Below are 57,671 nucleotides of genomic sequence, written 5' to 3'. Positions count from 1 at the left end.
TGATGTCCGCCGCGGTGAAACCGCCCATCTGAACCGCGCCCGCGTAGATCTGCACAACGCCACGGACGCTGATGCGATTGCCGCGCACGATGCCGGGATAGGTGGATGCCGCACCGGACTGCGAGAGATAGAACCCGCGGCCGCTCTCATCCTGCATATAGGCAGAAATCCGGCGCGAACCGCTGGAGGTGGTGACATCTTCCACAAAATTCACAACGCCGTTCATGGTAATGGTGGCATTGTCAAAATCGGCATAGTGGTTGTAAATGTCAGCCATGGTCGGGCTGACCACAAAGCTGTAGGTAGTTTGCGGCGCCGAGGGCGGGCTGGTGGAAAACCGTCCGGAATCGTCGGTGGCCCAGATGTAGTAATGGCAGGTCGAGCGGGGCGTCCCCTGCGGGATGATCGCGCCCCACACGTTGTCGCCCATCGCGCCGTCGCCGTGCATGCCATCGTCGAACATGGACAGGGGCAGATAGTCTCCGGTGGTGCCGAACAGGTAGTAAACCCGCGCGTCGGCGACCACAGTCTCATCCGTGATGCGTGCCGTTACCGTGTCCGATTCCAGACTGGAGGGAGCCGCCGGCATGTTGCGCACCTGCGAAATGACCGGAGGACGATTGGACGTGTAGATCAGGTCGAAGTCGTTGCGGGGATTGATCCGGAAACCATTGGGCGTGCTGGAGACCAGGCCGCGCACGTAGAGGATGGAATCTCCTGTGATCGGCATGGCGTGAGTCCAACCGTAGGACGTAATCACAGCCGTACCGCTGCCGTCCGTGACCGTAAAGTCCGAACCGTTGACCGATGCGACCGTCACATTCTGCAATTCAACCAGCACGCCTTCCGTGGACTCACGGCTGAGAGTGGTGGAATCGCTTAGGATGGCGCAGGTGATGACCGCCGTAGGGACGGCGACACCGGCATGAACCGAGTCCCAGGTCACGATATTCTGCAAACGGGTCTGGCCGCTGGATTCAAAGACTTGAGCGGACAGGTGGACGGAATCCCCGATGGCAAGGTGGCGGTCCTGGTTGTCCCGGACGAGGATACCGTGCCAGCGGCCTCCTGCGCGGTCCGAGAGGAAGTAGTACAGGGAATTCGATGAGTAATTGATCCCTGTGACGAAACCTCCCGTGGAGACGGTCAGCCCGCTATCGGGGGACGTTCCGGAGGGATTCGTAGTAAACTGGATGTCGTAAATAGAGACATCCTGAGCCAACGCACAAACAACTGAAATTGTTAGCGTTAGAAAAAACAGCCAAACCTTGAGCATAGGGGGAGAGGGGCGCGGTGGGGTTCACGGCCAGTTGAGTGGATGAAGAGACTAAAAATAACCATTCTTGACGGAACTTTCAAGTGTCTATCTCCACATAAGAGAATATCCCTTCCCGCTCACTACTTTAGCGCACCATAAACACGGTCGGCATTTGAAATTCTCTTGGCAAATCCGTACTTTAGTAGTCATGCAACGCTGGATCTTCCGCCCGCTGGGCGTTACCGCTTTTCTGCTGCTGGTTACCACTCTTAGCCATGCCGGAGTCTGTTTCGGCGGTTTTCTTTCTGAGGATTCCGCCCGCTTTGCCACATACTGGAGTCTGGTGGAAAGCGGCGAAGCCAAGGCGGCGCACGATACTCTGATGGACGTGGGAGGCGAAGGCCGTGGCTGCGCGGAACAGATGGCGAACTTTCTGCTGGCGTGGCGGGCTTCTTCGGGCGGAGACTACGGCAGCGTGCCGGTGTTTCTGGATCTGGGAGTGCCGGCGAATCTGGCTGATTATGCGCTTTGGCTGCGAGCCGACGCGCTGAACCACGCCGGGCAGGACGCGTTGGCGATGGAACAGTGGAAAAAACTGGCGGACGATACGACGTCGGCGCTGTGTCCGGATGCACTCTACCAGCTTGCCGATCATGAGTTCGAAAAGGGCATGCTGGACGATTGCCTCGGCCATACGGTGCAGTACAGCCGGTTTCGCGCCGATACGGACGACCGGCAGCATATCGAATTCGTGCGCGGTCAGACTCTGGCCATGCTGGGGAGGCACGACGAGGCGGTGGACGCGCTCTGGAGGGCCTATGTCCTTGCCCCGTTGAGCGGGGAGGGCAGCCGGGTTCGCACCTTGCTCGACGGTTACGCGAAGCGGTTCGGGCACAACCCCCGGATGGAAACATCCGATGAACGGGAACGCGAATTCGGCGCCATGGATCAGCGCAAACAGTACGCGCTGGGGCTGGAACGCATCGAACGGGAATTGAAGAGCATCCAGCCGCGGCAGATCGAAGAGGTGCTGAGGTTTTACAAGGGCCGGTTCGAGAATGCGCTCTCCCACCACCGTGATGCTATCGAGACGCTTCAGGCGTTTCTGACCAGTTTTCCGCAGAGCGAATTTCGCTATAAGGCAAACTACTATCTTGGACGCTCGGCTTACCTGATTGACCGGGACGCCGAAGCGATTCCGGCATTGACCGAGGCCGGAAGCCAGACCGGAGACTTGGACATTGCCGGCAAGGCGCTGGATTTGCTGGGAACGCTGCAACTGGACCGTAATCGCCCGCAGGAAGCGGTAAATACGTATCAGCACTGGCAGACGGTCAGCAAAGGCACCGGGGTAGAGGCAGACTGCCTGTGGAAACTGGGCCGGGCCCTGTGGGACGGGGGGCATTTCGCCGAGGCGGAGAAGGCATACCAGAGTCTGTACGATTACAACGAGAATGCCGATTATGCTCCGGCGGCTCTCTACTGGCTGGCGCGCTCCGCGACCAAGGCAGGGCACAAAGCGGAAGCCCGGCAGAACTGGGCACTGCTGCAGAGCCGCTTCCCGTATTCCTACAACGCGATTATTGCACCTGTAAAGCCGGACTCCGTAGTGATCGAGCAGCATCCTCTGGCCTGTCCGAGTCTCGACGATGTGTGGGAAGCGGGCGGTGAGCATTGCAAGAAGTTCGCGCTGCTGGCCGCCATGCGCATTCCGGAGTTTTCGCTGCGGGAATTGCCGTGGGCTATCAAAGAGATGCCGGAAGCGAACGGACTGCCCTGGTGGAAGGCGCAGTTTCTGCTATGGCAGGGGCAGCGCATGGCGGCGTGGCGGGTGGTGCTTACGGAACTGGGAACGTATCTTCGCACCGCAGGCTCGCGCCCGGCGGCGTTCAATGCGGTCTCCTACCCGCTGGACTTCGATCCGCAAATCGTCCGGCTGGCCTCGCAGTACCATCTCGACCCCTATTTTGTATTTGGCCTGATCTGCCAGGAAAGCCATTTTGAAGAAGGCATTGTCAGCCCGGCAGGGGCGACGGGACTGATGCAGCTTATGCCCAAAACGGCGTACATGGAATGCCGCAGCCTCGGCATCGGCTATGCGGCGCGGAAACTGCGCGATCCGGACTACAATCTGCAGATCGGCGTCGCGCACCTTTCGCGGCTGTTTGCCGATTTCCGCGGCGATTCCGTGCTGATCCTTGCCGCGTACAATGCGGGTCCGTCCGCGGCGCAATCCTGGGCGTCCGAATTCCATTCGCAGGACCGCGACGATTTTATCGAGCATATTCCCTATCGCGAAACCCGGATGTATGTGAAGCGGAATATCGAGCATGCGGCCGCGTACCGCCGCTTGTATCCGGACATCGTGACTACTTTGCAGTTGAACACGCCGGCGGAATCGCCGGCTCCACAACGAAAGCCTCGTGCTGCCTATGGCGTACACAAAAGACGAACTCACTAAGCTGACGCATCTCGTGCGTTGCGCGGGTTGAGCGTCGAAACTGGATCCAGCGGAGCTGGATCGGATTCTCGACGGTCTTCCCGTTCATCCCGATGCGAACCTCGTCGTCGGGTTTTCGCATAAGGATGATGCCTCGGTGTACCGGCTGCCCTCAGGTGAGCTGCTGCTGCAGACGGTGGACTTTTTCACGCCGGTGGTGGATGACGCCTACGATTACGGCGCGATTGCCGCGGCCAATTCCCTGAGCGATGTGTACGCGATGAACGGGCGTCCGTTGTTCGCACTGAACGTCTGCTGCTTTCCGCGCAAATATCCGGCGGAGCTGTGGAATGCGGTGCTGCGCGGCGGCGCGGAAAAGGCCATGGAAGCAGGCATTGCCATTGTCGGCGGACATACCATCGACGATCAGGAGCCGAAATACGGCCTGGTGGTCACAGGTATCGTGCAGCCCGGGAAATACTGGACCAATGAAGGCGCGAAGGTCGGCGACGCGTTGATTCTCACCAAGCCGCTGGGCACGGGGATTATCACCACCTCGCTGAAGAACGAAACGGTGGCTGTGGCCGAGGCGACGGATGCAATTGCGGGAATGAAGACCCTGAACAAGGTCGCGGCAGAGACCCTTGCCCATTTTGAAGTGCACGCGTGCACGGACATTACGGGCAATGGCCTGATTGGGCATGCGTCGGAAATCGCCGTGGCGTCGAAGGTCGGTATGGAATTCCGCCTGAGCGACTTTCCGTTCTACCGTGCCGCGCTGAGCCTTGCCGAGAGCGGAAAATTTCCCGGCGGGACGTTCGCCAACAAGCGGTATTACGAAGCGTTGGTTGAGGAGAGTGTGGGCGCGGATGAACGCACGGTGTGGCTACTCTACGACGCCCAGACTTCCGGTGGATTACTGGCTGCACTGCCGCACAAGCAGGCGGGCAGTGCGGTGGAAGAATTACACAAGGCCGGCGTCACGGCGGCGGCGGTTGTGGGGTCAGTGACGGCCGGGCACAAGATTCGACTGTCCGATTAACGGGTATCTTCACCAATCACGGGAGCGGATGCCATGAGTGATCTGGAATCGTTGGAACACCGCATGAGCGATCTCGAGCGCAGGCTTGATGATGCGTTGACGAATCGTATCGTGCACGAGGCTGCCGGAGACACGGAACCTGTACGGCGGCCGCGAAACAGTCTGGCTCGCGTTTTTGTGGGTATCTTGCTGCTGATCCTGGGGCTGATCTGGCTGGGGAAGAATTCCGGCGTGGAATGGCTGGAGCGTGTGGACATCTGGCCGATTGCGGTTATGGCGCTGGGACTGCTGATTATTTTCGGAGAGAGAAACCGTTGAAACCGATTCGCCTTGCCATTGTGGGTGCCACGGGACTTGTGGGACGGACCACGCTGGACGTCCTGACCGAGTGGCAGATCCCGCTGACGTCGTTGCGGCTTTTTGCCTCCGACGGATCCGCGGGAAAGATGGTGGCGTTCAACGGCGGCGCGCTGCCGCTGGAAAAACTGGACGGCGTTCCCAACGGTGTGGATGCGGCGATTTTTGCGACGTCCAAGCAGATTTCGCGGGAGTGGGCTCCGCAGTTTACCCGGGCGGGAGTCACGGTGATCGATCACTCGGCGGAGTTCCGGATGAACGAGGAGGTGCCGCTGGTGATTCCCGAAATTAACGGGGACACACTGTCGGCGCACCGGAATCTGGTGTCGAATCCGAACTGCTCGGCCAGTGTGGTGGTGCTGCCGATGGCGGCACTCGACAGGCTGCTGGGATTGAAAACGGCCATCGTGGACACCTACCAATCGGTCTCCGGTTCGGGACAGGATGCACTGGCCGAACTCGATGCGGAACTGGAAGACGGCGCGCATGCACCGCGGGTCTACCCGAGGCGGATCGCGCACAATGTGTTTCCGCAAATCGGCCCGTTCGATGAAGATGGAATGTGCGACGAAGAGCGCAAGGTCGTCGAGGAGCTGAAGAAGATTCTCGGCAGGCCACAGATGACCGTGTTCACTACGACGGTCCGCGTGCCGGTGCGCGTCGGACATTCGGCGGCGGTAACGGTGCAATGCGAGCGAACGGCATCACGCGGGCAGATTGAAGCGGTGCTGAGCGCCATGCCGGGAATGACCTATCAGGCGAATGATTACCGTACGCCCCTGGAGATTGCGGGGCAGCAGAATGTGTTTGTCAGCCGCCTGCGGATTCACCGCGATGATCCGCACTGGCTGCAGTTCTGGGCGGTGGGTGATAATCTGCGCAAAGGGGCCGCGTCCAATGCCGTGCAGATTCTGATGGAGCTATTCAAGGACTGATGGTGTGAGCCCGGCGCTGCGTCGCCGGGTTCGATTTTGAGTCGATGTACGATTCAGAAAATCTGGAGGCGGAACGATGTGGGTTCGCCGGACAGTAACAACCTGCACACTGCTTGCACTTTGCGCGCTCGCCGCGGCGCAGTCCCTCGACTGGTCAGGTGACATGCCGCTGTTCGCTACCTCCGGCAATGAACGTGATCCCGCTGTAATCATTACGCCCGCAGGACGGACCCTGCGGGCGCTTTGCGTCTCGGATGAAGCGATTCTTTGCATGAAAACGTCTACCGACGATGGCGCCAGTTGGAGCGTGTGCGACACCCTGCCTGCGCCGATCCCGAGCCCGAGGATCAGGGCTGCCGCAGACCGGCAGTTTCAGTACGTGTTCTTGAGCGGCGCATCAGCTGCGAAGAGTCTCTATCGCTTCACACCACGAGCGAACAACTGGCACACGGCGGTGCAGTGCACGGTGGCGGCGGAGTGCAGCGGGCACGTCGTCGCGTCGGCGATGATGAATGATGAAGCCGCTCAACTGGGTGACCCCTATGTGAACTTGGCCTGGATCGAGCGGGCTCCGCAAACCAATCACTACTCCCTATGGTTTGCCCAGACACAGGATCGCGGCGCCACATTTCAACCGACGCGGTCTCTGTGCTCCTTCGACAGCCCGGATGCCATTCCCGACGGGATTGATGTGACTGCGTCATGGTCCGGTGGAGAAGAGCGGCTCATTGTGGCGGCGACCGTGGACCGGCCCGGATCCATTCCCGAAGAGATCCGGATCTTTACGAGCGGTGATGAAGGCGTTACATGGGGGGACAGCACCGCTGTGGACGACGCCGGTTATGCGCAGCGCGAACCGTCGCTGGCCGCCTACGGCAACATGGTTGTGCTGGTGTACTCGCGGCGGGTCAACGCCAGCAGCCAGCGGGACCTTTTTTTGAGCTACTCTCCCGATGGCGGAGTGAGCTTCTCTCCGGCCATGGCGATCACCGACAGCATGGCCGATGAGCATTCTCCCAAGGTCATCATGAGCGACGACGGGTCGGCCTTCAACATCTTCTATCTGTGTGATAACGGAGTGGATGAAGCGGCGACAGTGCTGGTGCGAGGAGGGGACGTGGCCACGCCGTGGACCCTCAGCGGGCCAACGCCGCTCTGCGAAACCGGCGCGGCAGTGCGCGACGGAGGCCTGTGCGCGGCGGCGGGACATCTTGGGGCGACGGCGCTGTGGGCGGCGCGTTTTCCGCTGGGAGACACGGATGTGATGTATGACGCATCGTGGCGCGGCATGTCTGTGCAACCAGCGGATGTTGCAAAACCATCCCGTATCTTCCTTGGGCAGAATTTTCCAAATCCGTTCAATGGCACGACGATTCTGCCACTGACGTTGGATCATGCCGCGAGTGTGGCGATGATGGTCACCGATATTACGGGCAGAACGGTTTTCGTAAGGCACATGGGCTTTCTACCCGCAGGCCAGAGTACGATACCGCTCGACTTATCGGGTCTGGCATCCGGGCCGTACTGGGTGTCGCTGCGCGGTTCGCCGCACCTCACGCGGCGGTTGCTGCTTGTGCGATAGACAAAAACAAAGCGGGCTCCGAGGATCGGGGCCCGCTGCATTTCAACGCTGACGCGGAACTCAAGCCGGCGCAACCTCGCGCTTTCCGACGCGAGCGATAAGCATTTCGGCGATAAGCAGCGCAAGGGCAATGTAGAGGCAGAGCTTCCACAGTTCGCGTCCAAAGCGGCCTTCCAGTATCGCCGTCTGCACATTGGCGCGTTCACCGAGGAAGGTGATCTGTCCGCCCAGAATGTTGCGGTAACTGGATTCGGGAGCGGGCTGCAACTCGGATTCGCGCGGCGGAGTGTTCACCGCCACCGAAGCCAAGCGCCGGTTGCCCTGCCAGAGTTCATACGCGCCGGGTTTGTCCAGCGGGGGAATCTTCACCTGAAAACCGGCGGGAGCGGATTCGACCGCGGGCGAAACGGTTTGATCCCCGCGGAGTTCAAACCGCTGATCTCCCGGAGCGCCGTTGAACTGAATCTGCGCCGGGACGCCTGCCGTCAACTGATAGTCCACACCGGATGTGCCGATGCCCGAAAGATAGGCGACGCCACTGACCATGAGCGGCGGGAAAATGCCGCTGCGGTAGAGGGTGGACCACGATGGATCGGGGGAACTGGTCATTAGTAACGCGCGGCCGCGTCCGGCCCGGGCCTCGAGCAAAAACGGAACACCGGCGGAGGTGGCGATGACTTCCGTGGCCGTGGTTGTGGGTGCGACGCGGATGATCTTCGACAGATCCGGAGAAATGCTTGCAGGCTTCTCCTGAAACAGGCCTTCAAACAGCGGATGCTGCAGGTCGACGTGAGTCCAGCGCGCGGCACTCGGTCCCTGCCACACGTCACCGGGTGAAGGCAGGCCGAGGGTTGCCAGCCATGCGGAAGATTCGCGCATATCGGTCTGCGGTCCGGGAATAATCAGCACTCCCTTGCCGCCTTCCACATAGCTGCGGAGCCGCGCCGGAAAATTGCCGCTGAAACCGGCGGCATCCACCAGCACAATCGCGTCTAACGTGGTCCAGTCGTCGGACTCCAGCGCGGCAGGAGTGCCGACTTTCACGTTCACAAAGGAGGCCGGATCGGCGGAAGGATTCAGCGCAAGAGCCGTAAGCGTGCGCGCGGGGCCGTCGCTGCCGACGACTGCCACATGCAGGTTCGCGGGGACTCGCAGCACGAAGTTGCGCTGGTCATCGGCGGGAAAATCATCGGCCTCTTCAATCCGCACCGAGCCGACCTGATCACCGGGGGAATCGGGCACGAAACGGATATCCTGCTGGCGCGCCTCACCGGGAGCAAGCGTCACGCGGGTTTGCGCCACGCGGCGGCCGCCGGCATAGACGCTCACAATGCGATCTGTCGCCGGAGCAGTTCCCGAGTTGCGCACGGTAAACTGCACGTCCACGGGCCGTCCCGGGGTGATAATCCGCGAGACGATGGAGGCTTCCGTCACACCGATATTGCGCGGCGCCGATCCGCCGGCGGGCAGCAGGAAGAGCCGCACATCCTTGGGCAGCAACTGCGCCTCGGGCAGCTTTTCGGGCCAGGCGCTGAGGCTCAGATCGGAAAGAACATAGACTTCTTTGTGCAGGTTCTGCGAGGCTCCGATGCTTTGCCGCGCCTGCTGAAAAGCCTTAACCAGATTGCCGCCGCGCTCCGTGGGGTGGGCATCTACAATCGCTTCGCGCAGCAGACGGATCTGCGCGGTGGGCGCTTCGGGGAACCGTTCGGGATTGTCATCGGCCCAGATAATCTGGGCGTCATCGCCATCCCGCAGTGCGGCCAGAATCTCCTGCGCGCGGGTCTGCATCTGCCGGAAACGGGTACCGTCCGGAGTCTCCGTCTGCATGGACGCGGAACGATCCAGAATGAGAATGGCAGTGGTGCGGGCCTGTCCGCCGGGCAGAATTCCCGCCGTGGATTTCAGCACGGGCCGCATTATGGCCAACACGAGGAACAGCACCGCGAGGGTGCGCAGAATAAGCAACAGGATCTGCCGGAAGCGGAGCTGCCGCATTTTCTGGCGCTGTAGTTCCCGCAGGAATCGCAACGTGGGAAAGTCCACCTTCTTGTAGCGCTGGCGCATCAGAAGGTGAATCAGGATCGGCGCGAGGCCGAGGGCGAGCGCCGCCCAGATGGCATTAAGAAAAGTCATCGACTATTTTCCGGCGCGGATGACGGCGTTTCAGTCAGAAGGTCTTCCACCATTTCCACCAGCAGATGACCGCACAGCAAATGACCTTCCTGTACCCGCTGCGAGTGCGGCGAGGGGATGTGCAGGGTGTGGTGGGCCAGCTTGTCCAGCGGTGTCTGTTTTTCACCGACAAACGCCGCCACAGTTCCCCGCCTGTGTCGCGCCGCGCTGGCGGCTTCGAGAAGATTGGGCGATGCTCCGGAGGTCGAGAGGAGAATCAGCACGTCGCCGGCCTTCAGGTGAGCTTCGATCTGGCGGGAGTAAATCTTGTCGAATCCGAGGTCATTGGAGCAGGCGGTAATCAGGCTGGTGTCGGTAGTCAGGGCGATAGAGGAGAGGGCCGCGCGATTTCGCTGTGAAGAGAGGCGGACGACAAATTCCGTGGCCAGATGCTGGCTTTCCGCCGCAGAACCTCCGTTGCCGCAGAAGTAGACCGTGCCCCCGCTACGCAACGCCTGTGCGCACGCCTGGGCAATTGCCGAAAGAGCGGGGAGGGTTTCGTCCATGCGGCCATGCATTTCTGCCGCCTGTTGAACGGCGGTTTCAAGGGACTTCTTGATGGCGGAAATCTGAGGTTCGTTCATGGCAGTTCCTGATCCGAAATACTCTGATGACGTCCCGCGCAGTGGGACGCCTCTCCTGATTCTCATTCTGAAGGCACGATGAAGAAGTTAGTGCAAGCAAGTAGAAATAATTGCATCGCTGTTGACCCTACCCGTGACTTGAAAGTCTGAAGGATTGTGGCTATGTTAGTCCCCATGCGGCAAGCGCAATGGAACATTTTTAGTCAAAGAATGGTGTGAATTTAGAAACGGGGCATGCAACATGCACACTCATTTGCAGGAAGGCCAACCCGCGCCGGATTTCGATCTGATGGATGGTGATGGCAGGCGCCACCGTCTGCCGGACTACAACGGCCAACGCGTACTGCTTTATTTCTACGGGCGTGACGACACGCCGGGCTGAACCTTGGAAGCTGTCAATTTCGCTCGCAGCATCAGTCAGTATGCCGCGCAGGGAATTGCCGTGCTCGGTGTGAGTACGGATACGCCGGAATCACATAAACGCTTTGCTCAGAAATACTCGCTGCCTTTTTCGCTGTTGGCCGATACCGGCGGCACGGTAACCCGGGCCTATGGTGTGGCGAACAAACCGGATGAAGCGAGTGTGCGTGCGCGTCGTGTGTCGTTCATGATCGACGACAACGGGCGGATTGAGAAGATCTGGGACCCGGTCTCCGCTCCCGTTCACAACGAGGAAGTGCTCGCGTATCTTTCCAGACTCGTGTAGCGCAGCGGGAGACCACAGGAGTTCAGCGAAGGGCAGCCCCATCAGGCTGCCCTTTTTCCATTTTCACGATTTGACGTATTTACCGACCAGGTCCTGCGCGTTAGCCAGCACGTCAGCGATACCCTCGAGATTCTTGCCGCCTGCCGTGGCCAGATGCGGCTTGCCGCCGCCGCCGCCTTGCAGGAACTTAGCGAGTTCCTTGACGATGGGCACAGCATCCACGCCGGACTTGACCAGATCGGGAGTGACCACCACCACCAGCGCGGGCTTGCCGTCAAATACGGACAGCAGCACGCCGACGCCCGAGCCCAGTGCCTCGCGCAATGCGTCGCCGATCTCTTTGAGCTGATCCATATTCTGAGCATCCACCTGCGTGGCCACCAGTTTTGCGCTGCCGATGGATACGGCCTTCGATGCCAGATCGTGCATGGAGGAGGCCGCCGTCTGGGCGCGCAGATGCTCGAGTTCCTTCTCGAGCTTTTTCTTATCTTCGAGGATCTTGCGCAGCTTGTCCAGCGGGTCGCTGCCTTCGCTTTGCAACACTCCGGTGAAGTCATTGACCTTGTCGCGGCGTTCAAGCAGATAGCGCAGCGCGCGCTCGCCTGTGAGGGCGATAATGCGCCGGATGCCCGCGGCGACGGAGGTTTCGGTTTCGATCACAAACACACCGATGTCGCCGGTGCGGCTCACGTGCGTGCCGCCGCAGAGTTCGCGGGAAATGTACTGACCATTCTCGCCGATCTCTACCAGCCGCACTTCTTCGCCATACTTCTCGCCGAACAGCGCCATCGCACCGGCGGCCTTAGCTTCGGCAAGGGTCGTAGTGCGCGGCTTAACCGGATAGTTCATGCGGATGAACTCGTTGACGCGCTCTTCGATCTGCTTCAGTTCGCTTTCCGTTGGCTTCTCATAGTGGGAATAGTCGAAGCGCAAATAGTCAGGATCTACCAGCGAGCCGGTCTGATGCACGTGCGTTCCCAGCGCCTCACGGAGCGCGGCCTGCAGCAAGTGCGTGGCCGTGTGGTTGTACTGAGTGGGGATGCGATGTTCACGCCTCACCGACAGCCGAGCTTTCGTGCGTTTCACCCAAGTTTCGTCGTCGGATCGGACCTTCCTGACGAGCGACTGCTTAATGTCTGGCGATGCGGGCTGAACTGTATGGACAATCGCTTGTCCCATTCGCTGAACTTCGGTGACTTCCAATCTATCTGGAAGACCTGCATCTGTAACGAGGTCAATGAATCCGCGATCGGCGACTTGTCCACCAGATTCCGCGTAGAAGGGGGTTCTGTCCGTCACAAGATAGAAGGAGTTATCATCCACATCCTGCGGCTCGATGCCTAGAAGATCTGCTTCAACGCTATTCCAATGATCATATCCGACGAACTGGGACGGTCCATATATCTCTGAAACGAATTTCTTGAAGCCACCATCAGCCTTAAACGTTCCTGCCGCTCTGGCCCGCTCCTTCTGCGCCGCCATCTCCTTTTCGAATCCCGCCTCATCCACCGTTAATTCCTGCTCGCGGGCCATAAGCTGCATCAGATCGAGCGGGAAACCAAAAGTGTCATAAAGGCGGAAGGCTTCCGCACCCGGGATAATGGTGGACTTGTGCTGGCGCAACTCGGAAACCACTTCGTCGAAGCGTTCGAGGCCGCGATCCAGCGTCTTGCCGAAATGCTCTTCCTCGGACTGAATGACGCGGGTGACGTGCAGGTGGCGCTCTTTGAGTTCAGGGAAAACGTCGCCCATCACATCGATCAGCACCGGTACCAGCTTGTAGATAAACGGTTCATGAATCTCGAGTTTGCGCCCGAAACGCGCCGCGCGGCGCAGAATGCGACGCAGCACATAGCCGCGCCCTTCGTTGCCGGGCATGGCGCCGTCGGCAATGGCAAAGGACAGGCAGCGCAAGTGGTCAGCGATCACCCGGTGCGGCACGCCGCTCGGATCATCGGCATACGGTCTGCCGGACATCTGCGCAATGGTCTGAATGATCGGCTGGAAAAGATCCGTGTCATAGTTCGAACGCAGGCCGTTCATGACCGTAGTCAGCCGCTCCAGTCCCGCGCCGGTGTCCACATGACAGGCGGGAAGGGGAAGCAGCGTGCCGTCCTTCTGGAGTTCATACTGGATGAAGACCAGATTCCACAGTTCGATGTAGCGCGGCGAGCCGGTGTTGACGAACGCGTTCGGATCGGAATCGAAGGACGGGCCACGGTCGATGTGCAGTTCGCTGCACGGGCCGCAGGGGCCGGTGTCGCCCATCGTCCAGAAATTGTCCTTCTTGCCGTAGCGCAGCACGTGCGACGGAATAATATCGGTCTCGCTCTTCCACAGCGCTTCGGCCTCATCATCGGTCTCGTAGACGGTGGCGTAAAGCTTGTCCTTGGGCATGCCATACACGCGTGTGATCAGATCCCAGGCCCAGACAATCGCATCCTTCTTGAAGTAGTCGCCGAAACTCCAGTTGCCCAGCATCTCGAAAAACGTATGATGGTAAGGCGACGGACCGACCTCTTCGAGATCGTTGTGCTTGCCGGAGACGCGGATGCACTTCTGCGTGTCCGCGGCGCGGGTGTAGTCCGGCTTGACGCGGCCGAGAAAAATAGGCTTGAACTGGTTCATGCCCGCGTTGGTAAAAAGCAACGTAGGGTCGTCCTGCGGAACCACGGAGGCGGAAGGAACGATGGTGTGGCCGCGTTCGCGGAAGAACTCGAGGAACTGTTGGCGGATTTCTTTGGAGGTCATATCACTTCGTTGGCAAGATGCAAAGGGAAATTACGGCCCGGCTGTCAGGACTCATCGGACAGGTCGCCGGGACCGGCCTTGAGCACTTTATCGATGGTATCGTAGGAAAAACCTCGCCGCGCGAGCATGCTCATGATGCGGCGGCGGCGGGTCTGATCATCCAATCCTGCATAGAGCGACGCCTTACGCCGCAGCAGTTCGCGCGCCAGCGCCTCATCCTGGTCTTTGGGAGCCATTTCGGCAATCACTTCCTGTGCCAGATGCTTGGAAATGCCGCGCTGCAGCAGGTCGCGCAATAAAGCCGCGCCCGTCCGGGGACGGAGCAGCAACCGCGTGCGCACAAATTCTTCGGCGAAGTTGCGGTCATCCAGCAGCCGCTCGTCGCGCAACCGCTTGACCGCACTGTCAATCTCTTCGGGAGTAAACTGCCGGCCTGCCAGTTTTTCGCGCAGCCGCTTCTCGGAATAGGAGCGAACGGAGAGCAGCCTTACGGCATACTGCAGGGAGTTGACCTTGGGCCGGGAGCGGCGTTCTGTTCGCTGCGGATATTCGATGTTCACGGCTGCGCTCCACTCACTAAGTCGAAGGCAACGCCGATCTGAATCAACGCCGCGCGGGCCGGGCCGATGGCAAGATGCCCCGTTGGCTGTTCCAACCCGAAGTGATAGGATGCTTCCGCGAGCACCGTTACGCCGGACGAGGGATTGGGCAGTTTGACCCCGCCATGTATGGACGCTGAAGGAAAATCTCCGTCGAAGGTCTGGGCGTCGCCGGCGTAGCGCGGACGCTTGACGCCGTGTGACAGGGTATAGCCCACGCCCGCGCCACCATAGAAGGTGGGATCGGTGCGCGTATGCACCGACACGCGGCCGCCGATTTCCATTTGAAAATAGTTCACGCGGGAATTCAGGTCGGGCGCGCCGGTTAGATTGTTCCAGAAGAGGAACGCCGGACTGATCCACATCCGCTTGTTGGGCGTGTCGAGGTCGGCCCGCACCCCGACCGCAAAGCCACCGCCGCCTGTGAAGGGCGGATTGACCTTGTCGATGTCCCCTCCGGTCTTGGGTGCGCTGGAATTGGCGTAACCCGTCGACAGCACAAGCTGATGGGCCTGTACTGCTGTGGCCAACAGGAACAGCACGGCGGCGGCCAACAACAGCCGCCGCCCATGATGATGTCTAATCTTCACCGGTAGGGCCGGCTTAAGCGTTCTTTTTGCTTCTCGACGTGCGACCATCGGTCGCCGGTTCGGCTGCGGGAGCCGCCTCGGCAAGTTCGGGAGCTTCAAAGCCCAGCATGGTGCGGACGGCCCGCTCGATGCTGGCCAGAGTGGTGGGATTCTCATTCAGCAGTTCCACCACGCGGTCTTTGCCCTGGCCCAGCCGCTCCTCATTGTAACTGTACCACGTGCCGCTCTTGTTCACCACGCCGAGGTTGGACGCGAGGTCCAGCACGTCGCCGGTGTGATCAATGCCACGGCCGTACATGATGTCAAATTCCGCTTCACGGAAGGGGGCCGCTAACTTGTTTTTAACGACCTTTACACGCGTGCGGTTTCCGACGATATTTTCGCCGTCCTTGAGAGACGCGACGCGGCGAATGTCCATCCGCACCGTGGCGTAGAACTTCAGCGCGTTACCGCCGGTGGTGGTTTCGGGGTTACCGAACATAACGCCGATCTTCATTCGGAGCTGGTTGATGAAGATGAGGCTGGTGCGGGAGCGGGAGACCACCGCCGTCAGTTTGCGCAGCGCCTGACTCATCAGTCGCGCCTGCAAACCCGGCAGGGCATCGCCCATCTCGCCTTCGATTTCCGCCTTGGGCACCAGGGCTGCCACGGAGTCGACCACCACCACATCCAGCGCCGAGGAGCGAATCAGCATCTCGGCGATTTCCAGCGCCTGTTCGCCGGTGTCGGGCTGACTGACCAGCAGCTCGTCGATGTTCACACCCAGCGCCTTGGCATAGGTGGCATCGAGGGCATGTTCCGCGTCGATAATCGCAGCGCTGCCGCCCGACTTCTGGGCCTGGGCAATAATGCTCAGCGCCAGGGTCGTCTTGCCGGAAGATTCCGGTCCGTAGATTTCAATGACACGGCCGCGCGGCACGCCGCCGGCTCCGAGAGCTGAATCCAGCGCGAGCGACCCGGTGGGAATGACCTCTACCCGTTGAATCGGCCCATTGTCGCCAAGCCGCATAATCGATCCCTTGCCGTACTGCTTGTCGATCTGCTGCAGGGCAATGTCGAGATTCTTCTTTTTGTCGTCGGTTTCTTTGGTCATGACCGATCTCTTAGTTAATATGTTGAAAGTTAGAGATGTCGCCCGCAGGGCCGCATGTCCTTAGACAGGACGTCCGGTCTCGGCGTAGGTTCTCATACGGTCGAACCACAGCCGGAGCTGGGATGTGAAGGCGCCCATAACCACCTTCTCCAGCATCTGATTCAAGAAGCCCTTCATTTCCCAATCCATGGTGAACATGAAGTTGCAGGTCTTGTCGTCCAGCGATTCCACGCGATACACCATTTTGAGGTGCGTCACTTTTTCGTGGATCTTCAGCGATCCCCCCACGGGCGACTCGGCGAAACTCTCGCCGGGGGTGCAATGGGTGATACGTGTTTCGAGGGTTTCAATTTTGCCGCTGATATCGAGACGGAAATGGCGGATCGTATCCACGTCGAGCTTGTTCGGCTCCAGCGCCAGATCACGCACGTTAGGGGCCCAAAAGGCAAATTCCTTGGGATCGGCCAGCAGGTTCCACACCTTATCCTTGTTGGCGTTGATCTCCAAAATCCAGGATTGTCGGGACATACTTATCTCGGGTTGATTTGCGTTTGCCCGCCGGTCAGCGGGAAATGCCGGATGGCTTCGTACTGCGCGCCGTCTTTGGAGAGATGGCTTTGCATCAGAAGCACTTCAGTGACGTTGATGGGGTCGCTTTCGAGGCGGAAGTTCAACAAGGCTTCCGTCATGCGTTCCTTGCCAATCGGCTCTTTGATACGCGCAAGCGTCAGATGTGGCCGGAACGGATTCTCTTCCTTTTCGAAGTCAAGGTCCTGCATGCGCTCTTCGATGCGTTTCTGCATCTCGATCAGCGTGCCCGGTGCTTCGATCCCCGCCCAGTACACCCGTGGCCGCCGGGCATTGGGAAATACTCCGGTTCCATGAATGCGCATGGCGAAGGGCGCAGTGTCGCCGATGGCCTCGGTAATGGCAGACTGGAGTGCGGAAAGCTCGTTGTCGGGCACTTCACCGAGAAACCTCAGCGTCAGGTGCATCCCGCGCGGTTCCACCCATTTTACGCCGCGTCCCAGCCAGCCAATGCTGGACTCGGGCAGCGCAAGGATCTGCTTCCACGCATCCGGCAGACCGATGGCAATGAAGAGCCGCATCAGTCTGTGTACCCCATCAGGTTGCGGTAAAGCAGATAAAGAACCGAGTGTGCGGTGCGGAGTTTGATGGTCTCGCGCAGGCCGGAAAGTTGCAGCAGCCGGGCGTGCGCGCCGGACTCCGATGAAACGGCAATCCACACCGTACCGACCGGCTTACTGGCTGTCCCGCCGTCAGGTCCGGCGATTCCGGTGGTGGATATACCCCACGAAGTTTCGGCGTTTGTTCGAGCACCTTGCGCCATAGCGCAGGCGACTTCTTCCGACACGGCCCCGTGCCGGATAATTAACTCCTCATCTACACAAATGTTCCCTGTTTTCGCGGCGTTGGAATAGGTGATCCAACCGCGATCAAACCAGCGAGAGGATCCGGGAATATCTGTGATCATATCCGACACCAACCCTCCGGTGCAGCTTTCGGCAACTGCCAGTTTCTGACCGCGATTGATCAGAATATTGCCGATAACCGCGCCGAGCTTGGCCGAACCCGTGGCGTAAATATGCTCCCACACGTGCTCACGGATAATCGCCTCGGCAAAGGCAATTTGTGCTTCCGCTTCCAGCCTGTCCGTGGAGTGAGCCGTCAGCCGCAAATCCAATAGTCCATGATGCGGCAGGTAGGCTACAGACACGTGTGCGCAGATTTCTTCCTGTCTGCCGACCTGCTGCATTAAGTGCGATTCGCCGATGCCCGCCAGACGCAGCGTTTTGGTAAACACCTGTACGTCGGGAAATATTTCACGGACAATCGGCACAACGGATTCATCCGTCATCTGCTGGGCTTCAATCGCCACACCCGGCAGACAAAACACATGACGCCCATCGCGCTCGATATGAATCCCGGCGGCGGTGCCGTGGGGATTCGGCAGTTTGCTGGCGCCAATGGGGAAGAGACTCTGGTTGCGCGACGTCTCGGGCATGACCATTCCACGGGAGCGGAACAGGGCCTCAACATGCTCGAGCAGCACCGGATCTTCCTGAAGCGGCAGATCAAAAAACTGCGCGACCGCATCTCTGGTCAAATCATCGGGAGTCGGTCCCAAGCCGCCGGTCAGCACAATCACGTGCGCCCGCGACAGAGCCGTTTGCAGTGCGCTCTTGATCACATCCATCTTGTCGGCGATCACGCTGGACCAACTCGGTGGAAAACCGATAGCGGAGAGCGCGCGACCGATGTAAGCGGCGTTGCCGTTGACAATATCCCCGCGCAACACCTCATCACCAACGGTAATCAGTTCGCAGCGGAAGCGTGGGGAGGATGTGGGGGAGGTGCTCAAGGCAGCAGGACCGTTACCAGTTTGGAGGCCAGCAGCAGAAGCAGGGCGCTGCCGATTCCCGCAAGGACATCATCGATCATGATGCCCCAGCCGCCCTTAAGTTTCTGGGTAGCTTCGATACCGAATGGCTTGACAATGTCCAGAACGCGGAAGGCAATGAAGGCGGCGGTGAATCCGAGGATGTTGTGCGGCACGGCAAGCAGAGCAATCCATTGACCGACAAATTCGTCGATGACAACCTGATCGGGGTCTTCCTTGTGCGGATTGGGTCGGCGCAGTTTCTGGAAGCGTGAATCGGTGATCACGTCGAACGCGTGGATCGCCCGCGTGGACAATAGAATTCCGCCGTAGGTCGCCGGGAAGAGCAGCAGGGCCCACGGCCAGCGGAGCGCCGCCGGAATAAACCAGAAGATCACGCACGTTGCCGCCGATGCCACGGTTGCCGGTGCGATGGGCGAGAAACCCGTGCCGAACACGGTCACTGCCAGCATTTCCGGCCACGACAGTTTGCTCACGCCGCGCCCCGGCGGCGGATTTCCAGCAGCAACTCCTTGTTCCCCCGCAGATATTCGATCCAGGAGAAGACGGTGTAGGCGGTGATGAAGACCATCAGACCGTAAATGATCCGGTTCAGCCACGGAATTTCGATAATGCGGCGATCCACAATCAGCAGCGCGAGAATCACGAGGGCATTGGCCCCTTGCAGAATGCCTTTCCATTTGCCCGAAGTCCGCCGCCCCATGGCCGTCCCCGTTAACGCCGAGAAGACGCGCACATAGGCAATCATTACATCGCGGTAAATGAGGATCACAATCATCCAGGCCGAGGCCAGGCCCATCACCAGAAAACCGATGTAATACGTTAGCCGGGCAATGGAGTCGCTCATCGGGTCGAGCAGTTTGCCGACGTCTGAGACCTGCTTGCGGGAGCGGGCGAGAATTCCGTCGGCGACGTCCGATGCCTCGATCAAAATGGCCACGAACAACGCGGCCTCCATCGAAAAGTCCCACTTGCTCAGGAAGGCCACCAGGAAGAGCGGACCCAGAAAAAGCCGAGAGAGCGTGAGTTGATTCGCGAGATTGAAACCGGGTATCACGAGTGGTCGCCTTCGGAGATAAATTGCGGTTCGTGGATTACGTACGGCTCGCGGCATAAGCCGCGAGCGAAGAGGTTAGGAAAGACGGGTGCGGGACTCCATGGCGCTGGCGATGGTGACCTCGTCGACGTGCTCAAGTTCTGCGCCGACCGGCACGCCGCGGGCAATTCGCGAGACGGCCAAACCGTTTGACTTCAGTGCCCGCACCAGATACAGCGCGGTAGCGTCGCCATCGGTGGTCGGATTGGTAGCGAGGATGACTTCCCGCACGGCTTCGTCCTTGGTGCGCTGTGTGAGTTCGGCAATACGCAGGTCGTCGGGTCCAATGCCATCCAGCGGAGACAGTGTTCCCCCCAGTACATGATAGAGGCCGCGGAACGCGCCGGATTTTTCGAGCCGCAGCACGTCACTGGGAGTCTCCACCACGCAGATTACGGACTGATCACGCTTGGGATCCGCGCAGATGGAACAGATCTCGCCTTCGGTGAAGTTGGAGCAGACACGGCAGAGGTGTACACGGCGCTTGACGTCGAGAATTGCCTGAGCCAGAGCCTCGGCCTCATCTTCGGAGTGGCGCAGAATATGGAGGGCAAGCCGCGCGGCGGACTTGCGTCCCAGACCGGGCAGTTTGGATATCAGTTCAACCAGTCGCTCGAGCGACGGTGAGAAACGGGCTACATCCATGGGGTAATCTTATTTCGGTTCGCGCGTCGTGCCGGGCTTGATCTCGATGCCGCCGAAACGGTTCATGACGTTCGCAAACAGGTCACTGCCTTCGGTCGGTGGTGTTGCATCGGCAATCGGCGTCGGCTTAACGGCCGGTTCAGAGGCAGGCTGTTGCAAGGGAGGTCCCGCGACCAGCATCAGGTCGCGGCCCGTCACCTCGTTGATCGCCAGCCTTAGATTGGGAAAACTTCTCTTCAACTGCTCTGTGGCAAAGGAATTCGCAATCTTGCTGCAGAGCGTCAGTTTCTTTCCATCAAAAGCATCCAGCGCCCAGGAACTTTCGCCGACTCCAGCGGCGACGGGATCCTTCTTGCGCAGTACTTTCATGATATCCGGCCACATCTGGCGCAGGCTATCCAGCGAGAGGTCGCCTTCCGGAACGCTGGCGACCTTGGGCGCTTCCGGCTCCGGTTCTGCTTCCGGGGCAGGAGGTGGCGGGGCGGGCGGCGGAGTGCTCACGCTCTTCACCGGAGCTTCCATCGGAGGCTTGGGTGCCGGAGTGGATGGCAGTTGGATGGTGGGTCCCCGAGTGGCTGCAGACTGTGGTGTAGCGGCAACCGGAGTCGGCATGGGGAAATCCGCACCGCTGTCCAGCCGGTCCAAAAGTTCGCGAATCGTCACCGAGCGGTCAAGCGTGGCCCAGCGCAAAAAAGATATTTCAAAGCGGACACGCGGCGAGGTCGACCAGCGCAGGGCATTTTCCAGATTCTCCGCCAGACGGATCAGGCGGAACAGGTCTTCAATCGACAGATTGGCTGCCGCCTGGCGCATGGCGCTGAGTTCTTCTTCGGTCTTGCCTGTCAGTTTCAGTTCTTCTTTGAGGAAGATCTGATCCATCCAGTAGCCTTGCAGCGATTTCAACAGTTCGGTGTAGTCCACGCCGCGCAGCGCAAGATGCTCCAGAAATTCCGGAACCGCGGCAACGTTGTGTCCGGCAATCAGTGCCGTTGCCTGACCAAGCAGCTCCGTGGGGAGGATGCCCAGCACTTCGCGCGTGGCTTCCAGTGTGACCTGATTTCCCGCAAAAGAGACGACCTGATCAAGCAGACCTTCAGCATCTCTCAGCGAGCCTTCGCCGCGACGGGCTACCAGCCACAGGGCCTCTTCGTCATACGCCCAGCCTTCCGACGCACAGATCTTTCCTAAATAGGGTGCAACGTCTGCCGGTTGAACCGGGCGGAAGTCGAACCGCTGCACACGGGAGAGAATGGTCGCGGGGACCTTGTGCACGTCGGTGGTCGCGAGAATAAAGATCACATGTTCCGGTGGCTCTTCAAGCGTCTTCAGGAAGGCGTTGAAGGCCGGCTTGGACAGCATGTGGACTTCGTCGATAATATAGATTTTCCGCTTGCCGGCAACCGGTCCAAGACGGCAGATGTCGTTGATGCGCCGGATGTCATCCACACCGTTGTAGGACGCCGCGTCCATTTCGATGACGTCCATCTCGCGGTCTTCGAACAGCGCCCGACAGGTTTCGCAGACGTTACACGGCTCCGCGTCACCCGTGAGGTCGATATTCGGGCAATTGACGGCGCGGGCAAGAATACGGGCCGTAGAGGTTTTGCCGACTCCGCGGGGGCCGGTAAACAAAAAGGCGTGCGCCAGACGTCCCTGTTTCAGGGCATTCTGAATGGTGCGCGTAACATGTTCCTGACCAACCACATCGGAGAATTTCTTGGGTCTCCAGCGGCGGGCAAGCACTTGGTAAGACATAGGTGCAAGCTACAGAGCAGGTATCAAAACCATTGCAAAACCGGATCAATTTAACAAGGTAAGATACCCCTTTTACTCCGCAAAGTCAACTCGGTTGCGAGAGAATTTGTGGGGCAACGGCATTGGTAAGTGCTTAAAAATTAGTATGAACTGCATGGTCATAACTTGACCAAATGTTCATTTTCAGGGCAAAATTATCGCTGGAAAGGAATCGCCAGGCTGATCCGCAACACAGAGTCGAATTGCTGACCGTTGCTACCTTCCGGTCCTGGCGGGGTTGGGCACACAACCCTTGCGCGGGACCCGGCGACACCTTTCCAGCGAAAATTATCCGAGACTTCGAAGAAGTGCGGACGTGGACCAGAGCGGGCTCGAACCGCCGACCCCCACGTTGCGAACGTGGTGCTCTCCCAACTGAGCTACTGGCCCTAAAGAATCCTAAAGATATTCAAACCGATTGGCAAAGTCAAGTCCCTGTACCGTCTATCCATGCCGCACAAATTAACAACTACTTAGAACTACGGAACGTGAAACTATGCTTACTATATATGTATTGTTAAATAAAGAATTATATATCCCAAAATAGTGTTGCCCCATCTATCCTTCAACTATATCTAACTTGACGCTCGAAGCTTTTATGTGTATATTGTAACGAAGTCGAATTTGGAATGGTAACGTGTGTAAGTAGCCTAAATAGGGTGGGTTGTGCTTCATCCCATGCTGAATAGAGAAGCATGGTGAAATGACACTGACCCAACCCACGCCTCCTAATCTAATGTGGCTGCGCCTCCGGTCTGTACATCGGACCGCTTTTATGGAGACTCGATCTGATGGATAATCATAGATGGAATTCGTGCACAAACCGAACGGATGCCAAGGAGATGCTTCGATGAAAAAGCTATTGGGTTTGACGCTTGTGCTGTGCGTGTTTGCAATCGCCGGAAGTCTTCAAGCCGCCGCCCTCGTGGGCAGCGCAGAGGATATGCCGCGCGTTGCGGGTCCGGTTCGCTCGTCGTCCAGTCTTGACGAAGAATGCACCTTCAACTTCCTGGGTTTCACCTACGGAACCTACAGCGGATCCGAGACCTGGCCGGGCGGCAGCGGCACCTATTATATGACCGGCTACATGCTGACCAGTTCTTGCCAGACCGGCGACACGCTGTTCGGATATTGTATAGATCTTGACCATGCCTTGCAGCACGGCGCGTATTGCGCGGACATCGAGGACCTGCCGGTGCGGGCCGCCTATCCGGAGCAGTATCCGGCCATGGCGTATCTGTTGGCGTGGCATCCGGCGACCAGCGCCATCGAAGATCAGATCATGCAGCTCTCCCTCTGGAAGATGACCAATGATCAACGGCCCGCCAGCCCTACATCCGGTGCGCCGTGGTACACGATTAACGGCGGGCGCGGCTATCCCAACGGGGACATGCCGGTGTATCCTTATGTGAACACGGTCTACAATTCGGTGCCGGATGTGAACGATGCCGCCAATGCGCGGATCGTGGATGCGCTGGGTACCATTGACGGCCTGCCCAAAAATGTGGCGCTGTGCGATGACCAGTTGAACGTGATTGTCGGAGTGCGGGACTCGGTCTCGGATGTGGTGCGCGTTCCCGTGACCGTCCAGTTGCTGCGCGGCGCGAATGCATCTGCGGTGGGCAATACCGCTCTCAGCGGAGTAAAGCTGCTGATGTCTGCCAGCGCGGGTAACCTGAATATCAGCGAAGCCTTCACCGATGCCGCAGGACAGGTTCATGCTTACATTACTCAGCCGCTCGGTTCCCACGCGGATATTCAGTTTCAGGTCTGCACCAACGGCGCGTGGTTGAAGACGATTACGCCGTGCGAAGGCTACTCCAATCAGCGGGTAGTAACCGTAAACCGTTGCAGCCTGTGTGTCGACCGTGTTATCCCCGGTGACAGTTGGCTGGCGGCGGAACTGGCGTCGTTTGATGCCAGCATCGGTGACCATCGCATCGAGCTGACCTGGCGTTCTGTGTCGGAAAGCAATATCAGCCGCTGGGAAATCGAACGCAGCCAAAACGGCGCAGCCTTTTCCGTCCTGACAATCGTTGCCGCGGCGAACAACGCCACGGGTCAAAGCTACCACGCTGTGGACGAAACCGCACTGCGCGGAGTGGCGAATACCTACCGTCTGGTGGATGTGGACCTCAACGGCACGCGCACGATTCATCGCGACATGCAGCGCACAGCCACGCTGCCTGCGGCTTCAGCGGCATCGCTGAACTATGAACTGGCGGCGAACTATCCGAATCCGTTCAATCCTGAAACGTCCATTCGCTTCTCACTCGTTGAAAACGGCCATACGACACTGAAAGTGTTCGATATTACCGGGCATGAAGTGGCGACGCTGGCTGACGGCGCGATGTCCGCCGGCGAACATACCGTAACGTTCAATGCGGCTAACTTGCCGTCCGGAATCTATTTCTATAAGCTGACCACAGGTTCCTTTACCCAGACCCGGAAAATGGTTTTGGCAAAGTAACCGGCGTCTCATACCGTTTCTTCGCACTTTCGGCCCTTCGGACAGTCTCCGGAGGGCCGCTTCTTTTGCGTCCAAGTGGCGTAGCTTTGTCATTTGACTTGATTTATACTCAAAAAGTCGTTACTTTAGCGCGGCTATCTGACCTGAGGTGACGAAGATTTTTAAAGGTTTGACCTACCTGCGGCGCGCTCTTGCAAGGCTCTTGATGATTGGAGCCTTTGCGTTTGCTGTGCCCCTGCATGCATCGCCTGCTGCAAGCGGCGCGAGTCCTTCGCGAAATGACGATTCTACCGCTGGGATGGCGGCGTCGATTGTGGTGCTCTCGGATATGGAATCCCTGCAGATCGACTCGTTAGGGCGGTTCCACACCCGGCGCGAACTGCTCTGCAAGGCGCTGGACCAGCGCGGCGCGGACAGTTTGCAGCGGCGCGTTATCCATGTGGACACAGATGCGGACACAGTGATTATCGAGTCTGCGCGCATACGGCTTTTTGACGGCACGTGGCGCAACGCCGAGGTCAACGGGTTTGACACGCCTGTGGTTCCGGAAGCGCCTAAAGCGCCGGCGTACAGCCGCTACAGCCAGCAAACCGTGCTGTTTCCTAAGTTGCAGCCGGGCATGATGGCTCATCTGGTCTACCGGATTGAGCCCAAGCCTGGCGCAAAACCTTCCCGCAAGGGCGGCACCGTGTTGTTTGGGGACTACGTGCACATCATGGACAAGCAGTTTGTGATCAAGTGCCCGATTGGCACGATAGTGCACTTTGCCATGCAGAACAGCGATGCCTTCCCAACTATTTCGGAAGAAAACGGCATCAGGACCTACGCCTGGACCTTTCATGATTGCATGCAGGTCGATCCCGAACCGCAAGAGGTCGGGCTGGCAAATCTGGTGCCCCGACTGCTGTGGACACTGTTTCCCGATTGGGAAGCCCTGGGAATCTGGACCGGCGACATCTTCTGGGGGAAGGTGGATTCTTCGCTGGCGGCAGTGGACGGGTTCTTTCTGATTACGTCACCCGAACTGCGCGGCACTCCGGCGCTGATGAATGCCACACTGTGGAATCTGCTGAACGTTCATGCGGTAGAACTGCCGCTGGATATCACCGGCTTCACGCTGCACTCGGCCGATTGGGTGTGGCGAACCCGCTATGCCACACCGGTGGACAAGGCGGTGCTGCTGACCGCCATTCTGCGCGCATACGGCTATAATCCGGTGCCGGTGTTTGTGCCGATGGAGAATGTTCCCTTTTGCCAGCTTCCGGTGCTGGAGCAGTTCCGCCACGTAATTCTGGCGGTCCCCAGCGGGGAAGATACCCTGTGGCTGGATCCGGCGGCGGAATCTTATGCCCCGGGTGATCTGCCGCATGCGTGCAGTTATGGAATGGGTTGCGCCCTGGTGGCAGGAACGCCGCTGATTATGAAGGTGCCGCAAACCGGGGACTCGCTGGCAACGCGCACAGAGATCCGCGCGTCGCTGGATCCATCCGGGGGATTGTCCGGATTTGCCGAAGGCAGCCCGCATGGCGATGCGGCGGCCCATGTCCGCCAGGCCTTCCTGAATGCCGGGAATCAAGCCAGAAACGAGTATGCCCAGAGAACCGTGCGCCGCTTCGGTTCGGAAGCCCGGGTCACCGAATTCTACATGTCCAATGTGGCCGATATGGTCACGCCGCTGACCACGCGTGTTAATTTCGATTGTCCGGGAGCGTCCCATGTGGATTCGGGCAGGCTGATTCTCCAGATACCCGACAGCCCCTTTGACTTTGCGGACTGCAGCCTGGACACGACGGTCGCGCGGCGTTATCCGGCAGAATTTCCGGTTCACGGACGGTTTATCACGGAGTGTGGAATCACCGTTCCGCAAGATTATAAGCTGATTTCATGGCCCCCTCCGCTGATTATCCAGAATCCTTACGTTTATATCGAACTTTCCATACGTATTCTGCCGCAGGGTTTGGAGTGGACAAAGTCCGTACATGTCAAGGCCGATCAGATCCCCGTCGCCGACTATCCGGCGGTTCGCGCGGCGTTCGAGGCTGTGGAGGCCGAGAAGAACCGTCAGATCATGGTTGCGCCGGTTTTGGCCAAGGCCAAGCCGAAACCCGCCGGAAAGCTGCACAAGCGGCATTAGGGCTGGGGATCAAAAGGGGTGGGGAGTGGGTTAAATCGGACAAGCAGGTCTGCAATGGTTTTCGTTTGATAATAGACTTTTGCACGTCATGTGTCGGATTTGTAGATCCAGAATCTCTTGACATTCTGAAAACTTCTCTGTAGTTTACTTTTTCCTGCAAAACTGCGGTTTGTCATAGCCCTTCGGGATACGAACCGTCCATCACAAGTTCACATCATTCAATTTCGTAGATAGCTCAAGCACATGGTTCGCCCTTGAATGCACGAGTAAGTGAAAGAGATCTCAAGTCCGCTCCGATCCTGTATGTCCCGGCCAAAGGGGTAGAAGCCCTTGGGACTGCCGGGATTTGTGTCGGACTGGGAATCGTCCTCCCGTTGATTGTGCACACGTTGGGCATGTCCCCCCGGGCATTCCTGCCGATGCACTTTTCCGTATTTCTCGCCGGGATGCTGCTTTCCCCGCTTTATGCTGCGCTGGTGGGTATCATGGCACCGGCGTTGTCTTCGGGTTTTACGGGGCAGCCAACGATTGAACAGGTCCTGCGAATGATGCCGGAACTGGCTGTTTACGGTTTGGCCACGTCCTTTATGCTGCGGATAGTGCCCACGGTGCCGGGACTGGCCGCGCGCAAGAGCCGCATGGCGGCGATGGCGCTGGCGATGGTGGTGGCGATGGTCCTTGGACGCGGCGCCTACATTCTCGCCTCGGCAGTGTTCGCCACGGCGGAGAATTTCAGCTACTATCTATCTGTGCTGGTAACACCGGCGATCCCGGGGATCATTGCGCAGCTTATCTTTATTCCGTTGATTGCCAGCCGAATTGAAAAGCCCGAGCCGGTTGTGGAGCAAGACACTAAGCGACGGAAGAGTGCATCATGACTCCGCCCATTTCAGAAAACAACCTTGTTGCGTTTCTTGTCCTGCTGGTCATGGCGGGGGGGCTGGTCGGCATGTTTGTCGCACTCTCCAAATGGTTCGGACCGAAACGCCCGAATGCGACAAAGGACCGCCCGTTCGAATGCGGCATTCTGGTGGAAGCCGAAGCCCAGAGGCCGTACCCGATCAAATACTACCTTGTGGCTATCCTGTTCATCGTGTTCGATATCGAGACGGCTTTCCTGTATCCGTGGGCAGTGCGCTTCAAGAGCCTCGGTGGGGTAGGCTTCGTCTCGATGATGATTTTCCTCAGCATTTTGCTGGTGGGTTTATACTACGCTGTTAAAAAGCGGGTCTTTGACTGGAAATAGACGTATGTTAACCACGAACGGTCAGAGCCCGGATCCCGGCGCGGCCCTTCAAGGGCAGGTGTTTACCACGCGGTTTGACAAGCTGCTGGGCTGGGCTCGCAAGTATTCCCTCTTTCAATATCCCTTTGTGACGGCCTGCTGCGGCATGGAATTCATGTCCACGGCCTGTTCGCATTATGATATCGACCGCTTCGGCGCGGCCTTTCCCCGTTTCAGCCCCCGGCAATCGGATGTGCTGTGGGTGGTCGGAACCGTGAGCCAGAAACTGGCGCCGCTGCTCAAGACCGTCTATGATCAGATGGCGGATCCCAAATATGTGATCGCCTTTGGCGCCTGCGCCAGTTGCGGCGGACCGTATGACGACTATTCGACGTTGCAGGGGATTGACCTGATTATTCCGGTGGACATATACATTGCGGGCTGCCCTCCGCGTCCCGAAGCCGTGCTGGACGGGCTGCTCAAACTGCAGACACTGATCCAGGACTCCAAGCAGGAGTGGGGATCATGAGCGACGAACGCTTTCCCGAGCATCTGGCCATCGACAAGCGCTTTCCGGGTTCTGTGCTGGACTGGCATGCCCAGCATGGCGACCGTACGCTGATAGTGGACGGCGAGCGCATTCTGGATATCGCCCGGCTGCTCAAGACGGAATTGGGCTACCATTTTCTGGTGGACCTTGCCGCGGTGGATTATCTGCCGCGCAAGCCGCGTTTTGAGGTCGTGTATCAGTTCATGAATCTCGACACCAAAGCGCGGTTGCGCGTGAAGGTACAATCGGATGAATTGCATCCGGAGGTACCAAGCCTAACGCCGCTCTGGCCAATTGCCAACTGGCTGGAACGCGAAGTCTGGGACCTGATGGGGGTCACGTTCCGCGACCATCCCAATCTGAAGCGCATTCTGCTCTATGAAGAATTCGAAGGGCATCCCCTGCGCAAGGATTATCCCCGCACCGGCCGCCAGCCGCTGATCGGTCCTAAAGACTGACCTGCAGGCTCCGCCGCATCTCTCTTTTCAAGCATGTGCTGCACTATTATAGCTGGCAGGCTCGAAAACTACTTTTGAGAGGGTCCGATCATGAGCTGCAGATCTTCCGTACGTTGCGTGGCTTTCTTTCTGGCGGTCGCTGTGATCTCGGGGTTTGTGGGGGTGGGGTGTAAACAGGATCCGGACAAGATCACGGTTTACACGAATTCTAATGATAACATATTTCGCGATCTGAACATTTCGACGACCGCGGACTGCCTGCTGGTGACCGGGGTGGACATCCCACTGCGGGCGATTGCCTCGTATGGAAACAGCTCGTACGGCAACTACGCGGAGCAGAACTGGACCAATCGGGTCGTCTGGTCGGTGCCGGATTCAAGTTTCGGAACGATCACGCCCGCTGGCGTACTGCGGGCCAAGCGCACCGGAATGGGTGAAGTGATGGCCACCAGCCCCGAAGGCTGGCTGGCGCAGCGTTCGCTTACCATTCAGAGCATCAACGCGATTACGATGACGGCGGATGTGCCGGTGATGTTCCGCAATGACACGACCCGGATCGAGCTGAGTGTACTGCTGAGCAACGGTTACTCGCAAACCGTCCCGTCGCGGATTCCCGTAAGCTGGCATTTCAGTGACCCCTCGGTGGTACATGCGATTGACACGCGAACCCTGAGCGGAGTTCATGCGGGAGTTACCACCGTGTCGGCATCGCTCTCCGGCATGTCCACCGAGCCTGTTGTGCTTGTTGTAGACAGCGTGCTTTCTGTGTCGTGCAGCGAGATCAGCACCGGCCCCTATTTCCCGATGGATACGCTGCGCTTCAGCGCATCGGCCGTTACGTCGGTATCCGGACGGCTGGATGTCGGCAACCGGGTGAACTGGTTGACGTCCGATCCGGGGCGCATGGCGTACATCTCGGACGGAGTATTTGTCGCTGTGGCTCCCGGAGCCTACAATGTCTGGGTGGATTTGAACGGTCAGAGTTCGTCCGGATGGTCCACTCAGGTGTGGAACGTGGTTTCGCTTTCCATTACGCCGTCGTCGATCTCGGACACGCTGCGGCGTGGCGACACCTTGCGTTTCACGGCCATGGGAGTGATTGAAGGCCACACCGCGCCCCAGGATTTGACCACCTATGCCGAGTGGATCAGCACCGAGGGAATCGCAGGCACGTTTATCGCCCCCGGCGTTTTTGTAGCAGGCGGGGCCGGCTCGACGTCGGTATGGGCCAAAATCGGTGCCGTGACCACACAGCAGGTGCCGTTGCTCGTGACCCGCACGCCGCTGTTTTCGGAGACCTTCGAATCCTACGGATATGGATCGTTCAGCGGCGGCACGCTGTGGAACGTGAGCTATTACTCTCCCAGCCGCGTTGCCATCAACAGTCTTTCTTCCGGTGGCACGCACTCCTGCATGTTTGTGGATTCGAGCTATTCGGGATACTCGTATATCGAAAGCCGCAGCGGCGCGTTCAATCCCGTTACCCGGGGAATCCTTGAGGCGGACATCCGCACCGAGGGAAATGGAGCCTATCTCGAATTGGCGTCATCCAGCGGCAACGTTGTGGCCTACGTGGTGTTCCAGGACAATTCGATCTACGCCTACACGTATTCGGGGAGCCAGCAGCTTCAGTCCTATGTGACGAACCGCTGGTACCATGTTCGGATAGACTTCGACTGCGATTCGGATCTGTATGACGTGTACGTTGACGGCGTGCTGCGCGGTTCGCAGTTGCACTTCTATTACACGACCAATAGTGTCTATACCGTCACGGCGGGCACATCGGGATCGTACCAGGGCAACCGCACGTACATCGACAATCTTGTATTGACCGAGTGATGGCCGCCCGCGCACGGCGCGGAGCTATTTTGTGACACAACCGGACGGCTTTGATCCGTCACCATTTGTGAGCTTTGATGTGCGAGAGGATATGACGACCCATACCGGCCCCCTTGTCGAACCCTACGACGTGGACTCCGCGGTTCCGTCCGCGGAACCCGAATTTCAGACGCAGGACATGCTGCTGAATGTCGGGCCGTCGCATCCCGCGATGCACGGCATTATCCGCATTGTCACCCGGCTCCAGGGCGAATTGGTGGTGGATTCCGAAGTGGAAATCGGTTATCTGCACCGCGCGTTCGAGAAGCACACCGAGGACTGCACCTGGAACCAGGCACTGATCTACACGGACCGGCTGAATTACGTGTCCCCGGTGATCAACAATGTCGGCTATTGCATGGCCGTCGAGAAGCTCTTGTGCATTGAGCTGCCGCCGCGAGGACAGTATATCCGCGTGATGCTCTCGGAAATCTCCCGCATTTCGGACCACCTGACCTGTGTCGGCGCGCAGGCGATGGAGCTCGGCGCGTTTACCGTGTTCCTCTATCTGATCAAGGCCCGCGAGTGGATGTACGAGTTGCTCGAAGACTATTGCGGCGCGCGCGTCACCACCAATGCCTGCCGTGTCGGCGGAATGCCGTTTGATCTGCGCGACGGCTGGCTGGACAAGGTGACGTGGGCGGTCAAGGAGACCCGCGCCGTGCTGGCCGAGTGTGACACGATGCTGACCAATCTGCGCATTTTCGTAGACCGCACGCAGGGCATCGGCGTGATGTCTCCCGAGCGGGCGATTGCCTGGGGCTGGACGGGGCCGCTGCTGCGGGCCACCGGAGTCGCCTACGACGTCCGCAAGGATTTCCCGTACCTGATTTACGACCAGCTCGACTGGACCGTGCCTGTCGGCCGTAACGGCGACGTGTTCGACCGCTATCTTGTGCGCATGGAAGAGCTGGTGCAGTCCTGCAACATTCTCGACCAGTGCGTGGCGCGGATTCCCGGAGGCCCGGTGAATTCCAACAACAAGCAGGTGGTGCTGCCCGCGAAGAAGGATACTTACGGCAACATCGAGGGCTTGATGAACCATTTCAAGCTCATCATGTACGGCCACGGTATTCGCGTTCCGGAAGGCGAAGCCTATTTTGCGGTGGAAGGCGGCAACGGCGAATTGGGGTTTTATGTGGTGAGCCATCCGGATCCGAACGCGCAGGACGGGTGCAATGATATGCCGTGGCGCGTGCGCGTGCGGCCGCCGTGCTACAATTTCGTGGCGGCGCTGCCCGAGCAGATCAACGGCTATATGGTGGCCGATATTGTCCCGACCTTCGGGTCGGTGAACATGATCGGCGGCGAGTTAGATCACTGAGCGAGGACGGAAGGCTCGTCATGAGCCGGTCCGCCATGAAGCGATACCCTTAAGCGATGAACATTTCTGAATCCCTGGTGCAGAAGGCGGAGAGTATCTTTCTCCGCTACCCACCTGAACACCGCGAAGCGGCGCTCATTCCCGTCATGTTCGAGGCACAGCGCGAATTCGGCTGCATCACTCCCGAGGCGGAGCGGTGGGTTGCCGACATCGTGGGCGTGAGCCTTGTCAAGGTGCGGGAAGTGCTGACGTTTTACTCCATGTTCCGCACCACTCCGGTCGGAAAGTATCACATTCAGTTTTGCCATAACATCGCATGCTGCCTCGCGGGTGCGGAAGACCTGCAGGCTCACATCGAGAAGAAACTTGGCATTCGGAACGGTGAGACGACGACGGACGGAATGTTCACGCTGAGCTACGTGGAGTGTCTCGGCGGCTGTGCCTGGGCGCCCATGATGATCGTGAACGAGGAACAGTATTACCAATTGACGCCCGCGCGCCTTGACCAGATTATCGACGGTTTCCGCGCGGGCAAGCCCGTGATGGCCGATCAGCCGACGCCGCTGCGCGGCAATGTCGGAGAGAAGGCGGGACAATGAGCGCGACACCCAATGTCAGCGGCGGCGTGCGGTTCCTGTCCCGGAATTTCGGCCTCCCCGGTCAAACCGGCATCGAGTCCGCCATGAAGCGCGGCGCCTACGAAATGCTCAAACGCGCCGTGGCGATGAAGCCGGAAGATGTGACGGCGCTGGTGAAGGCCTCCGGTCTGCGGGGCCACGGCGGTGCGGGATTCTCGGCGGGCATGAAGTGGAGCTTTGTCCCCAAAGACAAATTTCCCCGTTACGTTTGCGTCAATGCCGATGAGTCCGAACCGGGAACGTGCAAGGACCGTTTGATCCTCGAATATGATCCGCATCTGCTGCTCGAAGGGGCGTTGATCTGCGCTTTTGCCGTGCAGGCGGAACGGATTTACATCTATATTCGCGGCGAATATTTCTATCCGTGGCGCGTGATGGAGCAGGCTATTGCCGAGGCCCGCGCCAAGGGGCTGATCGGGCAGAATATTCTCGGCACCGGCTGGTCCTGCGACGTGCAACTGGCGACCGGAGCCGGGCAGTATATCTGCGGCGAAGAGACCGGTCTGATCGAGTCGCTGGAGGGGAAGAAAGGCTGGCCGCGTCTGAAGCCGCCATTTTACCCTGCGGCGATCGGTCTGTGGGGCAAGCCGACCATCGTGAACAACGTGGAAACACTGTCCTTTGTGCCGCGCATTTTCGAAATCGGGGCCGAAGCCTTTGCCGGGATGGGATCTCCCAAGAACGGCGGCACCGGGCTGTTTTCGCTTTCGGGATGCGTGAAGAATCCGGGCGTGTATGAACTGCCGATGGGCACTCCGCTCCAAACGCTGCTCTATGATTTGGGCGGCGGCATCTGCGGCAACCGCAAATTGAAAGCGTTGATTCCCGGTGGGTCGTCGTCGCACATTCTCAAGGCCGAAGAATGCGAGAATCTGAAATTGGATTTCGAATCGGTGGCGGCAGCGGGTTCGATGCTGGGCAGCGCGGCGGTGATGGCCATTGACGAGTCTGTATCCATTCCGCGTCTGACGCTGTGGATGGCACGATTCTACGCGCACGAAAGCTGCGGTCAGTGTACGCCGTGCCGCGAGGGCACCGGATGGATTCTCAGACTGGTTACGCGGATTCTGGAAGGCCGGGGCCGCAAACGCGACGTGGATGATCTGTTCCAGATCGCCGACAATATCGATGGCAAGACAATCTGCGCGCTCGGTCAAGCCGTGGCCTGGCCGACCAAGAGCTATGTCACCAAGTTCCGTCACGAGTTCGACGCACTGGTAAAAGAGTAGGGTAGGGCGGCCCGCGTGGCGGCCTGCAATTCTTATCGAAGAACGGTAATGCCCAAGATAGAAATAGACGGTAAACCGGTAGAAGTTCCGGCGGGAACCAATCTCGTGGAAGCGGCCAAACTGCTGAACATCGAGATCCCCACCTATTGCTACCATCCGGGACTGACGGTGGTCGGCTCCTGCCGCATGTGCCAGGTAGAGATGGAGCAGAATGGCCGCACGAGCGTCGTGCTGGGGTGTAATACTCCGGCCGCCGACGGCATGAAGGTGATCACCACTTCCGAGAAGGTGCATACGCTGCGCGCCTCGGCGCTGGAATTCCTGCTGCAGAATCACCCGCTGGACTGCCCGATCTGTGATGACGCCGGCGAGTGCGATCTGCAGAACTACTACATGCGTTATGGCCTCCACGACAGCCGCGTCAATTTGCTGGACAAGATCCACAAGCACAAGGTGCATGACGTGGGTCCGACCGTGGTGCTGGACAGCGAACGGTGCGTCCTCTGCTCGCGCTGTGTGCGCTTCTGCCGGGAAGTCGCCGGCGTGGATGAACTGGGCATTTTCGGCCACGGCATGCAGTCGGAACTGATGAATCCCCCCGGGAAGCGGCTGGAGAACGATTACTCCGGCAACGTGGTGGATCTGTGTCCGGTGGGTGCGCTGACGGATAAGGATTTCCGTTTCAAGCGCCGCGTGTGGTACATGGAGCGCACACCGTCCGTCTGCACCGGCTGCTCGCGCGGCTGCAACATCAACATCGATTGGGAAATCGAACGGCGCTACAAAGATCCGCAGCGGCGGATTCAGCGCCTGAAGCCGCGCTATAACCGGATGGTCAATGAGTGGTGGATGTGCGACCGGGGCCGTTACGGTTATCATGCCGTCGATGCACCGGACCGTCTGACCGCCCCGCACACGCGCAGCGAGACGAACGGACAGGGCGCACTGACCGTCGATCTTGTGCTGCAGCGCGCTGCGGCAAAAATTAAAGCGGCGGTTTCCAAAAACGGGCCGAAATCGGTGGCCGTCATCGCCAGCCCGCACTCGTCAAACGAGGATCTTTTCCTGCTCAAGAGTCTGTTTGTGGACACCTTGAAAGTGGACACGATTGACATCAACGTGAGCAAAGAGGAGACGGGCAAGCAGGACGAGATCCTGATGAAAGCCGACCTCACGCCGAACCGGCGCGGAGCAGAGGAATTCGGATTCCATTCGGGCAAGAACGGCGGCATGTCCGGCGACGATATTCTAAGCGGCGCGCTGGATGGCGACTACGACGTGCTGATTGTGGTGCATCATGACCTGTCGCGCCTGATGGGCCCGAAGGAACTGGCCAAGCTCGATCAGCGTTGCGATTACATTTTATATCTGGGCACGCATGAAAACGGTACGGTGCCGGTTGCGGACGATGTGATTCCGCTGGCCATGTCCGCCGAACGCGAGGCCAGTTACACCAATTTCGAAGGCCGCGTCCAGAAGACCGCCAAGCCCTTCGAACCGCGCGGTCAGGCCCGGGATGAATGGAGCATCTGGCAGGATCTCGCACAGTTGCTCGGAATTCCATGGAAGTATGCGTCCGCTGCCGATGTCTTTGACGCTATGGGCAATTCTGTTCCGTCATTCAAGGGTTTGACGTGGGAAGGCTTGGGGAATTCGGGCAAAATGCTGGCCGGGGTTCCCGAGCCCGCGTATCGTAAGGTGCAATCGTCCAAGCCGCTGCCGGCTTACTGAGACCAACGTGAATAGAACGCAAGCTTCGGAGCATGGATGCTGGTTGCCATTCTGATCATCGTAATAAAGGTCGCCGTCGTTTTCGCCGGCATCATGACCGGCGCGTTTCTTCTGACGTGGGCCGAGCGCAAGCAGAGCGCGTTGATGTCCGATCGGATCGGCGCCAACCGCGCGTCTATTCTGGGTATACGACTGTGGGGAATCATCAACTCCCTCGCCGATGCCCTGAAGCTCATCTTCAAAGAAGATTTCTTGCCACCCAAGAGCATGCGCTTCCTGCATGCGATTGCGCCGGTGTTCGCCATGCTGCCCGTGTTTCTGACCTTTGCCGTGCTGCCCTTCGGGCCGCCGGTAATGATCGCCGGTGAGCAGGTCAATTTACAGATTCTGAGCCTTGACGTTGGACTGCTGTTTGTGCTGGCGTTCGGTTCCATTGCGGTGTACGGCGTTATGCTGGCAGGTTGGGCGTCCAATAATAAGTATTCGCTGATCGGCGGCATGCGCGCCTCGGCCCAGATGATCTCCTATGAAATTATCCTCGGTCTGTGCCTGATCGGCCCGGTGCTGGTGTACGGAACTCTCGATCCGGGCAAAATGGTTGCCGAGCAGAATCTGCTGCTGTGGGGATGGCTGCCCAAGTGGGGCATTTTCGTGCAGCCGCTGGCTTTCCTGCTGTTCCTGCCCGCGGCAATGGCCGAAACCAAGCGCGCGCCGTTTGACCTTCCCGAAGGCGAATCCGAGATCATCGGCTTTGCCACGGAGTATTCCGGCATGCGCTGGGGCATGTTCTTCCTCGGTGAATTCGCCGAAATCGTCGTCCTTGCCGCTGTGCTGGCAACGGTGTTTTTCGGCGGCTATCAGATTCCGTTCCTGTACGGCGGCATGGAAAATATGGGCGGCCCGGGCTTCCACTTCCCCGGCGGGGCGTACGTGCCCGTCGCCGAGTGGCTTGTGGTCGCGCTGCGCGTCATCGCGTTCACGCTGAAGGTTGGGATTCTGATGTTCCTGCAAATGCAGATCCGCTGGACCTTCCCGCGCTTCCGCTACGACCAACTGATGCGCGTGTCCTGGCGGGAAATGATGCCCGTGGCCCTGCTCAATATCGGCATCACCGGTCTGGTGCTGATGCTTCTGAAGTAGTTGTTGACGTGACGCAAACAGAGAAATCTGCTATCCATGATTGATGTAAAACCGGTTCGCCAGATTGATCTGACGTTCTGGCAGAAAACATATTACCCCGAAGCGGTCAAGGGACTGGCCATTACCTTCCGCCATTTCTTCACCAACTTCTTCCGCCATGTAGGACGGACGTTGGGCATGAAGACCAAGGCGCCGGCGGTGACCATTCAGTATCCCGAAGAGCGCCGCTTCGTCTCGCCGCGCTGGCGCGGCCTGCACCGGCTGATGCTCCGTCCCGACGGAAGCCCGCGCTGCGTGGCCTGCATGATGTGCGAGACGGCTTGCCCGGACCGCTGCATCTACATCACCCCCGGCGAGACCTCCGATGGCCGCATCGAAAAGTATCCCGTTGCGTTCGAGATTGACCTGCTGCGCTGCTGCTTCTGCGGTTTGTGCGTGGAAGCCTGCCCGGAAGACGCGATTCGCATGGACACGGGGATACTCGAACTCGGCGCTTATGCCCGCACGGACCTCTTTTTGGACCGGGAGTTCCTGCTGAGCGACAAGCCCGAACTGACTACGCACGAGCAGTATCCCGGAGAGCTGGAAGGCGCGCCCGTGCACCGGATCAACCTGCTGAAGCTTGCCAAGGGGCATGGGGCGCATTGAGCGCTCGCGTCCGGCACTGAAGAATTTATGGCGGCCGTGCGGATCAGATGCCGTGCGGCTGTCGCATGAAAAGGAATACCCCGCACGTTGCCATGATCAACCGCATTACTGAACTCTACAGCATTCGTTACCCCATTATTCAGGCGGGAATGGTCTGGACCTCCGGCTGGAAACTCTGCGTGGCCTGTTCGAAGGCGGGCTGCCTCGGGCTGGTCGGCGCGGGTTCCATGAAACCGGATCTTTTGCGGGAACATTTGCAGAAGACGAAGAGTGCGCTGGGCGACGAGTTTTCTTACGGTGTCAACGTGCCGCTGCAGCGCAAGGACGTGGACGATCTGCTGAATGTCTGCATCGAGGAAGGGGTGAAGATTATCTTCACTTCGGCGGGCAATCCTGCGCTCTACACGCAGAAGCTCAAAGACGCGGGCATGGTGGTAACGCACGTGGTGCCTTCCGCCAAACTGGCCCGCAAAGCCGAAGATCGCGGCGTAGATGCCGTGGTGGCCGAAGGAACCGAAGCGGGCGGCCACAACGGGGTGGATGAGATTCCGACCTTTGTGTTGATTCCGCAGGTGCGCGATGCCATCAAGATTCCGCTGATGGCCGCGGGCGGTATCGCCGACGGACGCACCATGGCAGCGGCAATGGCGCTGGGCGCCGAAGGTGTGCAGATCGGCACGCGATTCGCGGCCACCGCAGAATCATCATCGTCCGAACGGTTTAAGCAGGCGGTGGTTCAGGCGGGCGAAGCCGATACGGTATTATCCATGAAGGCGCTGGCTCCGGTGCGAATGATCAAGAATCCCTTTGCGCTGAAGACAGCGGATCTGGAGAAGCACGGTGCCACGGCAGACGAAATGCGCGCGCTGCTCGACGGACAGAAGCGCGAGCGCCGGGGAATTTTCGAAGGCGATTGGGAAGAAGGCCAGTTTGAGGCCGGGATGAGCGTGGGACTGATCCACGATGTGCTCCCCGTCGCCGATGTGGTGGAAAGACTTTTGAATGAATACCGCCGGACGCTAAGAGAGATGTGCGGCCACGGAGGATTGGCGGAGGACCTGGCCGAAGTGTCCGGTGAATTGAGGAGAAACGCATGATACGGGAAGTCATGGGCGGAAAACTTCATCTGGTGCGCATTACCCAATGCAATCTGGATTACGAAGGCTCCTGCGCCATTGATCAGAATCTGCTCGACGCGGCGAACATTTTACCCTTCGAGCGCATTCATATCTACAACGTCAACAGCGGACAGCGGCTGGATACCTATGCGATTCCCGGACGGCGCGGCTCGGGCATGATTGGCCTGAATGGCGCGGCGGCGCGCCTCGCGCAAAAGGGAGATCGCGTGATCATCGTCACCTATGTGCAGGTCAACGAAGACGAGATCGCGTCCCACCGCTCCACCGTGATTATGGTGGACGAAAAAAATCAGCCGGTCAAGACGATTCGTCATAGCCTGCGGAGCAAATCATGAAAATTTCGACTGCTTTCGATTCGGTATCGGCCGCGCCCGACGCGATTGCCGTATTCCTGTTCGATGATGAAGTGCGCTCGCCGCGCTTGCCGTCGCTGAATCGCGCGACGGTGAATGAAATCACGCGGCTGATCGCCGCGTCGAAGTTCGCCGGTAAGAAGGAAGAAACGGTGCGCCATTACACCGACCGCGCCTCGTCGCCGATGGTGATTCTGCTCGGCTTGGGCTCGCGCAAGGATTTTCAGTGGCAGACGCTGCGCCTGGCCGCCGGAGCCGCCGTGCGCAACGGGCGCGACCACGGCGCCAAGACCATGGCGCTGGTCAGCGAAGATAAACTGGCCGATGATCTGAGCGTCGAGCAGGTGACGCATGCTCTGGCCGAAGGCGTGGTGCTCGGCAACTGGCGCTTCGACAGCTACAAGAAAATTCCGCCCAAAGAGGTCAAGGACCTGAACACGGTCACGGTCTATTACGCGACAGAATCGCGCAAGAAGGCGGCGGACAAGGTCATCAAGCGGCATGCGGAAATCGCGCGCTGCATGAATCTGGCGCGGCAGTGGGGTACGGAGCCGGCCAATGTGGTGACGACGGATTATCTGGCGCGTGAGGCCCGCAAGCTCTCGGCGCGGGGGTTGAAGGTAACCGTGCTGGAACGTCCGCAGATGCAGCGGCTGGGAATGAATCTGCTGCTGGCTGTGGCCAAGGGCAGCGCCATGCCGCCCAAGCTGATCATCATGGAATGGAATCCGCGCGGCGCAAAAAAGACCTATGCCTTTGTCGGCAAGGGACTGGTGTTCGATTCGGGCGGCCTGAATATCAAGGTTGCCTCGATGGAAGAGATGAAGTCCGATATGTGCGGCGCAGCGGCGGTGCTGGCGGCCATGAATGGCGTGGCGGAGTTGAAGCCGGATGTGCGCGTGATCGGTGTGATCGGCGCGGTGGAAAATGCCATCGGCCCCGATGCCTACCGGCCCTCGGATATCTACACGGCTTACAACGGCAAAACGGTTGAGATCGGCAACACCGATGCGGAAGGCCGCCTCGTGCTGGCCGACGCGCTGGCTTACACCGTGGACAAGTACAAGCCCAACGGCATGGTGGACGTCGCCACGCTCACCGGAGCGGCCGTGGTGGCCCTTGGGCACTATGCGGACGCGGTGTTCTCCAATGACGATCACTGGCGGCAGACGGTGATGAGCGCGGCGGATCGCGCGGGCGAGCGCCAGTGGCACATGCCGCTGTTCGATGAATACGGCCAGGAGATGAAAGGCGACGTCGCGCAGCTTCGCAATGTTCCCGGCCATCGCTGGGGCGGCTCCTGCACGGCGGCGGCGTTCCTCAAAGAGTTCGTCGACGACACCCCGTGGGTTCACATCGACATCGCCCCCACGGCTTTCCCCGGCGTTGTTTCCTCCATCCAACCCAAGGCCACGGCTTCGGGTTCTGCGGTGAGGACAATGTTGGAACTGGTGACGGGGACGAAGTAGGAATCACGACTCGAGCTGCAATGAGCGATGATATCTTGTTCGACGATCACATTTCCCCGGCCATTCTCGATCTATTGAGGCGAGCGGGGAAGGGCGATCCTGTGGTCTGTGTAACGCCATACCTGAAACTTTATGACCGGGCTCGCCAGGCAATACGCAGCGCCACGGACAACCGTGTGCGACTTACTTTCCTCGTCAGGAAGGACGCGAGTGCCAGTTTCCACGACGACCTCGTGTGGCTGGATTCGCATGGAATCCGGGTGTATCTTCTGGAGAATTTGCACGCCAAAGTCTATTGGTCTCCGAGTCGCATGATCATCAGCAGCATGAATATGCACGAAGCGTCCGTCAGCCGGAGTTACGAGGTTGCCGTGGTCACGCGCATGATGTCCGACATCCGGGAAATGCGGGCCAGGATCAATGAGTGGCTGTCCTTCGCTTCGCCGCTGAGCGGATATGATGACCTTGGCTATTGCATCCGTTGCGGCGAGACTCGCAGCTTCAACCTCGGTTATCCGCTGTGTGAATCATGTTTCGGAACGTATGGCTATGTTCGCATGGCTGCCGGCGAGGATCCATTTTGTCACAAGTGCGGAATACGAGTGCGAACCTCGTATGAGAAACCATTGTGCAAAGACTGCGAGCGTTCGATGGCCGGACCAGCACAGTCGCGCACACGATTTTGACCATATCCTGAAGACCCAATGACTGAACGCGAAACATTCCCGGTGGATGTGTTGATTGTGGGCGCGGGGCCGGCGGGGCTCGCTTGTGCGTATCACCTGAAGCAGCTCATCGCCAAAGCCAACGCCGCAGGCGCGAAGCTCGGTGACATCGAAATCATGGTGCTGGAGAAGGGGCGCGAGCTTGGCGCGCATAATCTCTCCGGCGCGGTGATGGACCCGCGCGGCATCTCCGAACTCATGCCCGATTGGAAAGAACGCGGGCTGCCGGTGGAACGTGTCTGCGAAGAAGAGTCGGTCTACTACCTGACCAAGACCGGCCGCATGCGTGCGCCGTGGACTCCGCCGCCGCTCAACAATCATGGCTTCCCCATCGTCTCCATCAATCGCCTCGTACAATGGCTGGGCGAGCAGGTGGAAGCCGAAGGCGTCACGGTGGCAACCGAGACCGCAGGGCAGGAGATGCTCTATGACGGTGGCCGCGTGGTGGGTGTGCAGACGGGCGACAAGGGCATCAACAAGCACAATCAGCCCAAGCCGAAGTTCGAACCCGGCATGAACATCGAGGCGAAAGTCACGGTGCTGGCCGAAGGCACGCGCGGCTCGCTGACCAAGGCGGCAGTGCAGAAGCTCGGGCTGGAAGGCCTGAATCCGCAGACGTATGTGCTGGGTGTAAAGGAAGTGTGGGAACTGCCCAAGCCGATTTCCGGGAAGGGAACCGTTTACCACTCGATGGGCTATCCGCTGGGCAATCTCTTCGGTGGCAGTTGGTTCTATACCATGCGCGACAACCTTGTGTCCGTCGGCCTGGTGACCGATCTGTCCTATGAGAATCCCTACACCGATCCGCACTACAACTTCCAGTGCTTCAAGAAGCACCCGTGGCTGTCATCGCTCCTGAAGGGCGGCAAGATGGTAGGCTATGGCGCAAAGACCATCCCCGAAGGCGGCTGGTATGCGATGCCGCGACTGTATCACGATGGTTTGTTGCTGGTCGGAGATGCGGGATCGTTTTTGAACGCCCAGCGTTTAAAAGGCATTCACCTTGCGATCAAATCCGGCATGCTGGCCGCCGAAACCATCATGGACAGCCTGCTCAAGCAGGACTTCTCGGCAGAGACCCTGAAGGGCTTCAAGGATCGCGTGAATGTCAGTTGGATCAAGCAGGAACTGTGGCCGGTTCGCAATTTCCATCAGCCCTTCGAACACGGCTTTGCAAGTGGCATGATGCACGCAGGCATTCAGTTTCTGACGGGTGGCTGGGACTTCAAAGATCCCATCCTTGGCCGCAAGAACCACACGCACATGAAGCCGTGGCGCAGGCTGGGCCTTGATCACCGTGATGAAGTGTGGGCGAAGCGCCTGGCCGAATTCGACGGCGACCTGACCTACGACAAACTCAGCGACGTTTACAAGAGCCGTACGATGCACGAGGAAGACCAACCGGTGCATCTGCATGTGCTCAACACCGAAATCTGCCGCACGCGCTGCCGCGAGGAGTTCGGCAATCCCTGCCAGTTCTTCTGCCCGGCTTTTGTCTATGAAATGGTGCCGGATGCCGAGCGGGGCGGAGTGAAGCTGCAAATTAACGCATCCAACTGCGTCCACTGCAAGACCTGCGATATTATGGATCCCTACGAGATCATTACGTGGGTTCCACCGGAAGGCGGCGGAGGACCGGTTTATACGGACCTGTAACTTAGAACATCGTGTACGATCTTCATAATCACGTTTTGCCGGGAGTGGATGATGGGGCGGTGGAACTCCGCGTGGCGCTGCGCATGCTGGAGATTGCCGCAAAGCAAGGCATCACTCACGTGGCCTGCACTCCGCATTCCGATGACCGCGCCGATAGCGAAAGAGACCGACTGTTTCAGTCGGTTTTTTCGCATGTGAAGGAAGCCGCAAAACAGCGGCAGATCCCCGTGGAACTGATTCTGGCTTCGGAACTGATGGTGGGGGCGGGCATTCTGAAAGTGCTTGCGCTGCCTTCCAGCAGCTTCGGCGGCAAAGGGAAATACTGTCTGATTGAGTTTCCCATCGAAACGCCCTTCGAAATTATTCAGAACGTCGTCAAGGCAATCCGGCGGCAGAATATTCATCCGGTGCTGGCGCATTACGAGCGCTTTTCCCGCGCGCAACGCACTATGGATCAGCCGCAGGCCTTGCGTGATGCGGGCGCCGTGCTGACGCTGGATGCGGGGTCGATTCTTGGGCAATTCGGCAATGTGCTTGTCAAACGCAGCAAGCAGCTTCTCGCGTGGAATGTGGTAGACATTCTGACCAGCGACGCGCACGATGACGGCTCGCATGGCTTCTGCCTTCAAGCCAGTGTGGATGCGACGGCGGCGATTGTGGGACTGGATGCGACTCGAAAAATGGTAGTGGATAATCCGCGCCGCGTGTGGGAAGGCCTGCCGTGGCCAACAGATCATGTGAAGGGTGGAGCGCAAGGATGATTCTTGGACCGTATGCTGTCTCGCTGATCGAATCCGGCGATTTCAAATTGGATGGCGGCGCGATGTTCGGCGTGGTGCCAAAACCGCTGTGGAGCCGCGCCTGTCCCGCTGATGATCTTAACCGCATCGACATGACCATGCACTGCCTGCTGATCGAAACGGCGGATCGCAAGATTCTTGTGGATACGGGGTGCGGCGACAAAGACAGCCTGCGCTTCCGGGAAATCTACGGAATCGACACCCACGAGCGGTCGCTGCTGACGTCGCTGAAGGTCCGCGGCGTGAAACCCCAAGAGATCACGGATGTCATCTACACCCACCTGCATTTCGACCATGCGGGCGGATCCACGCGTGTGGTCGAAGGCATAACGGTTCCGGTCTTTCCCAAGGCGCAGCACTACGTTCAGAAACGGCATTGGGAGCACGCGCTGAAGCCAACAGAGCGCGACCGCGCCAGTTTCATTCCGGCCAACTACGTGCCGGTGCATGAATCCGGTCTGCTGAACCTCATCGATGGCGACACCGAAATCTTCCCCGGAATCAAGCTCATCATGGTGGATGGCCATACGCCCGCCATGCAGATGGTGACCATTCAGTCCGATGACAAAACGATCTGGTTTGCCGCCGATCTGATTCCCATGTCGGCCCATGTGCCTCTGCCCTACATTATGGGGTATGATCTTTTTCCGCTGACGACTCTCGAAGAAAAGAAAAAGTATCTGAAGCAGGCCGCGGATGAGCGGTGGATTGCGGTTTTCGAGCACGACCCTGCGGTCCCGGCCAGCCATCTGGTGTTACACGAGCAGGGCTATGTGACGCGCGGCGAGAACGTCGTGATTTAGGACATGGAAAAAAGCGCGGCAAATATCTTTGCCGCGCTTCAAACCCTATCGCTTGCGTCTGAGGTTTATGCGTTTATAAGTTTTTCGCCGGCTCTCCAGTTGGCGGCGCAAAGGCCACCCGCCTGAAGAGCATCCAGCACGCGCAGCACCTCTTCGATGTTGCGGCCAATGCCGGTGTCATGCACGACCTTCCAGCGCAGAATGCCGTCCGGGTCAATAATGAAGGTGCCGCGCTGGGCAAATCCGGCGTCTTCGTCAAGCACACCGTATTCCCGGCTGACCGTGTGATTCAAATCGGAGAGCAAGGGGAAGCGGATCTTGCCGAGACCATCCTTCGTCCACGCCTTATGGCTATGCGTGCTGTCTACCGAGCAGCCGAGGATATCGGCGCCGCGCTTGGTGAACTCTTCATACGCCTGGGAGAACGCCTTGATCTCGGTGGGGCAGACGAAGGTGAAATCCAGCGGGTAAAAAAACAGAACCAGCCACTTTCCTTTGTAATCCTCCAGCGATACTTTAGTAAAGTCCTCGCCGTGCAAAGCGTCCATCATAAATTTCGGGGCGGGCTTGGCGACTTGTACGGACATCTTTCCTCCTGATGATTATGGTTTTAGCTGATGGTGGGAAATGTTCATGAATTCAGTCCCAGTAAGATCAACTGGGCACAGTATTATTAATCGCGCAGCGACCGCAAAAAGTTCCGTCGATCCCGCGCTGGCTTATCGGGGATCTCAAATCGAATTATGTCCACTTCTAAATCCCGCAGCTTCCTGGACCGCATCCAGAACGATGTCCTCGTGGCCGATGGCGCGACGGGAACCGCTCTCTACTCGCGCGGTTACTCCTATCGCTCCTGCTTTGAGGAACTGAACGAATCCGATCCGGAAGTCGTTGAAGCTCTGCATCGCGAGTACATCGCCGCCGGAGCGGATCTGATCGAAACGAACACCTTCGGCGCCAGTGCCTTGCGGCTTGCCGAGCATGGCTTCGAGAAGCGCGTCCGTCAGATCAACCGCGTCGGGGCACAGATCGCGCGCCGTGCGGCAGGAGACTCGGTCTTCGTCGCAGGTTCCATTGGTCCGCTTAATCGCGTGCTCGAGCCCATCGGCACCTTGTCCCTGTCCGACGCCCGGGAGGCTTTTCGAACTCAGATCGCAGGACTGCTTGAAGGCGGCGTGGATCTGTTCGTCGTGGAAACCATGTCGAGCCTTGCGGAAATCCGCGAGGCCATTGGAGCGATCCGCGAACTGTGTGACCTGCCGGTGATTGCGTCAATGACCTTCACCGAAGACGGGAAAACCCTGGTGGGGGACAAACCGTCGGAAGTGCGTCGAGCCTTGGCCGAATTCGGCGCCAATGCAATCGGCGCTAATTGCTCCGTAGGACCGCAGCCGATTCTGGATGTCATCGAGCGGATGGGCGACGGAATCCCGCTCTCCGCCCAGCCCAACGCAGGCTTGCCGCGTGTGGTGGGAGGACGGTATATTTACCTTGCGTCGCCGCAGTATTTTGCCGATTACGCGCGGCGCTTCGTCGACGCCGGTGTTTCAATTGTCGGCGGATGCTGCGGAACCACTGCGGAGCATATCCGCGCGGTGGCCGAAGCGGTCAAGGGCAAACGCCGCGTGACGGTGCACGGCGCGCTGCTGCATGATCCTGATGAAGAGCGCTTGACGCACTCCGTCACAACGCACGTGCCGCGCAGCGATTTCCGCGCCAACCTCGGCAAACGCTTTCAGATTTCGGTGGAAATCGATCCGCCGCGCGGCTTCAACGCCGAGCCGTTCATCCGCAGTGCGCAGATGCTGAAATCCCACGGCGTGGATCTGATCAATGTCGCCGATTCCCCTCTGGCGCGTTCGCGCTTAAGCGCGCTGGCCATGGCACATCTGGTGCACCGCGACGCCGGTGCGGAAGTGCTGCTGCACATCTCCTGCCGCGACCGCAACGCTCTGGCGCTGCAATCGGAGTTACTCGGTGCTCACGCCCTCGGGGTGCTCAACATTCTGGCGGTGACGGGAGACCCCACTGCCGTCGGAGATTATCCCTTTGCCAAGGGTGTGTTCGAATTGGATTCCATCGGTCTTTCCAAGCTGGTGACGCAGTTGAATGCCGGGCGGGACCTCACGGGCCGCGAGATGGAAGAGAACACGCGCTTTCTGCTGGGAGTGGGCGTCAATCCCACGGCGACCAATCTGGAACTCGAGTATGACCGCTTCCGCAAGAAGATGGATGCCGGCGCGCAGTTCGCGTTCACGCAGCCGCTATTCGATGCCGCGACTCTCGAGAAGTTCCGCAACGACATTTCCGGCTTCTGCAAGATTCCCGTCTTTGTGGGCATCATGCCGCTGCGCAGTGCCAAGCACGCGGAATTCATTCACAATGAAATCCCGGACATGTTTGTGCCGGAACCGATCCGCAAAAGGATGGCCGATTCCGGCACAGAAGGCCCGCGTGTCGGTGTGGAAATCGCTCAGACTCTGCTCCACGCCATGAAGCCCATGGCGCAGGGTGCTTACCTTATGCCGCCCTTCAACAAGTTCGAAATGGCGGTGGAGGTGCTGAAGGCGCTGGACCTCGACACGTAATCCCACAGCAAGCTGTGCAACACGCCGCTTGTAAATCACACATAGGCCGGAATGCCCGTCAGGTCTTCGCCGATAATCAGCGTGTGAATATCGAAGGTGCCTTCATAGGTATTGACGGATTCGAGATTGTTCATGTGGCGGAAGGTATGGTACTCGCTGGAGATTCCGTTCGCGCCTAAGATGTCCCGGCCTACGCGTGCAATCTCCAGCGCCATGCCCACATTATTGCGCTTGGCCATGGACACGTGCTGCGGGCGCAGTTTCCCCGCCTGCCGCAGTTGTCCGAGACGATAGGCGAGCAACTGCCCTTTGGTAATTTCGGTCGCCATCCACGCCAGTTTGTTTTGCACGAGTTGGAAGCTGGCGATGGGCTTGTCGAACTGGATGCGCGACAGGCTGTATTGCAGCACCTCGTCGTAAACTGCTTGCGCCGCTCCCATCGCTCCCCAGGCAATACCGTAGCGGGCCTGTGTCAGGCACGACAGCGGCCCCTTGAGGCCTTTGACAGTGGGAAAGATATTCTCCTTGGGAACTTCCACACCCTGAAGAATCAGGTCCGAGGTTACACTGGCGCGCAGCGAGAACTTGTTCTTGATTTCCGGCGCGGAGAAACCTTCGCTCTTGGTATCCACAATAAAGCCGCGGATCTCGCCATCGAGCTTGGCCCAGATAATGGCGACGTCTGACACGGTGCCGCTGGTAATCCACGCTTTGGAGCCGTTCAGAAGATAGTGGCTGCCCTTGTCCTCGGCGCGCGTCAGCATGCCGCCGGGATTGGAACCGAAATCCGGCTCTGTGAGCCCGAAGCAGCCGATCTTCTCGCCGCGAGCCAGGAGCGGCAGCCAGTAATCCTTCTGAGCATCGGTGCCGAAAGCGTAGATCGGGTACATGACGAGCCCGGTCTGCACGGATACAAAGGAACGCATCCCGGAGTCGCCGCGCTCGAGTTCCTGATTGATCAGACCATAGGCGATCGCGCCCAAATTCGCGCAGCCATATTTTTCGGGATAGGGAGCGCCCAGCAGGCCCAACTCCGCAAGCTTCGGAATCAGTTCCTTGGGAAAGCGCGCGTCACGGTTGCAGTGTTCGATAATGGGCATCAGGTTATCCGTGACAAAGTCACGAACGGTTTCCTGCACCATCCGCTCTTCTTCTGAGAGCAAATCAGTAATCTGGTAGTAATCCAAAGCCTTATAGGGCATAACCATGTCCTCCAAAGTATTAGAGCAAGATACGACATCGCCGGAAAACATGCAACCGCCGTCAACAGAGGCCAACTGGCAGCCCTTTGAGGATCTTGCAGGATTTCCGGGCGGAATCTCCCTTAAGCGGGACGGCAGCATGTCATGGAACGGCCAGTTGCCGGACGAAATTGTCCAAAACCGCCGCCGCTACTTTGAGATTGTGGGGCTGGATCCGCGATTTGCCGTGGGGGCCGATCAGGTGCACGGGGCGGAGGTGTACCGCGTGACCATGAAGGACGCTGGTCGGGGGATACTGGACCGGGAAACCCGAGTCAGCGGCACCGATGCCCTGATCACCAACGAGCGCGGCCTGACGCTGACCACATTGCACGCGGACTGCGCGCCTGTCTTCTTTGCCGACCCCAAAAACCACGCCATTGGTCTGGCCCATGCCGGGCGGCGCGGCATTCTGGCGGGGGTCGCGGGGAAGACCCTACAAGCTATGTCCAAGGAGTTCGGCTCGATTCCCGGCAATGTGCACGTGGCCATCGGCCCGACGATTTGCACTCAGGCCTATGAAGTCTCGCTTTTGGTAGCGGAGGAATTTGCCGTACGGTTTGGGCAGCAGGTTGTGTGGCATCAGGATGACTGCACCTATCTGGACTTAGTGGCGGCAATTATGGTCGACTTGCTCGAAGCAGGTCTTAATCCATCACGGATTCCGGCCCGTCCGCCCTGTACAGCGACGAACCCGCTGTATGCCTCTTACCGCAGGGATGGAGCACCTGCCCGCTCGATGCTCTCCTGGCTTCGCATGATGTGAAGTAATCCGCTGAAATCGCTTGCGTTGGAGCAGGCAAATCCTTATCTTTTGTCCTGTGCACTATTGCCATTAGTGGCAGAGCAGTTCACCCAACCCGCAGAATCGTATGCCAAAGTCTACGAAGCCTCCCGTTAAGAAGTCCCGTTCGTCACGTACTGCCATCAGGCAGGCGGCGGAAAACCACGACAAGACCGTGAATGAGCTGTCGCGCGGCTATTTGCAGCGTACCGAAGGCGTGCAGAATGCTTCCGCCTTCGACAACGCCATGGCGCAGTTCGACGAAGCGGCAATGATTTTGAAGCTGACGCCCAGTCAGGTGGCGATGATTCGTCAGCCGAGGCGTATTACGGAAGTGACACTGCCTGTACGCATGGATGACGGTTCCATTCAGACGTTTGTCGGCTACCGGGTGCAGCACAATATCATGCGCGGCCCGGCCAAAGGCGGCGTGCGGTTTCATCAGAATGTGACGCTGGATGAAGTCAAGGCGCTGGCCTTCTGGATGACTTACAAATGCGCTGTGGTGGATATTCCCATGGGCGGCGGCAAAGGTGGAATTATTGTGGATCCATCCAAGCTTAGTGTTGGGGAAATGGAGCGGCTGTCGCGCCGCTACTTCGCGGAACTGGAAGATATTTTCGGTCCGGATCGTGATGTGCCCGCTCCCGACGTAAACACCACGCCGCAGATCATGGCCTGGTTCATGGATACCTATTCGATGCATCGCGGCAAGGACTATGTTCCCGCTGTAGTGACGGGCAAGCCGCTGGAGATCGGTGGCAGCCAGGGGCGTGTGCTGGCAACGTCGCGCGGCCTGCTGTTTAATCTTCGCCGTGCCGTAGCCGCTAAAGGCGAACAGATGAAAGGCCTCACGGTTGCCGTGCAGGGCTTCGGCAATGTCGGCAGTAATGCCGCGCTGCTGCTGCATGACGACGGCTGCGTGGTGCAGGGGATCTCCGATGTGTTCGGCGCGTTTTACGGCCCCAAGGGAATTGACATCCGGGAAGCACAGAAATACGCGCGGGACCATGGCGGACTGAAAGGTTTTGAGAGCACCGGTCTGGCAAAACAGCTCAAGAAGCCTGAAGACCTGTTGGAATTGGATGTGGATGTGCTGTCGCCTTGCGCGCTGGAACTGGTGATCACGGGACGCAATGCGGCCAAGGTCCGCGCCCGTTATATCGCCGAGGGCGCCAATGGCCCGCTCGATCACACCGCGGACAAGATTCTCGATCAGAAGGGAGTATTCATCATTCCCGATATTCTCTGCAATGCGGGCGGTGTGGCGGTCAGTTATCTTGAATGGGTGCAGAACCGCATGGGATACTACTGGACAGAGGAGAAGGTCAACGAGGACCTTGAGCGGATCGTGAACAAAGCCTTTGATTCAGTCTACGCTACCGCCCAGCAATTCAACGTCAGCCTGCGCATCGGAGCCTTCATCGTCGGCATTCAGCGCGTGTCGCGTGCTGCCGAACTTCGCGGGCTCTATGCCTGAACCTTTGGCGCCATATGGCCTGAACCTTTTGCGCGACCATTATGATGCGCTGCTTGTGGCCAATGGTGCACCCATCTCGCGCAGACTCTTCAGTCAATTGCGCAAACGCTCCGGGCTGCTGATTGCGCTCGATGGCGGCGTGAATGCTCTTTTCCGGTACAAGACAGCTCCCGATTGGGTGGCTGGTGATCTGGACTCAGCGACTCCTCAGTCCTTGGCGTGGGCGCGGGAGAACGGCTCGGCCGTGCGCAAGCTGCTGTCGCAGGAGTCGCCGGACATGGCCAAGGGGATGGAGTTCTGTCGCGGACTAGGATGCCGAAATGTTCTGGTCGCAGGATTCTCCGGTGCGCGCACCGACCATGTACTGTCATCCCTCACCTTTGCGTTTCGGGTGCGGGGAGTAGAAGTGGAGTTGATTACCGATGATGTGCTGGTGATGCCCTTACGTGGCCGGGTGGAGCGTGAATTTGCCGTGCCGCGCGGTCACACGTTGTCATGGTTTGCATTTCCCAAGGCGGGCCCATGCGCGCTGCGCGGCGTCCGCTGGCCGTTCCGCAATCGCCTGCTGACGGCGGACGGCTTTCACAGTCTGTCGAACTTGCCGGTGGAGCCCGTGGTGCAGTTGTTCCAGCGCGCCGGCCGCTCTCTTCTGGTTGTGAGTCTTCGTCCCCAGACGCGACCCTGAGGACGTTTGCGGCACACCTCGAGCAGTTACATCCAACTTCTCGCGAACATGCTCTTCAAATCTCTTGCCCTTCTGACGGCGCTGCTCTGTGCGGCGTTCTGTGTATCCGCGCAGACGGATTTTCATTCCGCCGATCTGGACACCGCCCTCAGCTTCATCGGCTTGCATGAATCGGATTTCGTATCCGACCGCATCTGGGCCGAAGACGACACGTTTCTTCTTCCCAAGATTCGCGAGGCGTTGCAGTCTCCGCTGGCGGCGTATCGAGTCACCCACGAGTTTTCCAGCAGCATCCCGTCCGGAATTGCCGACGCCGCGCATGTCAATGACATGGCGGCTTTTTTGTCCGCGCGCTGCCCGGAAGAGGTCTGCCGCAGTATCGACTCCGCGCTGGCGCTGGCTCCATCTTCAGATCCTTTCGAGCCGCTGCTCAGCGCCTTTGCGCTGACGGAACGCTACCGCACTCAAGCCTTTTCACGGCTGTCCCACGCGCAGCAGCAATCCTTTCTGGTGGCATTGCCGCTGTGGTTTCGCAACAGCGAACTTCCGGCGCAGGATTCACTGAAGGGCGCGTTGCACAGGTCCTTCGGTTTGCCCGTGGACACGACGCAGAAAGTGGATGCCGACAGCGTGTTGACGCTTCTTGCTCTCGTTGACCGGCAGGCGCTCTCCGCCGCCACCTATGCCTTCGCGCGCGGCGTCTCTTTGACTGCTCAGAAAACCCCGGCAGTTGCACCTCCGAAGAAGCCTCTGAAAGTGGCGGGTGTAGAAGGAAATGTGCTGGCAACGCGGCAGACTCCCTACGGCACGTTTGTCATCGGCGGGGACGGAACGAATACCTATAGCGGCGACTTTGCGGCCATACTGGATGTGGGCGGCGATGATCGCTATCTGTCCCGCGTCGGGTGCGGCGTCGGCGTACTCAGCCATCCGGTTGCAGCGGTCATCGATTATTCCGGAAACGATCTCTACATTTCGGGAAAGAGTTGCGATCAGGCCTGCGGCATCTTGGGTTTCGGTGGCTTGGTAGATCTGGGCGGTAATGACGAGTACCGCGCGGGTTCCTTCAGCCAGGGGGCTGCCTTCTGCGGAGCCGCGCTGTTCTTCGACAAGAGCGGCAACGACACCTATCGCGCCCAGATGTTTGCCCAAGGTGCGGCGGCGTGCGGCATGGCGGTGTTGGCCGATGGAGAAGGCCGCGATGTTTACGACCTCGGAGAGTACGGGCAGGGATTCGCCTCCACATTCGGCGCAGCGGCGCTGGTGGATGGCGCGGGCAACGACCTGTATCGGGCCGGCGGATTGGAGAACGATCTGCCGCTGAGGCCTGAAGATTACAATTCATATGCTCAGGGGTTCGCTACAGGTTCACGTCCACGCGGCGGAGGCGGATTTGCCTTGCTGCATGATCTGAGCGGAAATGACTTCTACGATGCCGAAATCTATGGTCAGGGAGTTGGATATTGGTACAGCCTCGGCTGCCTGCTCGACGATTCCGGCAGCGACGCCTACTCAACATCGCAGTATTGCCAGGGCGCGGGCATTCACCTTGCGGCGGGCGTGCTGGAAGATGGCGCCGGCGACGATCATTACATTTCGCGGTACGGTCCCGGCCAGGGCGGCGCGCATGATCTGGCGGTGGGTTTGCTCTATGATCATAGCGGCGATGACCAGTATCTGCTTTCCGGCGGGCACGGCATGGCGATCAACAACAGCGCGGCGCTGTTCCTCGATGGCGGTGGAAATGACGATTACCATGTAACCGTATCCGCCTTGGGCGAAGGTGGAACTGCCGAGGCACGCGGCTTCGGAAACATGGGTGTATTTGTGGATGCGGGCGGGCACGACGTCTACTCCGATCCCATGAAGAGCGATTCCACTGTCTGGTTTCTCGGTTTGTACGGCGTCGGCTATGACGTCCCGCGCAGCCCGGTTCGTCCGCGCGAAGCCCCCATCACGATCACGCTTGTTCCCGCGGACACTCAGCGCACGGTGGAGCAGATCTTCCACGACGCCGCGCTATGGGAAGTCACGGACTACCGTGAACGTGTGAAGCGCGGCAGAATGTCCCTTGAAGCCAAATGGCGGGAAGCGATCCCTTGGGTCGCGGCGCACAAGCTGAATACCATGGACGGTCTTGAACGCCGTGCCATTGTCGAACTCTACAAGGCTCATCCCGATTCCGCTGCGCCGTATCTCATTGCCGCCTTGGATTCCAAGGACCGGGGCACGCGGCGAACGGCGATTACAACCTTGGGTGAGATGAAGTATCGCGGCGCGGTGAAGGCGCTCATCTCCAAGATTCCCGACGAAACCTACGCGTTTTTGCGCCCCACCCTTCTGTATGCTCTGGGCGACATCGGCGACACGTCCGCCACCTCGACCGTTCTGCGCTACAGCGCAAGCAAGGTCGAGCGGGAACGGATCGGCGCCACGGTGAGCCTTGGCAAACTTCGGAATCCGCGCGTGTTCGAGGCGATCATCCCGCGCCTCACCGACACTCTTTTTACCGTGAGCAGTGCGGCCATCATTGCGCTTGGCGCGCAGAGTCCAGCGGCGATTCCCGTGGTCGACCGCGAATTCCGCGCCGCGACACCTCAGCGGCAGGAGGCCCTTCTGGCGTCCGTGAAGAAGATGGGGGAGAGGTGGGCGGCGGTAGATAGCCTGAAGAAGAATGTACGGCGGCTGGCGCCTGTGGTGCGGGCCGCCCTGAAATCCGATAATCCGCGTGTGCAGGCGGCGGCGGTGTTTGCGGCATCGAAGGTCCTCGAGAAACGGGACCTTGAGGCCGTGCGCCGGCGATTGGCTGCATCGAACGATCCCGTGCTGGCTGCACGGCTAAAAGAACTTGACAAGACTCTGAGGTAACGGTACATTATGGCACGCAAAGCCTTTCCTTCGTCGCTCGACATTCTGCATCTTCTCAGTGATGCCTTCGGCCCCTCAGGGCATGAAGATGATGTTCGCGCCTGTATTACCGACTTGGTACGTCCGCTGGTGGATGATATGTGGGAAGATGCCACCGGAAACCTGATATGCCTGCGCAAGGGCAGCAGCAAGAAGAAGCTGATGCTTGATGCGCATACGGATGAAGTGGGTGTTATGGTCAGGTACATCGATGAGCACGGCTTTCTCAAGTTTGCTAAGATCGGCGGATGGGATGACCGGATCTTCCCCAGCCATCGCGTTAAACTGCGCAAACGGGACGGCGGCTTCTATCACGGTACCATCGGTATGTCTCCCCCTCATGTCCTCTCCGATGAGCAGCGGAAGAAGCCCATTGCCGCGGAAGATTATTTCATCGATATTGGCGCGTTATCTTTCGAAGATGCCGCAGCGCGCGGTGTGCGCGTTGGTGATGTAGGAGTGCTCGACGATCCGTTTTTCGAATTCGCGCCGGATCACTTTATGGGCAAGGCCTTCGATGACCGCGCCGGATGCACCATCGTCATCGGCCTGCTCAAAGCCCTTGCCGACGGCAAGATCAAGACTCCGCTAACGGTCTATGCCAGCTTCTCGACGTCGGAAGAACTGGGGCTGCGTGGTGCGAAGGTGGCCGCGTTCGGCATCGATCCTCAAGTGGCGCTGGCCTTCGAAGGGACCATCGGCTCGGATTTCCCCGGAGTTCCGGCGGACCGCCGCCCGTGCAGCCAGCGCAAAGGCCCGGTGATTTCCGTGATCGACTCGAGCATGATTGTTCCGCGCCGCATGTCCGAATTCCTGTTTGATTGCGCCGAACGCGCCGGTGTGCCGTATCAGATTAAGATGCCGATTTACGGCGGTACCGACGGCGGCGCCATTCATCAGACCCGCGCGGGCGTGCTGACGGGGGTGGTGTCGGTGCCCTGCCGTTACATTCATTCGCCGAATGCCACTATGTATTGGCCTGACTTTGTGCACACCGAGCGTCTGGCGTTCGAATCGGTCAGCCGCATTCACCGGCTGCTTGAGTGATGTGGATTACCCTTGCCATACTGCTGCTGATCTTGCTGGCCGTGCTGCTCTTGCCTCTCGGCATGGAGGTCGCATCCGCCGCCGGAGTCCGTCGCTGGTATCTCATCCTTGCCGGACTGCATATTCCTGTCCCCAAGCCGATCATCGAGCGTGCGCGGCGCAGGATGAGGCAGAAGTACGAGAAGCAAGAGGTATCCAAGAGGAAGAGCATATGGCAGGATCTTGCGGGCAAACTGCGCGGTTTACGGAGTAAACAGAGGTCTCAAGATGAAGGCTTCCGCCTCAATGACTTGAGGACCACGCTGGACACAGTCATCCGCATACTCCACATCCTGCGCATACGGGTTCACCGGCTCCACATTGTGATTGCATCGCCTGATCCCGCATGGACGGGAGTGGCTTACGGGATGGCCTGCGCCGCGATTGGTGCCCTGCCGCCGGAGTGGCCGGTCTCGGTGGAGGCGGACTGGTCCGGCAACGTGCCGCAGTTTACGTATCGGGTGGAAGTCAGTGTCGTTCCGGTGCGCGCCCTGGCGGTGCTCACCGGCTTTCTGTGGAGACGAGCCTTTGCCTGACTATACCGACGGTTTATCCATATCTTTCCACTTACAAAAACAGGAACATTATCATGGCAAATTCCGGTGCTACTGAAATCCTCGATGCCCTCATGCGTAACATGCGGGACATCATCTCTACCAAGACCGTCGTTGGGGAGCCCATCCAGAACGGTTCGACCACGATTCTTCCGGTCATGAAGGTAGCTCTCGGGTTCGGAGCCGGGGCGGGCGGCGGCGAGAAACCCGGCGAAAATGGAGCAGGCGGCGGTGGCGGCGGCGGTGGCGGCATCTCAATTACCCCGATCGGATTTCTCGTCGTGGATGAGAAGCGCGCTCTGCTGATTACGCCCAAGCATTCACGGTTCGATTGGGTTGTAGAAAGCTTGCCCGAACTTCTGGACAAGATCGGCCACATCGCTCAGGATTTCCGCCGCAAACCTTCTGGTGAAGAAGGTCAGAGAAGGGAAGGCCCCCCTTACGAGGAGCCTTCCGGACGGCCCATGCCATAGTGTAGACGCTGCGCGGGCGGGTCTCACAACCCGCCCGCGCCGTAATTGCCTATTTCAGCAGAACAATTTTCAGAGGTGACTGACCATTCCTTCCGGTCGCCACAAAGTAGACTCCCGAAGCCAGCCCCTCGCCCGACACCATCACGCGCTGCACGCCCGGATTCAATGCCACTTCCACTGTCTTAACCGCTCGTCCCGTAATGTCGTATATCCGAATGGCCTGCCTGACCGCGCCGGAGCACTCAATCTCAAGCGTTATTTGCGAATTGAACGGATTGGGATAGGCGGAGACAAGACGCATCTCGGCAGGCGTTGCCGCTCCGCGTGGCTCCACACGCTGCGGTTCAAACAGGACGGAATAGTGGCCGCTGTGCCCCACAGCAATAGTGGCGGTCGGGTACATGTAGCTGAACGGAACCGGTTCGCCATCCGGGCCTTGAACGCTGCGGATAGCCGGCACGTCCCGAAGCGTCACCGTAATGGTTGGCGTCGCGCTGGAATCATCATTCTGCCAGATCCCCGATAGGGAGTCGAAATCTGGCCACGGGAAAGCGAATTCAATCTCCACCGACGCAATATTGCGCAGCAGGTGAATATCTAACCGGCGGCCGGCAAAGTCCTGCGTCGCTCCATAGCGGCCAAAAGTGTGCTCGTGGCTGGCGAGCGTTACGCGTGTCCAGTAGTACTCATCATCCTCATCGGCGTTGATCGACAGATCTCTGGGGAAGCGGTTAACCGAGAATCCTGACAGCCAGCGCACCACGCTGTCCTGAGTGAGCACTTCCAAGCCATGACCGGGGATTCCCGACGGTTGGCAGACGGTTGTATCTGCGGAACTGTTGATTCGGAGCGTATCCCACGCTTGCGCGGGATATCCGTACGCCTGCCATTCGAAGTCTGTGCTGCCCCACGTATTGTAGACCGGCAGATGCAGGCTGTTGAAGTGCATGGACTGAGTGGTATCCCGCAGATGCACCGCGCTGTAGCGGTGGTACTCATACAGAAATGCGGCGGAGTCCGGGTCTCCCGGCACGCCACCGAAGGCGGTGCGCATCGAACGGTTGGTGTCACCTGACGCGAGGTACTGCTCCTGGCGCAGTTGGCAATCGAGGATCTGGGAGCCCCCTGCGCTGGCGGCAATCAGGTAGTCCGAAATCCCGCAATGGTTGTTGTGCCAGACCTGCCCCGCCGCGCCGCCCATGGAACCCCCGATCATGTAGATGGAATCCCTGCTGAAGGGATAGCGCTGCATGATCCAGTCGAGCATGGCGCGGCAGTGATCCTGAGCCTTCCGCGTATCCCAATGGCGGTCATTGGGGCCGAAGTGCGACGCGGCGATCCAGCCGTGCTGATTCGCCAGATCATCGAAGCGGGTGTAGTCCCGCATCTCATACTGTGTGCCGCCCAATTGGTGCCACCAGATGAGTATCGCCG

51 protein-coding genes, 1 tRNA gene and 1 other RNA gene (2 of these 53 cut by a window edge) are annotated in these 57,671 nt (G+C 59.0%); 34 read left to right on the top strand and 19 right to left on the bottom strand.

Annotated elements, in window-relative coordinates; translation table 11 throughout:
* On the bottom strand, nt 1–1,222 hold the 5' portion of the coding sequence (locus VGL38_04445; GenBank protein ID HEY3294661.1) for a hypothetical protein. It extends 698 nt beyond the left edge of the window; the window shows 1,222 of its 1,920 coding nt (coding positions 1–1,222); the start codon lies at nt 1,220–1,222; the stop codon falls past the left edge of the window.
* Nucleotides 1,223–1,466: 244 nt separating this feature from the next.
* Between VGL38_04445 and VGL38_04440 the strand changes: the two genes are divergently transcribed.
* The 5 genes from VGL38_04440 (at nt 1,467) to VGL38_04420 (ending at nt 7,614) form a co-directional block, all read left to right on the top strand.
* On the top strand, nt 1,467–3,719 hold the full coding sequence (locus VGL38_04440; protein HEY3294660.1) for a transglycosylase SLT domain-containing protein: 2,253 nt from the start codon (nt 1,467–1,469) through the stop codon (nt 3,717–3,719).
* Nucleotides 3,720–3,759: 40 nt separating this feature from the next.
* A complete protein-coding gene (gene selD / locus VGL38_04435; protein HEY3294659.1) occupies nt 3,760–4,740 on the top strand; it encodes a selenide, water dikinase SelD in 981 nt (326 codons plus the stop codon).
* Between the two features lie 33 nt (nt 4,741–4,773).
* Entirely contained in the window at nt 4,774–5,058 is a 285-nt protein-coding gene (locus tag VGL38_04430; protein HEY3294658.1) for a hypothetical protein, read from the top strand.
* On the top strand, nt 5,055–6,032 hold the full coding sequence (locus VGL38_04425) for an aspartate-semialdehyde dehydrogenase (GenBank protein HEY3294657.1): 978 nt from the start codon (nt 5,055–5,057) through the stop codon (nt 6,030–6,032). The genes VGL38_04430 and VGL38_04425 overlap by 4 nt, the downstream gene beginning before the upstream one ends.
* Before the next feature lie 76 nt (nt 6,033–6,108).
* On the top strand, nt 6,109–7,614 hold the full coding sequence (locus tag VGL38_04420; protein ID HEY3294656.1) for a hypothetical protein: 1,506 nt from the start codon (nt 6,109–6,111) through the stop codon (nt 7,612–7,614).
* Between the two features lie 60 nt (nt 7,615–7,674).
* Here VGL38_04420 and VGL38_04415 read toward each other — a convergent pair whose 3' ends face one another.
* Nucleotides 7,675–9,750, bottom strand: a complete 2,076-nt coding sequence (locus VGL38_04415) for a BatA domain-containing protein (GenBank protein ID HEY3294655.1) — start codon at nt 9,748–9,750, stop codon at nt 7,675–7,677.
* Nucleotides 9,747–10,373: an SIS domain-containing protein gene (locus VGL38_04410; GenBank protein HEY3294654.1), complete on the bottom strand. Its 627-nt coding sequence runs from the start codon at nt 10,371–10,373 to the stop codon at nt 9,747–9,749. The genes VGL38_04415 and VGL38_04410 overlap by 4 nt, the downstream gene beginning before the upstream one ends.
* Before the next feature lie 241 nt (nt 10,374–10,614).
* Here VGL38_04410 and VGL38_04405 point away from each other — a divergent pair, with 241 nt between their 5' ends.
* Nucleotides 10,615–11,079 carry a peroxiredoxin gene (locus VGL38_04405; GenBank protein ID HEY3294653.1) on the top strand — a complete coding sequence of 155 codons (465 nt, stop codon included), beginning with the start codon at nt 10,615–10,617 and terminating at the stop codon, nt 11,077–11,079.
* 63 nt (nt 11,080–11,142) lie between these two features.
* Here the strand turns inward: VGL38_04405 and alaS are convergent, their stop codons facing one another.
* The 13 genes from alaS to VGL38_04340 all read right to left on the bottom strand — a co-directional run bounded on the left by alaS (nt 11,143) and on the right by VGL38_04340 (nt 22,459).
* A complete protein-coding gene (gene alaS / locus VGL38_04400; GenBank protein HEY3294652.1) occupies nt 11,143–13,830 on the bottom strand; it encodes an alanine--tRNA ligase in 2,688 nt (895 codons plus the stop codon).
* A 44-nt stretch (nt 13,831–13,874) separates the two neighbouring features.
* Nucleotides 13,875–14,390 (bottom strand): regulatory protein RecX, encoded by a 516-nt coding sequence (locus VGL38_04395; GenBank protein HEY3294651.1) that lies wholly within the window; start codon nt 14,388–14,390, stop codon nt 13,875–13,877.
* On the bottom strand, nt 14,387–15,019 hold the full coding sequence (locus tag VGL38_04390; protein HEY3294650.1) for a hypothetical protein: 633 nt from the start codon (nt 15,017–15,019) through the stop codon (nt 14,387–14,389). Before VGL38_04390 ends, VGL38_04395 begins: the two co-directional genes overlap by 4 nt.
* Before the next feature lie 13 nt (nt 15,020–15,032).
* Entirely contained in the window at nt 15,033–16,112 is a 1,080-nt protein-coding gene (recA, locus tag VGL38_04385; protein ID HEY3294649.1) for a recombinase RecA, read from the bottom strand.
* A gap of 60 nt (nt 16,113–16,172) precedes the next feature.
* Nucleotides 16,173–16,640: an SRPBCC family protein gene (locus VGL38_04380; GenBank protein ID HEY3294648.1), complete on the bottom strand. Its 468-nt coding sequence runs from the start codon at nt 16,638–16,640 to the stop codon at nt 16,173–16,175.
* Between the two features lie 2 nt (nt 16,641–16,642).
* Nucleotides 16,643–17,221, bottom strand: coding sequence for an RNA 2',3'-cyclic phosphodiesterase (gene thpR / locus VGL38_04375; protein HEY3294647.1), 579 nt, complete (start codon nt 17,219–17,221; stop codon nt 16,643–16,645).
* Nucleotides 17,221–18,495, bottom strand: a complete 1,275-nt coding sequence (locus tag VGL38_04370; GenBank protein ID HEY3294646.1) for a competence/damage-inducible protein A — start codon at nt 18,493–18,495, stop codon at nt 17,221–17,223. The genes thpR and VGL38_04370 overlap by 1 nt, the downstream gene beginning before the upstream one ends.
* Nucleotides 18,492–19,010, bottom strand: coding sequence for a phosphatidylglycerophosphatase A (locus VGL38_04365; GenBank protein HEY3294645.1), 519 nt, complete (start codon nt 19,008–19,010; stop codon nt 18,492–18,494). Before VGL38_04365 ends, VGL38_04370 begins: the two co-directional genes overlap by 4 nt.
* Nucleotides 19,007–19,591 (bottom strand): CDP-alcohol phosphatidyltransferase family protein, encoded by a 585-nt coding sequence (locus VGL38_04360; GenBank protein ID HEY3294644.1) that lies wholly within the window; start codon nt 19,589–19,591, stop codon nt 19,007–19,009. The genes VGL38_04365 and VGL38_04360 overlap by 4 nt, the downstream gene beginning before the upstream one ends.
* Before the next feature lie 75 nt (nt 19,592–19,666).
* Complete coding sequence (gene recR, locus VGL38_04355; protein HEY3294643.1) at nt 19,667–20,275, bottom strand: recombination mediator RecR; 609 nt, start codon at nt 20,273–20,275, stop codon at nt 19,667–19,669.
* Nucleotides 20,276–20,284: 9 nt separating this feature from the next.
* Nucleotides 20,285–22,030: a DNA polymerase III subunit gamma/tau gene (gene dnaX / locus VGL38_04350; protein HEY3294642.1), complete on the bottom strand. Its 1,746-nt coding sequence runs from the start codon at nt 22,028–22,030 to the stop codon at nt 20,285–20,287.
* A gap of 209 nt (nt 22,031–22,239) precedes the next feature.
* An RNA gene (gene ffs / locus VGL38_04345) (signal recognition particle sRNA small type) lies at nt 22,240–22,339 on the bottom strand.
* 47 nt (nt 22,340–22,386) lie between these two features.
* Nucleotides 22,387–22,459 (bottom strand) — tRNA-Ala (locus tag VGL38_04340).
* A gap of 460 nt (nt 22,460–22,919) precedes the next feature.
* Here VGL38_04340 and VGL38_04335 point away from each other — a divergent pair.
* The 20 genes from VGL38_04335 to VGL38_04240 all read left to right on the top strand — a co-directional run bounded on the left by VGL38_04335 (nt 22,920) and on the right by VGL38_04240 (nt 44,439).
* Entirely contained in the window at nt 22,920–24,539 is a 1,620-nt protein-coding gene (locus tag VGL38_04335; protein ID HEY3294641.1) for a T9SS type A sorting domain-containing protein, read from the top strand.
* A 148-nt stretch (nt 24,540–24,687) separates the two neighbouring features.
* Entirely contained in the window at nt 24,688–26,673 is a 1,986-nt protein-coding gene (locus VGL38_04330) for a DUF3857 domain-containing protein (protein HEY3294640.1), read from the top strand.
* Between the two features lie 419 nt (nt 26,674–27,092).
* The gene (locus VGL38_04325; GenBank protein ID HEY3294639.1) at nt 27,093–27,551 is read left to right on the top strand and encodes a hypothetical protein; all 459 of its coding nucleotides are present in this window, start codon (nt 27,093–27,095) and stop codon (nt 27,549–27,551) included.
* Nucleotides 27,548–27,919, top strand: coding sequence for an NADH-quinone oxidoreductase subunit A (locus VGL38_04320; protein ID HEY3294638.1), 372 nt, complete (start codon nt 27,548–27,550; stop codon nt 27,917–27,919). Before VGL38_04325 ends, VGL38_04320 begins: the two co-directional genes overlap by 4 nt.
* Before the next feature lie 4 nt (nt 27,920–27,923).
* Entirely contained in the window at nt 27,924–28,427 is a 504-nt protein-coding gene (gene nuoB, locus VGL38_04315; GenBank protein HEY3294637.1) for an NADH-quinone oxidoreductase subunit NuoB, read from the top strand.
* On the top strand, nt 28,424–28,906 hold the full coding sequence (locus tag VGL38_04310) for an NADH-quinone oxidoreductase subunit C (protein ID HEY3294636.1): 483 nt from the start codon (nt 28,424–28,426) through the stop codon (nt 28,904–28,906). The genes nuoB and VGL38_04310 overlap by 4 nt, the downstream gene beginning before the upstream one ends.
* Nucleotides 28,907–28,996: 90 nt before the next feature.
* Nucleotides 28,997–30,745: a hypothetical protein gene (locus VGL38_04305; protein ID HEY3294635.1), complete on the top strand. Its 1,749-nt coding sequence runs from the start codon at nt 28,997–28,999 to the stop codon at nt 30,743–30,745.
* Between the two features lie 31 nt (nt 30,746–30,776).
* Nucleotides 30,777–32,108 (top strand): NADH-quinone oxidoreductase subunit D, encoded by a 1,332-nt coding sequence (locus tag VGL38_04300; protein HEY3294634.1) that lies wholly within the window; start codon nt 30,777–30,779, stop codon nt 32,106–32,108.
* A gap of 56 nt (nt 32,109–32,164) precedes the next feature.
* On the top strand, nt 32,165–32,707 hold the full coding sequence (locus tag VGL38_04295) for an NAD(P)H-dependent oxidoreductase subunit E (GenBank protein HEY3294633.1): 543 nt from the start codon (nt 32,165–32,167) through the stop codon (nt 32,705–32,707).
* Nucleotides 32,704–33,975, top strand: a complete 1,272-nt coding sequence (gene nuoF / locus VGL38_04290) for an NADH-quinone oxidoreductase subunit NuoF (protein ID HEY3294632.1) — start codon at nt 32,704–32,706, stop codon at nt 33,973–33,975. The genes VGL38_04295 and nuoF overlap by 4 nt, the downstream gene beginning before the upstream one ends.
* A gap of 48 nt (nt 33,976–34,023) precedes the next feature.
* Nucleotides 34,024–35,706, top strand: coding sequence for a molybdopterin-dependent oxidoreductase (locus VGL38_04285; GenBank protein HEY3294631.1), 1,683 nt, complete (start codon nt 34,024–34,026; stop codon nt 35,704–35,706).
* 36 nt (nt 35,707–35,742) lie between these two features.
* On the top strand, nt 35,743–36,846 hold the full coding sequence (locus tag VGL38_04280; protein HEY3294630.1) for a complex I subunit 1 family protein: 1,104 nt from the start codon (nt 35,743–35,745) through the stop codon (nt 36,844–36,846).
* Nucleotides 36,847–36,882: 36 nt separating this feature from the next.
* Complete coding sequence (locus VGL38_04275; protein HEY3294629.1) at nt 36,883–37,494, top strand: NADH-quinone oxidoreductase subunit I; 612 nt, start codon at nt 36,883–36,885, stop codon at nt 37,492–37,494.
* Between the two features lie 65 nt (nt 37,495–37,559).
* Nucleotides 37,560–38,591 (top strand): nitronate monooxygenase, encoded by a 1,032-nt coding sequence (locus VGL38_04270; GenBank protein ID HEY3294628.1) that lies wholly within the window; start codon nt 37,560–37,562, stop codon nt 38,589–38,591.
* On the top strand, nt 38,588–38,968 hold the full coding sequence (gene panD / locus VGL38_04265; GenBank protein HEY3294627.1) for an aspartate 1-decarboxylase: 381 nt from the start codon (nt 38,588–38,590) through the stop codon (nt 38,966–38,968). Before VGL38_04270 ends, panD begins: the two co-directional genes overlap by 4 nt.
* Complete coding sequence (locus VGL38_04260) at nt 38,965–40,455, top strand: leucyl aminopeptidase (GenBank protein ID HEY3294626.1); 1,491 nt, start codon at nt 38,965–38,967, stop codon at nt 40,453–40,455. Before panD ends, VGL38_04260 begins: the two co-directional genes overlap by 4 nt.
* Before the next feature lie 20 nt (nt 40,456–40,475).
* Entirely contained in the window at nt 40,476–41,141 is a 666-nt protein-coding gene (locus tag VGL38_04255; protein HEY3294625.1) for a phospholipase D-like domain-containing protein, read from the top strand.
* 18 nt (nt 41,142–41,159) lie between these two features.
* Nucleotides 41,160–42,836: an electron transfer flavoprotein-ubiquinone oxidoreductase gene (locus tag VGL38_04250; protein HEY3294624.1), complete on the top strand. Its 1,677-nt coding sequence runs from the start codon at nt 41,160–41,162 to the stop codon at nt 42,834–42,836.
* Between the two features lie 11 nt (nt 42,837–42,847).
* Entirely contained in the window at nt 42,848–43,597 is a 750-nt protein-coding gene (locus tag VGL38_04245) for a CpsB/CapC family capsule biosynthesis tyrosine phosphatase (protein HEY3294623.1), read from the top strand.
* A complete protein-coding gene (locus tag VGL38_04240; GenBank protein HEY3294622.1) occupies nt 43,594–44,439 on the top strand; it encodes an MBL fold metallo-hydrolase in 846 nt (281 codons plus the stop codon). The genes VGL38_04245 and VGL38_04240 overlap by 4 nt, the downstream gene beginning before the upstream one ends.
* Nucleotides 44,440–44,504: 65 nt before the next feature.
* Here the strand turns inward: VGL38_04240 and VGL38_04235 are convergent, their stop codons facing one another.
* Nucleotides 44,505–45,026 carry a peroxiredoxin gene (locus VGL38_04235; protein HEY3294621.1) on the bottom strand — a complete coding sequence of 174 codons (522 nt, stop codon included), beginning with the start codon at nt 45,024–45,026 and terminating at the stop codon, nt 44,505–44,507.
* 156 nt (nt 45,027–45,182) lie between these two features.
* On the opposite strand from VGL38_04235, the gene VGL38_04230 reads away from it, so the two are divergent.
* Entirely contained in the window at nt 45,183–47,027 is a 1,845-nt protein-coding gene (locus tag VGL38_04230; protein ID HEY3294620.1) for a bifunctional homocysteine S-methyltransferase/methylenetetrahydrofolate reductase, read from the top strand.
* A 35-nt stretch (nt 47,028–47,062) separates the two neighbouring features.
* Here the strand turns inward: VGL38_04230 and VGL38_04225 are convergent, their stop codons facing one another.
* Nucleotides 47,063–48,235, bottom strand: coding sequence for an acyl-CoA dehydrogenase family protein (locus VGL38_04225; GenBank protein ID HEY3294619.1), 1,173 nt, complete (start codon nt 48,233–48,235; stop codon nt 47,063–47,065).
* A 43-nt stretch (nt 48,236–48,278) separates the two neighbouring features.
* On the opposite strand from VGL38_04225, the gene pgeF reads away from it, so the two are divergent.
* From pgeF to VGL38_04190, 7 genes are all read left to right on the top strand, one after another.
* A complete protein-coding gene (pgeF, locus tag VGL38_04220; protein ID HEY3294618.1) occupies nt 48,279–49,034 on the top strand; it encodes a peptidoglycan editing factor PgeF in 756 nt (251 codons plus the stop codon).
* A gap of 106 nt (nt 49,035–49,140) precedes the next feature.
* Entirely contained in the window at nt 49,141–50,532 is a 1,392-nt protein-coding gene (locus VGL38_04215) for a Glu/Leu/Phe/Val dehydrogenase (protein HEY3294617.1), read from the top strand.
* Nucleotides 50,525–51,217, top strand: a complete 693-nt coding sequence (locus VGL38_04210) for a thiamine diphosphokinase (GenBank protein ID HEY3294616.1) — start codon at nt 50,525–50,527, stop codon at nt 51,215–51,217. The genes VGL38_04215 and VGL38_04210 overlap by 8 nt, the downstream gene beginning before the upstream one ends.
* Nucleotides 51,218–51,223: 6 nt before the next feature.
* The gene (locus VGL38_04205; GenBank protein ID HEY3294615.1) at nt 51,224–54,085 is read left to right on the top strand and encodes a HEAT repeat domain-containing protein; all 2,862 of its coding nucleotides are present in this window, start codon (nt 51,224–51,226) and stop codon (nt 54,083–54,085) included.
* A gap of 9 nt (nt 54,086–54,094) precedes the next feature.
* Nucleotides 54,095–55,171 (top strand): M42 family metallopeptidase, encoded by a 1,077-nt coding sequence (locus VGL38_04200; GenBank protein HEY3294614.1) that lies wholly within the window; start codon nt 54,095–54,097, stop codon nt 55,169–55,171.
* Nucleotides 55,168–55,746 carry a DUF2953 domain-containing protein gene (locus tag VGL38_04195; protein ID HEY3294613.1) on the top strand — a complete coding sequence of 193 codons (579 nt, stop codon included), beginning with the start codon at nt 55,168–55,170 and terminating at the stop codon, nt 55,744–55,746. Before VGL38_04200 ends, VGL38_04195 begins: the two co-directional genes overlap by 4 nt.
* 53 nt (nt 55,747–55,799) lie before the next feature.
* Nucleotides 55,800–56,237 (top strand): spore germination protein GerW family protein, encoded by a 438-nt coding sequence (locus VGL38_04190; GenBank protein ID HEY3294612.1) that lies wholly within the window; start codon nt 55,800–55,802, stop codon nt 56,235–56,237.
* A gap of 49 nt (nt 56,238–56,286) precedes the next feature.
* Here VGL38_04190 and VGL38_04185 read toward each other — a convergent pair whose 3' ends face one another.
* Nucleotides 56,287–57,671, bottom strand: partial view of a T9SS type A sorting domain-containing protein gene (locus VGL38_04185; GenBank protein ID HEY3294611.1) — the 3' portion only. The gene runs 157 nt beyond the window's last position; only the last 1,385 of its 1,542 coding nucleotides appear in the window; its start codon lies beyond the right edge, outside the window; the stop codon is at nt 56,287–56,289.

The organism is bacterium (assembly GCA_036504735.1).
Classification (GTDB): Bacteria; Electryoneota; RPQS01; order RPQS01; family RPQS01; genus DASXUQ01.
This window is presented reverse-complemented; position numbering and strand designations above follow the sequence as displayed.

Coding starts and splice junctions, on each gene's coding strand:
- VGL38_04440 (HEY3294660.1), top strand. CDS start 1,467: ATGCAACGCTGGATCTTCCGCCCGCTGGGCGTTACCGCTTTTCTGCTG.
- VGL38_04430 (HEY3294658.1), top strand. CDS start 4,774: ATGAGTGATCTGGAATCGTTGGAACACCGCATGAGCGATCTCGAGCGC.
- VGL38_04420 (HEY3294656.1), top strand. CDS start 6,109: ATGTGGGTTCGCCGGACAGTAACAACCTGCACACTGCTTGCACTTTGC.
- VGL38_04415 (HEY3294655.1), bottom strand. CDS start 9,750: ATGACTTTTCTTAATGCCATCTGGGCGGCGCTCGCCCTCGGCCTCGCG.
- VGL38_04410 (HEY3294654.1), bottom strand. CDS start 10,373: ATGAACGAACCTCAGATTTCCGCCATCAAGAAGTCCCTTGAAACCGCC.
- alaS (HEY3294652.1), bottom strand. CDS start 13,830: ATGACCTCCAAAGAAATCCGCCAACAGTTCCTCGAGTTCTTCCGCGAA.
- recA (HEY3294649.1), bottom strand. CDS start 16,112: ATGACCAAAGAAACCGACGACAAAAAGAAGAATCTCGACATTGCCCTG.
- VGL38_04380 (HEY3294648.1), bottom strand. CDS start 16,640: ATGTCCCGACAATCCTGGATTTTGGAGATCAACGCCAACAAGGATAAG.
- thpR (HEY3294647.1), bottom strand. CDS start 17,221: ATGCGGCTCTTCATTGCCATCGGTCTGCCGGATGCGTGGAAGCAGATC.
- recR (HEY3294643.1), bottom strand. CDS start 20,275: ATGGATGTAGCCCGTTTCTCACCGTCGCTCGAGCGACTGGTTGAACTG.
- dnaX (HEY3294642.1), bottom strand. CDS start 22,030: ATGTCTTACCAAGTGCTTGCCCGCCGCTGGAGACCCAAGAAATTCTCC.
- VGL38_04335 (HEY3294641.1), top strand. CDS start 22,920: ATGAAAAAGCTATTGGGTTTGACGCTTGTGCTGTGCGTGTTTGCAATC.
- VGL38_04325 (HEY3294639.1), top strand. CDS start 27,093: ATGCACTTTTCCGTATTTCTCGCCGGGATGCTGCTTTCCCCGCTTTAT.
- VGL38_04320 (HEY3294638.1), top strand. CDS start 27,548: ATGACTCCGCCCATTTCAGAAAACAACCTTGTTGCGTTTCTTGTCCTG.
- nuoB (HEY3294637.1), top strand. CDS start 27,924: ATGTTAACCACGAACGGTCAGAGCCCGGATCCCGGCGCGGCCCTTCAA.
- VGL38_04310 (HEY3294636.1), top strand. CDS start 28,424: ATGAGCGACGAACGCTTTCCCGAGCATCTGGCCATCGACAAGCGCTTT.
- VGL38_04305 (HEY3294635.1), top strand. CDS start 28,997: ATGAGCTGCAGATCTTCCGTACGTTGCGTGGCTTTCTTTCTGGCGGTC.
- VGL38_04295 (HEY3294633.1), top strand. CDS start 32,165: ATGAACATTTCTGAATCCCTGGTGCAGAAGGCGGAGAGTATCTTTCTC.
- nuoF (HEY3294632.1), top strand. CDS start 32,704: ATGAGCGCGACACCCAATGTCAGCGGCGGCGTGCGGTTCCTGTCCCGG.
- VGL38_04285 (HEY3294631.1), top strand. CDS start 34,024: ATGCCCAAGATAGAAATAGACGGTAAACCGGTAGAAGTTCCGGCGGGA.
- VGL38_04280 (HEY3294630.1), top strand. CDS start 35,743: ATGCTGGTTGCCATTCTGATCATCGTAATAAAGGTCGCCGTCGTTTTC.
- VGL38_04275 (HEY3294629.1), top strand. CDS start 36,883: ATGATTGATGTAAAACCGGTTCGCCAGATTGATCTGACGTTCTGGCAG.
- VGL38_04270 (HEY3294628.1), top strand. CDS start 37,560: ATGAAAAGGAATACCCCGCACGTTGCCATGATCAACCGCATTACTGAA.
- panD (HEY3294627.1), top strand. CDS start 38,588: ATGATACGGGAAGTCATGGGCGGAAAACTTCATCTGGTGCGCATTACC.
- VGL38_04260 (HEY3294626.1), top strand. CDS start 38,965: ATGAAAATTTCGACTGCTTTCGATTCGGTATCGGCCGCGCCCGACGCG.
- VGL38_04255 (HEY3294625.1), top strand. CDS start 40,476: ATGAGCGATGATATCTTGTTCGACGATCACATTTCCCCGGCCATTCTC.
- VGL38_04250 (HEY3294624.1), top strand. CDS start 41,160: ATGACTGAACGCGAAACATTCCCGGTGGATGTGTTGATTGTGGGCGCG.
- VGL38_04240 (HEY3294622.1), top strand. CDS start 43,594: ATGATTCTTGGACCGTATGCTGTCTCGCTGATCGAATCCGGCGATTTC.
- VGL38_04235 (HEY3294621.1), bottom strand. CDS start 45,026: ATGTCCGTACAAGTCGCCAAGCCCGCCCCGAAATTTATGATGGACGCT.
- VGL38_04230 (HEY3294620.1), top strand. CDS start 45,183: ATGTCCACTTCTAAATCCCGCAGCTTCCTGGACCGCATCCAGAACGAT.
- VGL38_04225 (HEY3294619.1), bottom strand. CDS start 48,235: ATGGTTATGCCCTATAAGGCTTTGGATTACTACCAGATTACTGATTTG.
- pgeF (HEY3294618.1), top strand. CDS start 48,279: ATGCAACCGCCGTCAACAGAGGCCAACTGGCAGCCCTTTGAGGATCTT.
- VGL38_04215 (HEY3294617.1), top strand. CDS start 49,141: ATGCCAAAGTCTACGAAGCCTCCCGTTAAGAAGTCCCGTTCGTCACGT.
- VGL38_04210 (HEY3294616.1), top strand. CDS start 50,525: ATGCCTGAACCTTTGGCGCCATATGGCCTGAACCTTTTGCGCGACCAT.
- VGL38_04200 (HEY3294614.1), top strand. CDS start 54,095: ATGGCACGCAAAGCCTTTCCTTCGTCGCTCGACATTCTGCATCTTCTC.
- VGL38_04190 (HEY3294612.1), top strand. CDS start 55,800: ATGGCAAATTCCGGTGCTACTGAAATCCTCGATGCCCTCATGCGTAAC.